This window comes from Yoonia sp. (assembly GCF_014859355.1).
Lineage (GTDB): Bacteria > Pseudomonadota > Alphaproteobacteria > Rhodobacterales > Rhodobacteraceae > Yoonia.
The window spans coordinates 1-57014 of sequence record NZ_JACUUJ010000019.1; the positions used below are offsets into that span (position 1 = coordinate 1).

Annotated in this window: 56 protein-coding genes (1 of these 56 running past the window's edge); 34 read left to right on the forward strand and 22 right to left on the reverse strand. The window is 59.1% G+C overall.

Annotated features, from left to right (window positions below; genetic code table 11):
- The first annotated feature begins 8 nt into the window (after positions 1-8).
- From IBX59_RS08420 to IBX59_RS08430, 3 genes are read left to right on the forward strand one after another with little or no spacing between them, the layout of a single operon-like run.
- Positions 9-902 (forward strand): ABC transporter permease subunit, encoded by an 894-nt coding sequence (locus IBX59_RS08420; RefSeq protein WP_296374535.1) that lies wholly within the window; start codon positions 9-11, stop codon positions 900-902.
- Position 903: 1 nt separating this feature from the next.
- Entirely contained in the window at positions 904-1875 is a 972-nt protein-coding gene (locus tag IBX59_RS08425) for an ABC transporter ATP-binding protein (RefSeq protein WP_296374430.1), read from the forward strand.
- Entirely contained in the window at positions 1872-2840 is a 969-nt protein-coding gene (locus IBX59_RS08430) for an ABC transporter ATP-binding protein (RefSeq protein ID WP_296374433.1), read from the forward strand. Before IBX59_RS08425 ends, IBX59_RS08430 begins: the two co-directional genes overlap by 4 nt.
- Here the strand turns inward: IBX59_RS08430 and IBX59_RS08435 are convergent.
- The 4 genes from IBX59_RS08435 to IBX59_RS08450 all read right to left on the reverse strand — a co-directional run bounded on the left by IBX59_RS08435 (position 2829) and on the right by IBX59_RS08450 (position 5614).
- Entirely contained in the window at positions 2829-4166 is a 1338-nt protein-coding gene (locus IBX59_RS08435) for a HAMP domain-containing sensor histidine kinase (protein ID WP_296374435.1), read from the reverse strand. The genes IBX59_RS08430 and IBX59_RS08435 overlap by 12 nt on opposite strands.
- Positions 4163-4825, reverse strand: coding sequence for a response regulator transcription factor (locus IBX59_RS08440; protein ID WP_296374437.1), 663 nt, complete (start codon positions 4823-4825; stop codon positions 4163-4165). The genes IBX59_RS08435 and IBX59_RS08440 overlap by 4 nt, the downstream gene beginning before the upstream one ends.
- Positions 4826-4882: 57 nt before the next feature.
- Positions 4883-5365, reverse strand: a complete 483-nt coding sequence (locus IBX59_RS08445; protein ID WP_296374439.1) for a hypothetical protein — start codon at positions 5363-5365, stop codon at positions 4883-4885.
- Positions 5366-5428: 63 nt separating this feature from the next.
- Positions 5429-5614, reverse strand: a complete 186-nt coding sequence (locus IBX59_RS08450; protein WP_296374441.1) for a hypothetical protein — start codon at positions 5612-5614, stop codon at positions 5429-5431.
- Between the two features lie 377 nt (positions 5615-5991).
- Between IBX59_RS08450 and IBX59_RS08455 the strand changes: the two genes are divergently transcribed.
- Positions 5992-7626, forward strand: coding sequence for an AMP-binding protein (locus IBX59_RS08455; protein WP_296374443.1), 1635 nt, complete (start codon positions 5992-5994; stop codon positions 7624-7626).
- Between the two features lie 101 nt (positions 7627-7727).
- Complete coding sequence (locus IBX59_RS08460; RefSeq protein ID WP_296374445.1) at positions 7728-8720, forward strand: TraB/GumN family protein; 993 nt, start codon at positions 7728-7730, stop codon at positions 8718-8720.
- Here the strand turns inward: IBX59_RS08460 and IBX59_RS08465 are convergent.
- Positions 8717-9376: a DUF2161 domain-containing phosphodiesterase gene (locus IBX59_RS08465; protein ID WP_296374447.1), complete on the reverse strand. Its 660-nt coding sequence runs from the start codon at positions 9374-9376 to the stop codon at positions 8717-8719. The genes IBX59_RS08460 and IBX59_RS08465 overlap by 4 nt on opposite strands.
- A gap of 107 nt (positions 9377-9483) precedes the next feature.
- Here IBX59_RS08465 and IBX59_RS08470 point away from each other — a divergent pair, with 107 nt between their 5' ends.
- From IBX59_RS08470 to IBX59_RS08495, 6 genes are all read left to right on the forward strand, one after another.
- Complete coding sequence (locus tag IBX59_RS08470; protein ID WP_296374449.1) at positions 9484-10404, forward strand: manganese-dependent inorganic pyrophosphatase; 921 nt, start codon at positions 9484-9486, stop codon at positions 10402-10404.
- Positions 10405-10439: 35 nt separating this feature from the next.
- Positions 10440-11315: an HAD family hydrolase gene (locus IBX59_RS08475; RefSeq protein ID WP_296374453.1), complete on the forward strand. Its 876-nt coding sequence runs from the start codon at positions 10440-10442 to the stop codon at positions 11313-11315.
- An 89-nt stretch (positions 11316-11404) separates the two neighbouring features.
- Positions 11405-11848 (forward strand): MaoC family dehydratase, encoded by a 444-nt coding sequence (locus IBX59_RS08480; protein WP_296374456.1) that lies wholly within the window; start codon positions 11405-11407, stop codon positions 11846-11848.
- 36 nt (positions 11849-11884) lie between these two features.
- A complete protein-coding gene (locus tag IBX59_RS08485) occupies positions 11885-12829 on the forward strand; it encodes a bifunctional riboflavin kinase/FAD synthetase (protein WP_296374458.1) in 945 nt (314 codons plus the stop codon).
- Positions 12813-13283 (forward strand): YcgN family cysteine cluster protein, encoded by a 471-nt coding sequence (locus IBX59_RS08490; protein ID WP_296374537.1) that lies wholly within the window; start codon positions 12813-12815, stop codon positions 13281-13283. The genes IBX59_RS08485 and IBX59_RS08490 overlap by 17 nt, the downstream gene beginning before the upstream one ends.
- The gene (locus tag IBX59_RS08495; protein ID WP_296374460.1) at positions 13284-14330 is read left to right on the forward strand and encodes an aminotransferase class V-fold PLP-dependent enzyme; all 1047 of its coding nucleotides are present in this window, start codon (positions 13284-13286) and stop codon (positions 14328-14330) included. It begins immediately after the preceding gene.
- 7 nt (positions 14331-14337) lie between these two features.
- On the opposite strand, the gene IBX59_RS08500 is transcribed toward IBX59_RS08495, so the two are convergent.
- Complete coding sequence (locus tag IBX59_RS08500; RefSeq protein ID WP_296374462.1) at positions 14338-14937, reverse strand: 2-hydroxychromene-2-carboxylate isomerase; 600 nt, start codon at positions 14935-14937, stop codon at positions 14338-14340.
- 109 nt (positions 14938-15046) lie between these two features.
- On the opposite strand from IBX59_RS08500, the gene IBX59_RS08505 reads away from it, so the two are divergent.
- Entirely contained in the window at positions 15047-16066 is a 1020-nt protein-coding gene (locus IBX59_RS08505) for a ribose-phosphate pyrophosphokinase (protein WP_296374464.1), read from the forward strand.
- Positions 16067-16091: 25 nt separating this feature from the next.
- Here IBX59_RS08505 and IBX59_RS08510 read toward each other — a convergent pair whose 3' ends face one another.
- The 7 genes from IBX59_RS08510 to IBX59_RS08540 all read right to left on the reverse strand — a co-directional run bounded on the left by IBX59_RS08510 (position 16092) and on the right by IBX59_RS08540 (position 22576).
- A complete protein-coding gene (locus IBX59_RS08510) occupies positions 16092-16439 on the reverse strand; it encodes an H-type lectin domain-containing protein (RefSeq protein ID WP_296374466.1) in 348 nt (115 codons plus the stop codon).
- A gap of 118 nt (positions 16440-16557) precedes the next feature.
- Positions 16558-16983, reverse strand: coding sequence for a F0F1 ATP synthase subunit epsilon (locus IBX59_RS08515; RefSeq protein WP_296374468.1), 426 nt, complete (start codon positions 16981-16983; stop codon positions 16558-16560).
- A gap of 12 nt (positions 16984-16995) precedes the next feature.
- Positions 16996-18420 (reverse strand): F0F1 ATP synthase subunit beta, encoded by a 1425-nt coding sequence (atpD, locus tag IBX59_RS08520; protein ID WP_296374470.1) that lies wholly within the window; start codon positions 18418-18420, stop codon positions 16996-16998.
- Positions 18421-18438: 18 nt separating this feature from the next.
- The gene (locus tag IBX59_RS08525) at positions 18439-19311 is read right to left on the reverse strand and encodes a F0F1 ATP synthase subunit gamma (protein ID WP_296374472.1); all 873 of its coding nucleotides are present in this window, start codon (positions 19309-19311) and stop codon (positions 18439-18441) included.
- Between the two features lie 25 nt (positions 19312-19336).
- Positions 19337-20872 (reverse strand): F0F1 ATP synthase subunit alpha, encoded by a 1536-nt coding sequence (gene atpA, locus IBX59_RS08530; protein ID WP_296374474.1) that lies wholly within the window; start codon positions 20870-20872, stop codon positions 19337-19339.
- Positions 20873-21439 (reverse strand): F0F1 ATP synthase subunit delta, encoded by a 567-nt coding sequence (locus tag IBX59_RS08535; protein WP_296374476.1) that lies wholly within the window; start codon positions 21437-21439, stop codon positions 20873-20875.
- 375 nt (positions 21440-21814) lie between these two features.
- Positions 21815-22576 (reverse strand): DUF2793 domain-containing protein, encoded by a 762-nt coding sequence (locus IBX59_RS08540; protein ID WP_296374478.1) that lies wholly within the window; start codon positions 22574-22576, stop codon positions 21815-21817.
- A 169-nt stretch (positions 22577-22745) separates the two neighbouring features.
- Between IBX59_RS08540 and gmd the strand changes: the two genes are divergently transcribed.
- The 4 genes from gmd to galE are packed head-to-tail and all read left to right on the forward strand — an operon-like array spanning position 22746 to position 27361.
- Positions 22746-23867 (forward strand): GDP-mannose 4,6-dehydratase, encoded by a 1122-nt coding sequence (gmd, locus tag IBX59_RS08545; protein WP_296374480.1) that lies wholly within the window; start codon positions 22746-22748, stop codon positions 23865-23867.
- 3 nt (positions 23868-23870) lie between these two features.
- Positions 23871-24839 (forward strand): GDP-L-fucose synthase, encoded by a 969-nt coding sequence (locus IBX59_RS08550; RefSeq protein ID WP_296374481.1) that lies wholly within the window; start codon positions 23871-23873, stop codon positions 24837-24839.
- Positions 24840-24853: 14 nt separating this feature from the next.
- Entirely contained in the window at positions 24854-26266 is a 1413-nt protein-coding gene (locus IBX59_RS08555; RefSeq protein WP_296374483.1) for a mannose-1-phosphate guanylyltransferase/mannose-6-phosphate isomerase, read from the forward strand.
- 54 nt (positions 26267-26320) lie between these two features.
- Entirely contained in the window at positions 26321-27361 is a 1041-nt protein-coding gene (gene galE, locus IBX59_RS08560; RefSeq protein WP_296374485.1) for a UDP-glucose 4-epimerase GalE, read from the forward strand.
- On the opposite strand, the gene IBX59_RS08565 is transcribed toward galE, so the two are convergent.
- Complete coding sequence (locus tag IBX59_RS08565; protein WP_296374487.1) at positions 27351-28727, reverse strand: phosphomannomutase; 1377 nt, start codon at positions 28725-28727, stop codon at positions 27351-27353. The genes galE and IBX59_RS08565 overlap by 11 nt on opposite strands.
- 217 nt (positions 28728-28944) lie before the next feature.
- Here IBX59_RS08565 and IBX59_RS08570 point away from each other — a divergent pair, with 217 nt between their 5' ends.
- The gene (locus tag IBX59_RS08570) at positions 28945-31131 is read left to right on the forward strand and encodes a M10 family metallopeptidase C-terminal domain-containing protein (protein WP_296374489.1); all 2187 of its coding nucleotides are present in this window, start codon (positions 28945-28947) and stop codon (positions 31129-31131) included.
- On the opposite strand, the gene IBX59_RS08575 is transcribed toward IBX59_RS08570, so the two are convergent.
- The gene (locus IBX59_RS08575; RefSeq protein WP_296374490.1) at positions 31128-32228 is read right to left on the reverse strand and encodes a polysaccharide biosynthesis/export family protein; all 1101 of its coding nucleotides are present in this window, start codon (positions 32226-32228) and stop codon (positions 31128-31130) included. The two genes, IBX59_RS08570 and IBX59_RS08575, sit on opposite strands and share 4 nt — an antisense overlap.
- Before the next feature lie 102 nt (positions 32229-32330).
- Complete coding sequence (locus IBX59_RS08580) at positions 32331-32507, reverse strand: DUF1674 domain-containing protein (RefSeq protein ID WP_296374492.1); 177 nt, start codon at positions 32505-32507, stop codon at positions 32331-32333.
- A gap of 67 nt (positions 32508-32574) precedes the next feature.
- On the opposite strand from IBX59_RS08580, the gene IBX59_RS08585 reads away from it, so the two are divergent.
- The 9 genes from IBX59_RS08585 to IBX59_RS08625 all read left to right on the forward strand — a co-directional run bounded on the left by IBX59_RS08585 (position 32575) and on the right by IBX59_RS08625 (position 44271).
- Positions 32575-33849 carry an RsmB/NOP family class I SAM-dependent RNA methyltransferase gene (locus IBX59_RS08585; RefSeq protein ID WP_296374494.1) on the forward strand — a complete coding sequence of 425 codons (1275 nt, stop codon included), beginning with the start codon at positions 32575-32577 and terminating at the stop codon, positions 33847-33849.
- Positions 33850-33930: 81 nt separating this feature from the next.
- Entirely contained in the window at positions 33931-35667 is a 1737-nt protein-coding gene (locus IBX59_RS08590) for a heparinase II/III family protein (protein ID WP_296374496.1), read from the forward strand.
- A 16-nt stretch (positions 35668-35683) separates the two neighbouring features.
- The gene (gene purH, locus IBX59_RS08595) at positions 35684-37273 is read left to right on the forward strand and encodes a bifunctional phosphoribosylaminoimidazolecarboxamide formyltransferase/IMP cyclohydrolase (RefSeq protein ID WP_296374498.1); all 1590 of its coding nucleotides are present in this window, start codon (positions 35684-35686) and stop codon (positions 37271-37273) included.
- Positions 37274-37354: 81 nt separating this feature from the next.
- Positions 37355-37834 carry a signal peptidase II gene (gene lspA / locus IBX59_RS08600; protein ID WP_296374500.1) on the forward strand — a complete coding sequence of 160 codons (480 nt, stop codon included), beginning with the start codon at positions 37355-37357 and terminating at the stop codon, positions 37832-37834.
- Positions 37835-37888: 54 nt separating this feature from the next.
- The gene (locus IBX59_RS08605; protein WP_296374502.1) at positions 37889-38398 is read left to right on the forward strand and encodes a DUF3035 domain-containing protein; all 510 of its coding nucleotides are present in this window, start codon (positions 37889-37891) and stop codon (positions 38396-38398) included.
- An 84-nt stretch (positions 38399-38482) separates the two neighbouring features.
- Positions 38483-39814 (forward strand): pitrilysin family protein, encoded by a 1332-nt coding sequence (locus tag IBX59_RS08610; RefSeq protein WP_296374504.1) that lies wholly within the window; start codon positions 38483-38485, stop codon positions 39812-39814.
- Positions 39814-41124, forward strand: a complete 1311-nt coding sequence (locus IBX59_RS08615; RefSeq protein WP_296374506.1) for a pitrilysin family protein — start codon at positions 39814-39816, stop codon at positions 41122-41124. The genes IBX59_RS08610 and IBX59_RS08615 overlap by 1 nt, the downstream gene beginning before the upstream one ends.
- A gap of 106 nt (positions 41125-41230) precedes the next feature.
- The gene (gene mutL / locus IBX59_RS08620; RefSeq protein ID WP_296374508.1) at positions 41231-43042 is read left to right on the forward strand and encodes a DNA mismatch repair endonuclease MutL; all 1812 of its coding nucleotides are present in this window, start codon (positions 41231-41233) and stop codon (positions 43040-43042) included.
- Positions 43039-44271, forward strand: a complete 1233-nt coding sequence (locus tag IBX59_RS08625; RefSeq protein ID WP_296374510.1) for a DNA recombination protein RmuC — start codon at positions 43039-43041, stop codon at positions 44269-44271. The genes mutL and IBX59_RS08625 overlap by 4 nt, the downstream gene beginning before the upstream one ends.
- A 36-nt stretch (positions 44272-44307) precedes the next feature.
- Here the strand turns inward: IBX59_RS08625 and IBX59_RS08630 are convergent, their stop codons facing one another.
- Positions 44308-44958 carry a ChrR family anti-sigma-E factor gene (locus IBX59_RS08630; RefSeq protein ID WP_296374511.1) on the reverse strand — a complete coding sequence of 217 codons (651 nt, stop codon included), beginning with the start codon at positions 44956-44958 and terminating at the stop codon, positions 44308-44310.
- 8 nt (positions 44959-44966) lie between these two features.
- Positions 44967-45491, reverse strand: a complete 525-nt coding sequence (locus IBX59_RS08635; RefSeq protein ID WP_296374539.1) for a sigma-70 family RNA polymerase sigma factor — start codon at positions 45489-45491, stop codon at positions 44967-44969.
- Positions 45492-45746: 255 nt separating this feature from the next.
- Between IBX59_RS08635 and IBX59_RS08640 the strand changes: the two genes are divergently transcribed.
- The 6 genes from IBX59_RS08640 (at position 45747) to IBX59_RS08665 (ending at position 50758) form a co-directional block, all read left to right on the forward strand.
- Positions 45747-47045 (forward strand): NAD(P)/FAD-dependent oxidoreductase, encoded by a 1299-nt coding sequence (locus tag IBX59_RS08640; protein WP_296374513.1) that lies wholly within the window; start codon positions 45747-45749, stop codon positions 47043-47045.
- Positions 47042-47800: a DUF1365 domain-containing protein gene (locus IBX59_RS08645; protein WP_296374514.1), complete on the forward strand. Its 759-nt coding sequence runs from the start codon at positions 47042-47044 to the stop codon at positions 47798-47800. The genes IBX59_RS08640 and IBX59_RS08645 overlap by 4 nt, the downstream gene beginning before the upstream one ends.
- Positions 47797-49023: an MFS transporter gene (locus tag IBX59_RS08650; protein ID WP_296374516.1), complete on the forward strand. Its 1227-nt coding sequence runs from the start codon at positions 47797-47799 to the stop codon at positions 49021-49023. Before IBX59_RS08645 ends, IBX59_RS08650 begins: the two co-directional genes overlap by 4 nt.
- Positions 49024-49026: 3 nt before the next feature.
- Complete coding sequence (locus tag IBX59_RS08655; RefSeq protein WP_296374518.1) at positions 49027-49599, forward strand: DUF3833 family protein; 573 nt, start codon at positions 49027-49029, stop codon at positions 49597-49599.
- Between the two features lies 1 nt (position 49600).
- Positions 49601-50338 carry an SDR family oxidoreductase gene (locus tag IBX59_RS08660; RefSeq protein WP_296374519.1) on the forward strand — a complete coding sequence of 246 codons (738 nt, stop codon included), beginning with the start codon at positions 49601-49603 and terminating at the stop codon, positions 50336-50338.
- A gap of 93 nt (positions 50339-50431) precedes the next feature.
- Complete coding sequence (locus IBX59_RS08665) at positions 50432-50758, forward strand: DUF3775 domain-containing protein (protein WP_296374521.1); 327 nt, start codon at positions 50432-50434, stop codon at positions 50756-50758.
- Positions 50759-50766: 8 nt separating this feature from the next.
- Here IBX59_RS08665 and IBX59_RS08670 read toward each other — a convergent pair whose 3' ends face one another.
- The 4 genes from IBX59_RS08670 to IBX59_RS08685 are packed head-to-tail and all read right to left on the reverse strand — an operon-like array spanning position 50767 to position 53992.
- Positions 50767-51684: a glutathione S-transferase C-terminal domain-containing protein gene (locus IBX59_RS08670; RefSeq protein WP_296374523.1), complete on the reverse strand. Its 918-nt coding sequence runs from the start codon at positions 51682-51684 to the stop codon at positions 50767-50769.
- Positions 51684-52733 carry a saccharopine dehydrogenase gene (locus tag IBX59_RS08675; protein ID WP_296374525.1) on the reverse strand — a complete coding sequence of 350 codons (1050 nt, stop codon included), beginning with the start codon at positions 52731-52733 and terminating at the stop codon, positions 51684-51686. Before IBX59_RS08675 ends, IBX59_RS08670 begins: the two co-directional genes overlap by 1 nt.
- Entirely contained in the window at positions 52733-53335 is a 603-nt protein-coding gene (locus IBX59_RS08680; RefSeq protein ID WP_296374527.1) for a glutathione S-transferase family protein, read from the reverse strand. The genes IBX59_RS08675 and IBX59_RS08680 overlap by 1 nt, the downstream gene beginning before the upstream one ends.
- A 12-nt stretch (positions 53336-53347) precedes the next feature.
- Positions 53348-53992 (reverse strand): histidine phosphatase family protein, encoded by a 645-nt coding sequence (locus IBX59_RS08685; RefSeq protein WP_296374528.1) that lies wholly within the window; start codon positions 53990-53992, stop codon positions 53348-53350.
- 159 nt (positions 53993-54151) lie between these two features.
- Here IBX59_RS08685 and recQ point away from each other — a divergent pair, with 159 nt between their 5' ends.
- Positions 54152-56188 (forward strand): DNA helicase RecQ, encoded by a 2037-nt coding sequence (gene recQ, locus IBX59_RS08690; RefSeq protein ID WP_296374530.1) that lies wholly within the window; start codon positions 54152-54154, stop codon positions 56186-56188.
- Positions 56189-56266: 78 nt separating this feature from the next.
- Positions 56267-57014, forward strand: the 5' portion of a protein-coding gene (gene truB, locus IBX59_RS08695) for a tRNA pseudouridine(55) synthase TruB (RefSeq protein ID WP_296374532.1). It continues 167 nt past the right edge of the window; only the first 748 of its 915 coding nucleotides appear in the window; it begins with the start codon at positions 56267-56269; its stop codon lies beyond the right edge, outside the window.

Here is a 57014-nt window from a genome sequence, read left to right on the forward strand (position 1 = left end):
AAACGCTGATGTCTGACGCACCTGCGCAATCCCCCGAACGCCCCAGCCGCCTGTCTGAATTCTGGTTTTATTTCCGGGAAAACCGGGGCGCGGTGATTGGCCTGTATATCTTTGCGGCCTTTGTTTTTGTCGCGGCGGCGGCCGATATCATTGCCCCCTATGATCCGACCGAACAGTTCCGGCAGCACACGCTTGTCCCCCCTTTCTGGGCCGAAGGTGGCAGCACACAGTTCCTTTTGGGCACTGACCCGTTGGGGCGCGATATGCTGTCACGGTTGCTTCACGGCGCGCGCTATTCGTTCTTTGTGGGGATCGTCGTTGTGACGGTCGCCGCCTCTGGCGGGATCTTTGTCGGGCTTCTGGCGGGCTTTGCGCCAAAGTGGCTGGATACGATCATCATGCGGGTGATGGATATCATTTTGGCGTTCCCTTCGCTGCTTTTGGCGCTGGTGCTGGTGGCGATCCTTGGGCCATCGCTGACCAACGCAATGATTGCCATCGCGATTGTGCTACAACCTCATTACGTGCGCCTGACCCGCGCATCGGTGATGGGGGAATTGCAAAAGGATTACGTCACCGCAGCGCGCGTCGCAGGCGCAGGGCTGTTTCGCCGGATGTTCATCACCGTGCTGCCGAACTGCCTCGCGCCGATCATCGTGCAGGCAGCCCTGTCGTTTTCAACGGCGATCCTTGACGCGGCGGCGCTGGGGTTTCTGGGGATGGGGGCACAGCCCCCCACGCCAGAATGGGGCACGATGTTGGCGGAATCGCGTGAATTCATCCTGCGCGCGTGGTGGGTCGTGACCTTTCCGGGGCTGGCCATTCTGATCACGGTTCTGGCCATCAATCTGATGGGTGACGGGCTGCGCGACGCCCTTGACCCCAAACTCAAGAGAAGCTGACATGCCACTGTTGGAAATCCGCAACCTGTCAGTCGATTTTGCCACGGCATCGGGCCCGTTCCGCGCGGTAGACGGCGTTGATGTGACCGTGGACAATGGCGATATTCTTGCAATCGTCGGGGAAAGCGGTTCGGGCAAATCCGTGTCGATGCTGGCTATGATGGGCCTCTTGCCCTGGACCGCGACCGTCACCGCCGATGCGATGAATTTTGACGGCAATGATTTGCGCCATGTTTCTGGCCACAAACGCCGCAGCCTGATCGGCAAAGACATGGCGATGATCTTTCAAGAGCCGATGTCATCGCTCAACCCCTGTTTCACAGTAGGATACCAGATCAAAGAGGCGCTGCGCCAACACCTGAACCTAAGCCGGGCCGCGCGGCACACACGTGCGATTGAACTGTTGGAACAGGTCGGCATTCCTGACCCGGAAAGCCGGTTGAGCGTGTTCCCGCATCAATTATCCGGCGGCATGAACCAGCGTGTGATGATCGCCATGGCGATTGCCTGCAAACCGCGCCTGTTGATCGCGGATGAACCGACAACGGCGCTGGATGTGACGATTCAGGCGCAGATCCTTGATCTGCTGACCGGGCTTCAGGCGGAAACCGGCATGGGGCTGATCCTGATCACCCATGACATGGGTGTTGTTGCCGAAACGGCCCAAAGGGTAAGCGTGCAATACGCTGGTCAAAAGGTCGAAGAACAGCACGTCGTCGGCCTGTTTCAGACGCCGCACCACCCCTACACATCCGCGCTGTTGGATGCGTTGCCCGAACGGGCGACGGGGCGGCACCTACCCACGATCAAAGGCGTCGTGCCGGGGCAGTTCGACAGGCCCGCCGGCTGTCTGTTTTCGCCGCGCTGCGCCTTTGCTGACGATCGCTGCCGCACTGTGCCGCCTGAACCTGCGACTGGGGCACTGGGGCTGGCGCGCTGTCACTATCCGCTGACCAAGGGAAACGCCGCATGACCGATGCCGTCGTCACCGCCTCGGGCTTGTCCCGGTTTTACAACGTCAAAGGCGGCATGTTCAGCCCGACAAAGGTTGTGCGCGCCTTGTCGGATGCGACCTTTCAACTGTTTCCCGGGCGCACATTGGCCGTTGTGGGTGAATCCGGTTGCGGGAAATCCACGCTCGCACGGGTAATTTCCTTGATAGAAGAACCTTCAGCCGGTCAGTTCAGTATTAGCGGGACACCGGCAACGCCAGGCAACTGGGCCAGTCTGCGGTCATCGGTGCAAATCATCTTTCAAGACCCTTATGGATCATTGAACCCGCGCCAGCGGATCGGTGCGATGCTGGAAGAACCCCTGAAAATCAACCGCCCCGAAATGTCAGCCGCCGAACGCACCGCAAAGGCCCGCGAGATGTTGGAATTGGTCGGCCTGCGGACAGAACATTTTGATCGTTACGCGCATATGTTTTCGGGCGGACAGCGCCAGCGCATCGCCGTAGCCCGCGCGCTGATGCTGGAACCTCGGGTCTTGGTGCTGGATGAGCCTGTCAGCGCGCTGGATCTGTCGATCCAAAGTCAGATCCTGAACCTGCTGGTTGATTTACAGGACCGGCTTGGCCTAGCCTACCTGTTTATCAGTCACGATCTGTCAGTCGTCAAACACATGGCGGATGATATCATTGTCATGTATCTGGGGCGGCCTGTTGAGACCGGACCGATCAACGATGTGCTGTCCAATCCGCGCCATCCTTATACGCGCGCGCTTTTGTCCGCGACCCCCAAGGCCGATCCAACTGCGAAAAAGGACCGGATCAAGCTGCAAGGCGAACTGCCGTCGCCGCTGAACGTGCCACCCGGATGCGCCTTTGCCCCCCGCTGTTGGAAGGTGCAAGATAAATGCCGCACTGAACGCCCGACACTGGACGAAACACACCATCCCGTCGCCTGTTTCTTTCCCGAGGACGGCTCAGGCATCTAAGGCAGGCAAAACCACGCGCACCTCGAGCCCGCCCAAACGGTCGGATTTATCCAGCGTGATCGTGCCGCCATAGGCATGCGCAAGGTCATCGGCAATGGCCAGCCCCAACCCTGTGCCCGGTTTGGACGTATCAAGCCGCTGCCCGCTGCGCGTTGCCGCGCCGAAATCTTCCGCAGGGATGCCGGGGCCATCATCAGCCACGCTGACAGTCACCTTGTCACCCTTGGTTCTTGCCTTCAGATGAATTTGCCCAGCCGCCCATTTGATTGCGTTATCCAGCAAATTTCCCATCACTTCTTCAAAGTCGTTTTGATCCATACGGATGCGCAAACCCGGCGCAATATCGACCGTCAGAACCTTGTTCTGGTGCTGCGCCAACGCCTTGAACGCGCGGGCAAGACGGCCCAGCGCCACGTCCAGATCTGCTGCCGGACGCATTCCGGCATTGCCGCCATCGGCCCGCATCCGCGCAAGCGAACGTTTCAGATGCGCATCCAGGCGGTCAAGCGCAACAAGCGATTCCGCAACAGGCATTTTTTGACGCTCAAGATCTTCCAGTTCGTTGCGAATGATGGCCGATGGCGTTTTAATCGCATGCGCCAGATCCGCAGCCTGCCGCCGCGACCGCACAACGATTTCCCTGTTCCGTTCCAGCAGGGTGTTGATGTCACTCACCAAGGGGGCAACCTCGACCGGATAGGCGTCAGGTTTCAGGCCGTCATCGCTGTCCCAACGCTGCAGCACATCGCGGCGCAGGTCAGCCAACGGGCGCAAGATGATTGTCACCTGTAGCAGTGCGCCAAGAACCCCAAAAATCACGATCGCTCCAAATGCAAGCAAAAGACTGTTGCGCAGCGCGTCGCGATCATCAATCAGGCTTTGCAGCGACGATGCGACCTGCACGTGCCAGATGCTCCCGTCATCCAGGCTGATCCACTGCGCCACACCGCGCAAATCTTCGCCAGTTTCACTGGCAAAGCTGCGCAGCACGATACCCGTGGTCTGCCGGTTCGCACGCGGCAATAGCGCATCCACCAATGACCACGATACAAAGATATCGCCTTGGGGGTTCTCGATCTGCCAGTATTCACCGGAAAAAGGTTGCGTGTAGGCAGGGTCACCAATCCCGCGCGCGATGTCGTCGGGGCTGTCGGCGCTATTGGCCAAGGCGACAATAACCTGCGTGTGTTTATTCTGCAAAAGCTCGTCAAAGCGCCGCTCTGCCTGTCCTGAAAGCAGCGTATCCAGCCCGTAGACACCGATCATGACAGCAACAAATGCCCAGATGACCCCGCCCGTCAGGGTGCGGGCGCGCAGCGACGTCATACTGTGACTTTGATAACGTAGCCGCGCCCCCTCACCGTTTCGATCAAATCGTCGCCCAACTTACGGCGCAACCGGTTGACGAAAACAGCAATAGTGTTGGAATCGCGATCACCATCATACTGATAAATATGATCTGAAAGTTCACTGCGCGATACCAGCCGGTCGGCATTATGAAACAGATACGCCAACACAGCGACTTCCTGCGCGGTCAAATTGACGGGGATCCCATCGACGGTGACCTGATTGTTACGGGAATCAAAAATCACATTGCCCTTGGTGAAAACCGGACTGGCCTGGCCGGTTTTTCGCCGGATCATCGCCCGCACACGGGCCGACAATTCTGCCATATGAAACGGTTTCGTCAGATAGTCATCAGCCCCCGCATCAAGCCCGTCTACCCGTTCCGACCAGCCATCGCGGGCGGTCAAGATCAAAACTGGCGTATCAACACCGGCGGCGCGCCAGTTTTTCAAAACAGTCAGCCCGTCACGCTGCGGCAAACCCAGATCAAGGATAATCAAATCATAGGGCTCGGTCGCCCCTAGAAATTCAGCCTCGACACCGTCGCTTGCAATATCAACGACCCTGTTTTCGGCTGTAAGAACACCTTTAACCTGTTTGGCGAGCACATGTTCGTCTTCGGCAATCAATATCCGCATGATGATGTCAGCTCTCTATAATGTCATCGTCCTTAAATAAACTTATGGCAGGCGTCATTACTTTTTGCCACCACTGTTGCTGTTGCCACGCCCGCCACCACTGTTGTTTCTGTTGCCGGCGTTGCCCCTGTTGCCCGCATTGGCGTTTGCGTTGTTTCTGGCGTTTGAATTCGCCGTGCCGGGCAATTGTGCCATGCCGCTGCTTGCGGCGGATATAGCGCCAACCTGTTTGCCCGCAGCAGACTGGGCATCAATCGCGCGACCGGTGAAGCCATCGACCATCAGTGCACTGACCTTACCGTCGCCATGGCGCACGACGATACGGTATATCACAACAGCGTCCACATCAAAGGCGCGGATATCCACAACGCGGCCACCAGTAAAATCTTCGACACCGGAAATCAGCCGTATAGTCGAAATAGCCCCCTGATCAGCAACGGCCCTGCGCAGTTCTGCCTGCGACATCTCCTTGACCTCTGCAAAAGCAAATACTGGCGCAAGGCACACAAGCAGGGCAAGAAAGTATGGTGAATGTTTCATTTCAGAGCTTTGCCGTTTACGGGTTAAATTGGTAAATATACCAAATGATACTTTATACGCTTGTCAGGCAACGTTGGTTTTCTTTGACAACCGGTCCACGATTTCGTCCACGCTGGGGAACAAGTCAACCTTGGCACCGGTTTCATGTTGGGCCTGCTGGTAATTGCTGTCGCTTTTCATGGATGTGGCACCGGCCAAACGACAGCCTGTATCGCGGCTTCTCTCGCGGAGCAGTCGTTCAATATACATCCGGAACCTCTTTTTTAAGCAGCGATACCATCGCTAAAAAATATGAAACGACATTAATTTTGCCCTCTTTTTATGCAGATCTACCCATGAACCGTTGCAAAACAATATGTTCATATTTAGTTTATTTTACGAAAAAATAGGGAAGTTGCTATAATATTATAATTATATCAATGTCTTATATTATATTTCGCGATCCGAGTTTGTATCAGAGCCGAGCGAAAATCAAACTGCGCTGTTACATTCCTGCATACGCTGGCACCATTTACCGCAAACAGGCATTCATCGCGCGCGAATCAGACTGACGGGGCTGACAGGGTTTCACTGGTGTCGTCACCACCTCGGCTGATACGGTATTGATCGGGAATGGGGGATCGACCATGCTTTGCCCACACGAAACACTGGATCAGACAAGGGACGCATTCAGGTGGCAGATACCGGACAGGTATAATCTGGGCGTTGATATCTGTGACCGTCACGCGGCCACGCAACCGGATGCGACGGCGATTATTAATGTGGCGGCAGATGGCAACAGCACGCACCACAGCTTTGCCGAATTGCGCCGCATGTCAAACCAGTATGCGCATGTGCTGGGTGGCGTCGCACAACCGGGTGACCGGATCGCTGTGCTGTTGCCGCAATGCGTGCAAACCGCAGCAGCCCATATTGCCATCACGAAAATGGGGTGCATTGCTTTGCCGTTGTTTACCCTGTTTGGCCCTGATGCACTGTTGCACCGGATGCGTGACAGTGGCGCTTGTGCAGTCATCACAGATGCAGTTGGCGCCAGATTGCTTGGCAGATTACGCGATGAACTGCCCGCGCTCATCGCGGTCTACAGCATCGACGGGCCAACCTCGGGCGCGCTTGATCTGCCTGCCCTATGCGCCAGCCAACCATCCGATTTCACCCCTGTTGACACGCATGCCGATGATCCTGCCATTCTGATCTATACTTCCGGGACAACCGGCGCACCCAAAGGGGCGCTACATGCACATCGGGTGCTGCTGGGCCACCTACCCGGGGTCGAGATGAGCCATGATTTTTTTCCCCAAGCCGGTGATCTGATCTGGACACCTGCCGATTGGGCGTGGATTGGCGGCTTGCTGGATGTGCTGATGCCCGCGCTGCACCATGGTGTGCCCGTCGTTGCCTGTCGTTTCCGCAAATTCACCGGACGCGCGGCCTTTGATCTGATCCGCAGCCAAGGGATTCGGAACGCGTTCCTGCCACCTACCGCGCTCAAGATGATGCGCCTTGAAACCCCCGCCGCACCTGTCCCCATGCGGTCGGTCGCCAGTGGCGGCGAAACACTGGGCAAGGAACTGATCGCCTGGGGGCAGCAGGTCTTTGGCACGACGATCAACGAATTCTACGGCCAGACCGAATGCAACATGATCATATCGTCCTGCGCCGCCCTTGAACCTGCCGAACCCGGAATCATGGGGTTTGCCGTGCCAGGGCATGTGGTGGAAGTGTTGGATGACGCCGGCCAGCCCTGCGCCACCGATGCCGAAGGCAACATCGCGGTCCGCGCGCCTGACCCCGTGATGTTTCTGGAATACTGGAATCGGCCCGATGCGACCGCAGGAAAATTCATCACCGCAAATGGGCATGACTGGCTACTGACCGGCGACCGCGGCGCAAAAACACCCACCGGCCGGATCAGGTTCATCGGGCGCGATGATGACATCATCAGTTCCGGCGGTTATCGCATCGGCCCTGCCGAGATTGAAGATTGCCTGCTGACGCACCCGGCTGTGCAGATGGCGGGCGTGGTCGGTCAACCCGACCCCCTGCGCGGCACCATCGTTGCCGCCTTTATCCAGCTGGCGCCGGGGGAACAGCCATCCGATGCGCTGGCAGACGAAATCGGCGCCCATGTAAAAACCCGCCTTGCCGCATATGAATACCCGCGTGTGATCCGTTTTGTCCAGGATATGCCGCTTACCACCACCGGCAAGATTATCCGCGCAGACCTGCGCGCACGGGCGGCATGCACTGCAACACAATAAAAATTGATGACGGCTGTTAAGATGAATTGGCGGCGCGGCCCCTGCAATCCGGTGCGACACGCTATATATGGTTGTAAATACCGCACCTAAAAGGAGGTCCGATGAATTTGCGCCGCGCCCTGATTGCCCTGTTTGCGCTGGTGGGTTTTCCCGCCGCTGCCGAATGCACCGACACCAGCTATGTTGACCGGTTATCCCCCGGCCAGACGTCTGCGCTGGCGGCGGCTGTCGCCGATATGCCCTATGCTCAGGGGTTGATCTGGCGGGCCAGAAAGGGCGACCAGATCATCACGCTTGCCGGAACAATGCATGTCTACGACCCCCGGCTGGAACCGATCCGCGACCAATTGCGCCCCGATGTTACAACCGCCGATCTGATTTTACTGGAAGCGACACCAGCAGAAGAACGCCAGTTGCAGGATCTGATGACAACCCAGCCTGATGTGCTATTCATCACTGACGGACCAACCCTGCCCGAATTGCTGGATGAACCGACATGGCAGCTGATCGCCGACGCTGTGCGTGACCGTAACATCCCCGCCTTTCTGGCCGCCAAGATGCAGCCGTGGTATCTGTCAATGGTGCTGTCGATTCCGGCCTGTCTTTCCAATGACATGATGGCGGGCAATCTTGGGCTGGACGCGATGATCATCGAAGACGCCATGGCTGCCGATGTGCCGATGCAGGCGCTGGAACCTTACACGACCCTGTTTGACATTTTCCAGAATGACCCGATCGACGAACAGATCGCCATGCTGCGTGTCGCACTGGGCGCGCCAGACCTGCAAGACGAGATCTTTGTTGCGACCCTGGACAGTTACTTTGCCCGTGACGTTGGGCGCCTTTGGGAATTGTCGCGCATCGCGATCGCTGACGTTCCCGGCCTGACACAGGCCGAGGCAACAAGACTTTTTGCCGAATCTGAAAAGGCGCTTTTGATTGACCGGAACCTTGCGTGGATACCCGTGATTGATGCCGCACTTGCGCAACACGACAATATCGTCGTGGCGGTTGGTGCGGCGCATCTGGTGGGCGCATACGGGTTGCCGCAACTGCTGGAAAACGACGGTTGGGCACTGACGCGGCTGGATTAACTATCGCCGAAATGAACCAGCCCGCGGTGGCCTGCATCGGTCAGGTCATAGACCCCGCGCGCCACGCGGGTGAACCAGCCATAATGATCGGCGGCCATGATGCGCGTGGCCTCTGGCACTTCGGCCAAAGCCTTGACCTTGGCGCCCTGCGACGGGCCATGCACCGCCAGAAACCGCGCGCAGCGCAGCGCGTCCTGGCGGTAGCCGGTAACAATCCCGTGCCGTGTTGCGCCGCCATCGTTGGGGTCACCCTGCAACCGGTCAAAGGCGCGCAGTAGGCGGGCCGCCTTTTTGATTGATTTTCGGGGCGCATAGGGCACCGGATCAGCATGCGCTGTCACATGCCCATCGCGCAAACGCACCGTCAACACGCCCAACCCCACGCGGCGGGCCAGCGCCACGTTGTCACGCAGCGCGCGTTTGCCCGGTTTGTCCGGCACAGCGACATAAACCAGATCGGTCAGCGCCAGCCGCGCGATGCCCTGATGAAACAGCGTCAGCGAAAACCCCAGTTTCAGTTCCACGATCAACGGCGGTTCATCACCCCGACAGGCCACGACATCGGCTGCGCCCACCTCGCCTTTGACAGTGTATCCCTGCCGTTCCAGATAGGCCTTGATCGGCGGGTAAAGATCAGCTTCTCGCGGTTTGGTCATGGCGGCATTTTCGCCTGTTTCACACCCGTAATGCAAGGTGGCGTGACATCGGCCCTACGCCTGCTATAACGCCAGAAAAATCGCATCGCAGATGAAGGCAACACCCCATGACAACGCTCGTTTTTGGCCATAAAGCCCCCGACACCGACAGCACAGGATCGCCCCTGATCTGGGAATGGTTTCTGAATCACACCGGCATGGATGCCAAGGCCGCTTTGCTGGGCACCCCCAACACCGAGGCCAAATTCGTCGCCGAACGCTGGGGATTCGCCCTGCCCGACATCATCGTCGATGTGGACGCCGACCAGCCATGCGTGATCGTTGACACCAACAACCCCGCCGAACTGCCCGCAGGCATCAACGCCGCAGATGTGATCGCCATCATCGACCATCACAAACTGGCAGGTGGACTGGAAACAAAGAACCCGATCAACATCACGATCCGCCCGCTGGCCTGCACCGCCACGATCATGCACCAGATGATGGGCGAACATGCCGGCCATATGCCCGATGGCATCAAGGGGCTGATGCTGTCGTGTATTCTGTCCGACACGCTGGCGTTCCGGTCGCCCACGACCACACCGGTGGATCAGGACCTGGCCGAGGCATTGGCCAAGGATCTGAACATCGACATCGCGAAATACGCCGACGAAATGTTCGCCGCGAAATCCGATGTATCCGCATTCTCCGAGGCGGAATTGCTGCGCATGGACAGCAAGGAATATGCCGTCGATGGCAAGAAATTCCGCGTATCCGTGCTGGAAACCACATCGCCCAAGGCCGTGCTGGACCGCAAGGATGCGCTGGTCACCGCCATGCCAGACGTGGCCAAGGAAGACGGCGTTGATCAGGTGCTGCTGTTCGTCGTGGACATCCTGCGCGAAGAAGCAACCATGCTGGTGCCCAACGACCTGACCAAGACCGTGGCAGAGGCTTCCTTCGACACCAAGGTTGAAGGTGATACCGTGGTCCTGCCCGGCGTGATGAGCCGGAAAAAGCAGATCATCCCGAACCTGAAACTTTCTTGAACCGCCCGCCGCCACGCGGCAGAAAAGGGGCCACCATGACCCAGATCATCACGGCCTTTTCCGAGGTTTCAGCGCAGTATGACGCCGCCTTTGTGGACCTTTGGGGGTGTATGCACAACGGCGTGAATGCCCTGCCCGACGCGGTGGCGGCAATGCAGACATACCGTGCGCAGGGCGGCATCGTGGTGCTTGTCACCAATTCGCCCCGACCGTGGGATTCGGTCGCGCGGCAGATCAACGGGTTTGGCGTGCCGGATGATGCCTGGGACGCGATTGCCACATCCGGTGACAGCGCGCGCGCGGCGATGTTTCGCGGTATCGTGGGCGAAAAGATCTGGTTCATGGGCGAAAGCCCCCGCGACGATGATTTTTTCAAGCCTTTGAAGATCATCGAAAACCCGGTCGGTATCCATAAGGTGCCGCTGGATCAGGCCCAAGGCATCGTCTGTTGCGGCCCGTTTGACCCGCTGGCCGATCCGGCCGTGAATCGGCCTGAATTTCTGTATGCCAAGCAAAAGGGGCTAAAGCTGCTGTGCGCCAACCCCGATATCATTGTGGATCGTGGCAATGTGCGCGAATGGTGTGCCGGTGCGCTGGCCGCGCTTTATACCGAAATGGGCGGCGAAAGCCTTTATTTCGGCAAACCGCACCCGCCGATCTATGACCTTGCGCGCCGCAGGCTTGCGGCATTAACCAATGCGCCATCCGATCCGCGTATCATTGCCATAGGCGATGGAATCGGCACCGATATTCTGGGCGCCATGCAGGAAGATATGGACGCGCTGTTCATTTCCGGTGGATTGGCAGCAGCAGAAACCAAAACCACGGCACAACCCGACCCGCAGGCGCTGGCGGATTACCTGCAAGCGCAGCAAACCGACGCAACCTATACCATCGGACATTTGCGGTAACGAAACACTTGATTTTTCTGCGCCCGCAAAGTAATTAAATTTCAATATCTATATGATATGGAATTTTTTGTTACCTATCGGAGCGAACAATGCTGGATAATGCCCCACGTGGAACGATCTGCATCGAAGATATCGAAATCGGCATGGTCCGGTCCCTGCGCAAGGTCGTAACCGACCGCGATATCGAAATGTTCGCCGAAGTATCAACCGACCGGAACCCGGTGCATCTGGATGAAGATTACGCACAAGACACCATTTTTGCAGGCCGCATCGCCCACGGAATGCTGACAGCGGGGCTGATCAGCGCAGTGATTGGTGAACAACTGCCCGGCCATGGCACGGTGTATCTGGGGCAATCGCTGAAGTTCCTTGCACCCGTCCGCCCCGGCGACATGGTGCTGGCCGAGGTGGAAGTAACCGACATCGACCATTCCAAACGCCGGGTCACAATGAACACCCGCTGCATCGTGAACAACAAAAAGGTGCTGGTGGGCGATGCCACCGTGCTGGCCCCGTCGCGCAAGTTCGACTGATCTTGCACCCCTGCGCAGGTCGGGATACGCAAAGCCATGCGTATCATCCGAGACACCGTATTCATTGACCCTGCCGATCGTGGTGCCGCCGCGGCCATTGGCAATTTCGACGGTGTGCATATTGGCCATCAGGCCGTCATCGACATTGCGCGCGGCGCGGCCAAGGCCGTAAACGCGCCTTTGGGGATCATGACGTTCGAACCCCACCCGCGCAGTTATTTTTCCCGCGATCCCAAGCCGTTCCGCCTGATGAACGCCGAGGCCCGCGCGAACCGGTTGGCCAAAATCGGCGTTGAAAAACTGTACGAGGTGCCGTTCAACATCGCCCTGGCCAGCCTGACGCCACGCGAATTTGCCCAACAGGTGATCTGCGATCAACTGGGGTTAAAGCACGTGATTGTTGGCGCTGATTTCTGCTTTGGCAAGGATCGGGCAGGCACGGCAACCGACCTGCAAACCTTTGGCAAGGAAATGGGCTTTGGCGTTACCATCGTGTCCATGGTCAAATTGCCCGCCGGGCGCGTGTCATCCACCGCAATCAGACAGGCGCTGACTGATGGCCGCCCGCGCGACGCCGCCGCCATGCTGGGCCACTGGCACCGCATCGAAGGTGCAGTCATCCGCGGTGACCAGCGCGGGCGCGATCTGGGTTATCCCACCGCCAATATGTCAATCGCGGGGCTGCACCCCCCGAAATTCGGGGTTTATGCTGTCAAGGTCGATGTGTTGGATGGTCCGCACAGGGGCACGTATGACGGCGCAGCCTCTATCGGGGTGCGGCCGATGTTCGGGGAAAACATCCCGAACTGTGAAACCTTCCTGTTTGATTTCAAGGGCGACCTTTACGGCGCAACCCTGTCGGTCGCCTTGGTCGATTTCCTGCGACCGGAATTGAAATTTGAAAGTATCGACGCGCTGATCACCCAGATGGACGCCGATTGCGCCAAAGCAAGAAAGATCCTGTCTGATGTCGAAGATTGACCGCCACGGGTTAGCCCCCCGGTTCTGGGAAACCAAACCGATGGATAAACTGACCCGCCCCGAATGGGAGGCGCTGTGCGACGGCTGTGGCAAATGCTGCCTGAACAAGCTGGAGGACGAAGACACCGGCGATGTCGCGCTGACCAATGTCGCCTGCCGCTTGCTGGATAATGCAACCTGCCTTTGCTGTAACTATGGCCGCCGTCAGCAATATGTGCCAGAATGCATTACGTTGACTTATGCCAATGTTACCGACCACCTGTATTGGCTGCCGCAAACCTGCGCCTATCGACTTGTCTATGAGGGAAAGCCGTTGTTCGCTTGGCACCCGCTGATTTCAGGTGACCCGGAATCGGTGCATCAGGCCGGCGTATCCTTGCGCGGGCGAACTGTCCCTGAATTTGACGTCGATCAGGACGACTGGGAAGACCACATTATCGAGGAACCGACCTAGATGTTTTTTGCATCCGACAACGCAGGCCCCGCCCATCCACGCGTGATGGCGGCATTGGTCGCTGCCAATCAAGGCTATGCCATGGGCTATGGCGCGGACCCGATCATGGACCAGGTGCGCGCACAACTGCGCGCGATGTTCGAGGCACCCGATGCAGCGATATATCTGGTTATCAACGGCACATCTGCCAATTCGCTGCTGCTGGCGACAATGGCCCAGCCGTGGCAGACGATTTTCTGTTCCGATTGCGCCCATATCCACGAAGACGAATGCAATGCGCCGGAGTTTTACACCCAAGCCAAGCTGACGCTGGTGCCCGCCACCCACGGCAAAATCACCCCTGATGCCCTGCATGCCAAAATTCTGGCCGAGGAAAACCGTGGTGTGCATGGCCCCCAGCGTGGGCCACTGTCGATCACGCAAGTGACCGAAAAAGGCACGATTTACACGCTGGATGACATCCGCGCCCTGACAAGGGTCGCACGTGAATACGGGCTGAAAACCCATCTGGACGGCGCGCGCTTTGCCAATGCGCTGACCGCGCTGGATTGTGCGCCTGCGGATATGACATGGCGGGCAGGCATCGACACCGTCAGCTTTGGGGGGACCAAGAACGGTGCGATGGGGGTCGAGGCCTGTATCATCTTTGATCCTGATCTGGCGTGGGAGTTCGAGTTGCGGCGCAAGCGCGGCGGGCATTTACTCTCCAAACACCGCTATCTGTCAGCGCAGATGCAGGCCTATCTGGCCGATGACCTGTGGCTGGACATGGCGCGTGCGGCCAATGCACGCTGCGCGCAACTGGCCAAGGGGATGCGCGACCACAAGACCGCCCAATTCCTGTTTGAACCGCAGGCCAATATCATCTTTTTCCAGATGCCTAGGCACGACCATAAACGCATGTTGGATGGCGGCGCGGTTTATTACGTGATGAACGGCGACCCCGACGCAGGCGATCCTGACGAAATGCTGACCGGGCGGCTTGTCACGGATTGGTCGATGACCAAAGACAGCATCGACCAGTTCCTTGATCTGTTGCACGGATGATCCCCGCTTAGATCTGACCCGAAAGATAGGCATCCAGATCGTCCAACCGGTCTTGCCCCCAGAACCGTTCATCCGTGTCAGTGATGAAAAACGGCGCGCCAAAAACGCCGCGCATCACGGCCTCTTCCAGATTGGATGCGAAAGTGTCGGCGCTTGTCATCAACCCTTTATCGGCAAGGGCGGGGTCATAATCGGCCTTGGTCAGGCAGTCACGGATCACGTCATCCTGCGCGATATCACGGTCCTCGGCCCAGCAGGCGGCCCCGATGGCATTTACCAACTTGCCGACATTGGCAGGATCTGCATTCTGCGCCGCGATAATGGCATAGGATGCTGGCGCGCCATTCGTGGGCCAATGGGCTGGTTTCACGTTCAACGGCAATCCCGCCAAAGCCGATCGACGGCGCAGTTCCTGAAGCCGGTAGGCCTGCCGGTTCGGGTGCCTGTCTTTGGGCGGAACTCCACCTGTGCGCGCAAATAGTGCCATGATATCAACCGGCTTATAGGTGATGGTTGCCTCATGTTTGGCAGCGATATGATCAACCCTTGTGCCGCACAGATAGGTAAAGGGTGATAAGGTCGCAAAAAAATAGTCGATATGGGGCATTTCACCGTCCTCTGGCACGTGCATCTTTGCGCGACGGTAACGCTGTGCTAGTCGGTGTCAACGCCACGAATCTGTGACATGCGTAACCTACTGCCAAAGGACACCCCCCATGAATATCCGGACCGAACCAAAGTTGATTTCCGGCAATGCAAATCAACCTCTCGCCAAGGCCATTGCGCGCCGCATGTCGATGCACCGGGGCATGAACGTGGGGTTGGTCGATGCCCGAATCGAACGGTTCAATGATGGCGAAGTTTTCGTTGAGGTTTTCGAAAACGTGCGCGGCGAAGACATGTTTATTTTACAGCCGACTTCGAACCCCGCCAACGATAACCTGATGGAACTGCTGATCATCGCCGACACGTTGCGCCGGTCATCCGCCGGGCGCATCACGGCCGTTATTCCTTATTTCGGTTATGCAAGGCAGGACCGGCGATCCAAGGCCCGCACACCGATCACCGCGAAACTGGTCGCGAATATGATCGTCGAATCCGGCATCGAACGTGTTTTAACCTTGGATCTGCACGCAACGCAGATTCAGGGTTTTTTCGATATTCCCGTTGATAACCTTTATGCGTCACCAATTTATGCGCTGGACACGATGCACAACTTCCGCGACCGGATGGCCGACGTGATGGTCGTTTCGCCTGATGTGGGCGGCGTGGCACGGGCGCGGGATCTGGCCCAGCGTATTGGTGCGCCTCTTTCCATCGTGGACAAACGCCGCGGCAAACCTGGCGAAGTCGCCGAAATGACCGTGATTGGCGAAGTGAAGGACCGCGTTTGTATCATTGTTGATGACATCGTAGATACCGCCGGCACACTGTGCAAAGCGGCTGAGGTCTTGATGGAAAATGGCGCACGCGAGGTCCATTCTTATATCACGCACGGTGTTCTATCTGGTCCGGCCGTTGAACGGGTCGAAAAATCTGTGATGAAAAGTCTTGTGATTACCGATACGATTGCCCCGACTGCTGCCGTCAAAAACGCCAAGAATATCCGTATCGTGCCCACGGCCCCCATGTTTGCACAGGCTATTCTGAACACATGGAACGGCACGTCGGTGTCGTCACTGTTTGATCACAAGACGCTGGAACCGATCTACGAAGGGCTTTATGCGGCAGAGTGAACGCAGCCCCTGATCACAACCACAGTTAAAGATCCCAATCGTCTTCGTCGGGCAGTTCCCCGACAGATGTCCAGGCCACGCGTGCGCGTGCAACACGCGTGTCCGACCAAGTTCGAAACACGATTTCAAAACCTGTGCAGGTGATGTTTTCTGCCTGAACATCCGTGCGGGCGTTGCCGGCGTTTGAAATGTCCAGCATCGACAGCGAAACATGGACGTGGGGGATGCGGCGATAGGGTTGCGAAAATGTTACCGATGCGCGGTTTTGGCGTTGGCCTTGGCCAACCCACATCGGGCCTTCGTTTTCGAAATCTGAAAACAGATTGACGTCTCCGCCATCGACCCCAACCAAAGCACTGTTCAAGCGTAACATCGACTGACGGCCCCTTACTTCAGCGCCTTGATGATATGCTGGATTTGTCTTGTAGAAAAAGCCCAAAAAAATGGCCCCGAAATCGGAGCCATTTTTTAGATTGAATCAGTTTTTAATCCTATGGCCGGGGCGTCAGGCCGATGTGGCCCCCGATCGCAACCATATCCGACAACAGCTTGGCAGCGTCATCGACAGGGCCAGGTTCATTCTTGAATGTTTCTTGGGCCTTGCCGTAAGCCTCTTTTGCTTCCACAACCATACGGTCATAGATCTCTTGCGTCACTTCTGACTTTGGCAGGGCCTGTTCAGCCAGGACCGATACACTGTCTGCCGTGATTTCGGCAAAGCCGCCGAAAACCACATATTCGTCGCTGCCACCGCCATGGGTGACACGCAGAACGCCGGGACGCAGTGTCGTGATCGCCGGCGCATGGCCAGCCATTGCTGTCATGTCGCCATCCGAACCCGGAATCTGGACCTCTGACGCCTCGACCGACGCAAGACGGCGTTCGGGCGAGACAAGATCAAATTGTAGATTTGCCATATTGGCAGCTCCTTACGCGGCGCTTGCCGCCATTTTTGCGGCTTTCGCTTTCACTTCTTCGATGCCGCCAACCATATAGAACGCACCTTCGGGCAGGTGGTCGTATTCACCGGCAACAACGGCCTTGAACGACGCGATCGTGTCCTCCAGCGCCACCTGCACACCGGGCGAACCGGTGAAGACCTGCGCCACGTCGAAAGGCTGGGACAGGAAGCGTTCGATCTTGCGCGCGCGCGACACGGTCAGTTTGTCGTCTTCTGACAATTCGTCCATGCCCAGAATGGCGATGATATCCTGAAGCGACTTGTAACGCTGCAAGGTCTGCTGCACGTCGGCGGCAACCTTGTAGTGTTCTTCGCCTACAATCGCAGGGTCCAGCAGGCGCGATGTGGAATCGAGCGGGTCAACGGCAGGGTAAATACCCTTTTCCGAAATCGCACGGTTCAACACGGTTGTCGCGTCAAGGTGCGCAAACGATGTGGCCGGCGCGGGGTCGGTCAAGTCATCCGCAGGCACATAGATTGCCTGCACGGACGTAATAGACCCGTTTTTCGTCGATGTGATCCGTTCCTGCATCTGGCCCATATCGGTAGCCAGTGTTGGCTGATAGCCCACAGCGGAAGGAATACGACCCAACAGTGCCGACACTTCGGAACCAGCTTGGGTAAAGCGGAAAATGTTATCGACAAAGAAAAGAACGTCTGTCCCAGATGAATCGCGGAACGATTCTGCCATGGTCAGACCGGAAAGGGCCACACGCATACGCGCACCTGGCGGTTCGTTCATCTGGCCATAGACCAGTGCCACTTTGGATTTTGTCAGGTCATCGGCGTTGATAACGCCCGATTCAATGAATTCATAGTAAAGGTCGTTCCCTTCACGGGTCCGTTCACCCACACCGGCGAACACCGAATAGCCCGAGTGCACCTTGGCGATGTTGTTGATCAATTCCTGAATCAAAACCGTCTTGCCCACACCGGCACCGCCGAACAGGCCAATCTTACCACCCTTGGCGTAGGGGGCCAGCAGGTCAATCACCTTGATGCCGGTGACCAGCACTTCGGATGCGGTTGACTGTGCTTCGAATGGGGGGGCATCGGCATGGATTGACCGACGTTCTTTTTCACCGATGGGGCCTTTTTCGTCCACGGGCTCGCCTACGACGTTCATGATGCGGCCAAGGGTGGCGTCGCCCACGGGAACCGTGATCGTGGTGCCCATGTCGGTCACTTCCTGACCACGGACCAGACCTTCGGTGCTGTCCATGGCGATGGCGCGCACGGTGCTTTCACCAAGGTGCTGCGCTACTTCCAGCGTCAGCATCTTGCCATTGTTATCAGTGGTCAGCGCGTTCAGGATCTCTGGCAGGTGATCGCCGAACTGCACGTCAACCACGGCGCCAATCACCTGTGTGATCTTGCCTTTTGCTTGTGCCATTCTTGTTTCTCCGGTTCTTTAGAGCGCTTCCGCGCCCGAAATGATTTCAATCAGCTCATTCGTGATCACGGCCTGACGCGAGCGGTTGAACTCGATTGTCAGCTTGTCGATCATCTCGCCCGCGTTGCGGGTGGCGTTGTCCATCGCGGACATCCGCGCGCCCTGTTCAGATGCGGCATTTTCCAGCAGTGCGCTGAAAATTGCGGTCGCGACACCCCGCGGCAGAAGATCGGCAAGAATTTCCTCTTCGCCGGGCTCGTAATCATAAAGCGTTGCTGCGGCGTCGTCGGCCTGTTCGAATTTGGCCGGGATGATTTGCTGCGCAGTCGGATGTTGCACCACAACATTTTCAAAACGCGCAAAGAACATTGTCGCAACATCGAATTCTTCGGCATCAAAGCGGGTCAGCACATCTTTGGCAATGCCTTGCGCATCGGCATAGCCCACGCGCTTGACTTCAGTCAGGTCAACGTGACCGACGAAATGCGCCCCCAAATCGCGGCGCAGGGCATCACGGCCTTTTTTACCAACAGTCAGAATTTTGACGGTCTTACCGGCGGCCAACAGGTCACGCGCATGGGTTTTTGCCAGCTTGGCGATGTTGCCGTTAAACCCCCCGCAAAGGCCCCGTTCAGCTGTCATCACAACCAAAAGGTGCACCTTGTCTCTGCCAGTGCCCGACAGCAATTTTGGCGCACTCTCTGATCCACCAACCGATGCGGCAAGCCCGGCCATCACAGCGTTGAAACGCTCTGTGTAGGGGCGCGATGCCTCGGCCGCGTCTTGGGCGCGGCGCAATTTTGCGGCCGCGACCATCTGCATGGCTTTGGTGATCTTGCGGGTCGATTTGACCGACGCGATCCTGTTTTTCAGATCCTTAAGACTAGGCAAAGCAAAGTCTCCTTTGTCTCAAGATTTACGCAAAGTCCTTGGCGAAAGCGTCGATTGCCGCTTTGATCTTTTCTTCGGCATCGCCTTTGACCTTGGGGTCTTCCTTGGTGATCATGTCAAGCACGTCCTTGGCATTCGTGCGCAGATGCTTCAGCAAGCCTTGTTCGAACCGACCCACATCAGTGACCTTGATCTTGTCAAGATAGCCGTTCGTGCCAGCATAAATCACACAGACAATTTCCGCGTTGGTCAGCGGCGAATACTGTGGCTGCTTCATCAGTTCGGTCAGGCGGGCACCACGGTTCAGCAATTGCTGGGTGGCGGCGTCAAGGTCGGACCCGAACTGTGCAAAGGCGGCCATTTCACGATACTGCGCCAGTTCCAGTTTGACCGGACCGGCAACCGATTTCATTGCGTCGGTCTGGGCAGACGAACCCACACGCGACACCGACAGACCGGTGTTCACAGCGGGGCGGATGCCCTGATAGAACAGTTCGGTTTCAAGGAAGATCTGACCGTCGGTGATCGAAATCACGTTGGTTGGAATAAACGCCGAAACGTCGCCACCCTGCGTTTCGATGATCGGCAGCGCGGTCAGCGAACCGGCGCCGTTGTCTTCGTTCAGCTTGGCAGAGCGTTCCAGCAGGCGAGAGTGCAGATAGAACACGTCGCCGGGGTAGGCTTCACGCCCTGGTGGGCGCCGCAGCAACAGCGACATCTGGCGATAGGCCACGGCCTGTTTCGACAAATCATCATAGATGATCAGCGCGTGGCGGCCGTTGTCACGGAAATGTTCGGCCATCGCAGTTGCAGCGTAGGGTGCAAGAAACTGCATCGGTGCAGGGTCAGATGCGGTGGCCGCCACAACGATGGAGTATTCAATCGCGCCGGATTCTTCCAGTTTTTTTACCAGCTGGGCCACGGTAGACCGTTTCTGGCCAATCGCAACATAGACGCAATACAGCTTGTCGTATTCGTTTTCAGCTGCGTCGTTATAGGATTTCTGGTTCAGGATCGTGTCCAGCGCCACGGCAGTTTTACCCGTCTGGCGGTCACCGATGATCAATTCGCGCTGGCCACGGCCAATCGGGATCATCGCATCAACCGATTTTAGGCCGGTTGCCATCGGTTCATGCACCGACTTGCGCGGGATGATGCCGGGGGCCTTGCTGTCTGCGACGGCGCGGTTTTTCGTCTTGATCGGGCCTTTTCCATCCAGGGGGTTGCCCAGGCCGTCAACAACGCGGCCCAGCAGCTCGTCACCCACGGGCACGTCCACAATGGATTTGGTGCGCTTGACGGTGTCGCCTTCCTTGATGGCGCGGTCAGACCCGAAGATCACGATACCAACGTTATCGGATTCAAGGTTCAACGCCATGCCGCGAATCCCACCGGGGAATTCGACCATTTCACCGGCCTGCACATTGTCGAGCCCATAGACGCGGGCAATCCCGTCGCCAACGCTAAGCACACGGCCAACTTCGGCCACTTCGGCCTCTTGACCGAAGTTCTTGATCTGGTCCTTCAGGATCGCAGAGATTTCAGACGCTTGGATCGCCATTTATCCGACCTCTTTCATAGTGTTCTGGAGTGCGTTGAGCTTTGACGCGATCGACGTGTCGATCATTTTCGAGCCCACTTTGACAATAAGACCACCGATGATGGATGCATCGACGGTTTCTTTGATGGTAATTGTTTTGCCCACTTGGGCCGCAAGGGTCTTTGCCAGTTTGTCACCCTGCGCCTTGGTCAGTTTTTTCGCTGTGGTAACCTCTGCGGTGACTTCACCACGCGCTTCGGCCAGACGATCTTGCAGCACGCGCACAAGATGCGGCAGCACGAACAACCGCCGCTTTGACGCCAGCAGCGCCAGCACATTGGCTGTTGTTTGCGACAGGTCCATTTTTTTTGCAATGGCGGTGATGGCGGCACTTTGTTCTTCGCGACTATACAAAGGCGATGTCAGCAAGGTGCGCAAATCTTCGCTTTCGTTGATTGCCGTTTCCAAAGCACCGATATCTGATTCGAGTGCTTTGACGGCCTTACCCTCTGAAGCAAGGTCAAACACGGCTGACGCGTAGCGTTCAGCGATGCCTGTGGAGATACCAGCAGTTTCGGACACGTCCACCCTTCCGATGTCTTTAGCCCGGTTTTAACGCCCCAAAAGACCGGACGGAAAACAGGCAAGTTGTTTTGCTTCCGTTCTTCACGAAAGCGTCAAAATCTTGGGCGATGTAGCAGAGCCTCTTTGGTGTCGCAAGCACCCTACGGCAAGAAAGCCCGAATGAAGTGCGACGCAGATTGAAATGCCCATAAATTAAACGTGGTCAGACCGGGCATGTTAGCGCGAACATTTCTGGGGCAGGCTTTGTCAACTGGCAAGCCTTTCCAGAACGCCCCGCCTTGACGCATGATTCTTGCGCCATCAATGGCCCGATGGCACAAGAGAAACCGCACCCGCGGCAACGGATGCGGTCGGTAAACTGCCCTTGCACCAGAGCCGTCAGAAAAGATCCTGCCAGGTTGTGCCATCATAGCAACGCAGCTTGGCTGTCGCGCTTTCGAAATAGATATCGCCGGTGTTGGGACTGGCGGGGGCAGTTCCGGGGGCGATGTGCAACACCTGCCCGATCCCAACGCGCCCATTTGCCGCAGCCACAGACAAGGCAGTCACCCACGACGCACCGTCCGCACTGACCTTGATACTAAAATCATCATTCCCCGCCAGCCCCATTTCCGCCCGCCCGGAAAACCCTGCCTGATACAGCAGTGACGCCGTATCACCCGCGCCGGATTTGTTGATCTTGACCTGGTGGCCCGCGCCGTCATGGTTCAGCAAGGTTGCAGCGCCTGACACGCTAAGCCGGTTGGTGGCATCTGACGTGGCGTTGATTCCAACGCCGGGCAGATTGTTCAGATCCCGGTCATGCACCGGCGTCCATGCCGCAGCGGTCCAGACCTGCATTTCAGCCACATCCCGGACCCACGCCCGCCAACCATCGTGTGGCGCGGCATAAAGCCATCCGCCGCCGCGCCAAGTCGCAATCAGATTGTCCTGTCCGGCCCAGCCCCCTGTCGCCCCTGCGCCCACGGCCCATGCCTGTCCATCGGAAGGGGCAACAGGGGGCGCTGTCGCGCCCGTGCTTTCCAATGTCAGCTGAACGATCATGTCCAACAGTTCGATTGCTTCGTTATGGGTCACATGTTTTTGCGCCTGTGCGGGCAGAATGAAAGGTAATGCGAGATTAGGGGTTTGGTCCGACATGGGGTGCGCGCCTTATGCAGTGGTGGATAGACACGCAGTATCCGCCGCAAAGGGTAAAGACGCGCTTGGGGCAGCGCACGTTGCGTGCCCCCTAAAGTTGCTCTTTGGGTTGTGCGAAAGCGCAATGCGCGATTTAAGAAACGCGCAAACAGACAAACAAAGGCGAAACATGACAAAGCGGGCGTTGGTCACAGGTATCACCGGGCAAGACGGGTCGTATCTGGCGGAACTTTTGCTGGAAAAAGGCTATGAGGTTCACGGCATCAAGCGTCGTGCGTCGCTGTTCAATACCGCGCGGGTCGATCACATCTACGAAGACCCGCAAACCGAAAAAGCGCATTTTCGCCTGCATTACGGCGACCTGACCGACAGTTCGAACCTGACGCGCATCATATCCGAGGTGCAACCGGACGAGATTTACAACCTTGGCGCGCAATCCCATGTCGCCGTCAGCTTTGAAGCCCCCGAATACACCGCAGATGTTGACGCAATTGGCACACTGCGCCTTCTGGAAGCGATCCGTTTTCTGGGGTTGACCGACAAGACGCGATTTTATCAGGCGTCAACGTCAGAGCTTTACGGCTTGGTGCAGGAAATACCGCAAACCGAAACCACGCCGTTTCACCCGCGCAGCCCCTATGCGGTGGCGAAACTTTACGCCTATTGGACCTGCGTGAATTACCGCGAAGCTTATGGCGTGTTCGCCTGTAACGGTATCCTGTTCAATCATGAAAGCCCCCGCCGGGGCGAAACATTTGTCACCCGCAAGATCACCCGCGGACTGGCCAATATCGCCATGGGGTTGGATGATTGCCTGTATATGGGCAATATCGACGCCCTGCGCGACTGGGGCCACGCCAAGGATTATGTGCGCATGCAATGGCTGATGCTGCAACAAGACACACCAGAAGATTACGTGATCGCCACCGGCAAACAATACGCCGTGCGCGATTTCATCAACTGGTCGGCGGCAGAACTGGGGCTGACGCTGGAATTTGCCGGCACCGGTGTGGATGAAACCGCCACCGTCACCGCCGTCACCAACGACCTGACCCCGCACATTAAGGTGGGCGACGTGATCCTGCGGATCGACCCCCGGTATTTTCGCCCGGCCGAGGTGGAAACCCTGTTGGGCAACCCCGCCAAGGCCAAGGCCCAATTGGGCTGGGAACCGCAGATCACCGCGCAAGAGATGTGTGCCGAAATGGTCGCCGAAGACCTGCGCGCCGCGCGCCGCCATGCGCTGTTGCAGGAACACGGGCTGAACCTGCCTGTGACGTTCGAGGGGTAAAGAATGCGCATCTACATCGCCGGACATAAGGGCATGGTGGGCAGCGCGATCCTGCGGCAATTGCTGGCCGACGGCAGCCATGACCTGATCACTGCCACCAGCGCGGAACTGGACCTGACCGATCAGGCAGCCGTGCGTGATTTCATGCAGGCCCAGCGCCCTGATGTGGTGGTCCTTGCCGCCGCCAAGGTGGGGGGCATCGTGGCCAATAACAGCTATCCGGCGCAGTTCATCTATGAAAACCTGATGATTCAGGCCAACGTCATTCATCAGGCCCATGATGCCGGTGTCACCCGCCTGCTGCAACTGGGGTCATCCTGCATCTATCCGCGGGCGGCACCGCAACCGATGGCCGAAGACGCACTGTTGACCGGCCCGCTGGAACCCACCAACGAACCCTATGCGATTGCGAAAATCGCCGGGATCAAGCTGTGCGAAAGCTATAACAGGCAATATGGCACCGATTACCGGTCGGTCATGCCGACCAACCTTTACGGGCCGGGCGATAATTTCCACCCTGAAAATTCGCATGTGCTGCCGGGGTTGATCCGCCGGTTTCACAGGGCGGTGCAGGATGGCGCAGATCAGGTTACGATCTGGGGCAGTGGCACGCCGCGCCGCGAATTTCTGCATGTGGATGACATGGCGGCGGCATCGCTTTTCGTGATGAACCTTGATCGCGCGACCTATGATGCCGAAACCGCCCCGATGCTGAGCCACATCAACGTGGGCACCGGCACTGACATTTCGATCCTGGCACTGGCGCAGATGGTGGCCAAGATCACGGGTTTCACCGGCACCATCACCTGCGACACATCCAAACCCGACGGCACGCCGCGCAAACTGATGGATGTCAGCCGCCTGCAACGGATGGGCTGGACACCACGCATTGACCTGCGCGACGGGATCAGCGCAACCTATAACTGGTATTGTGCGCAGCTGGCCGCTGGTGCAGACCTGCGGGCCAAGTAAAAAGGGAAACAGTAATGATCACACCCGTCATTCTGTGCGGCGGATCGGGCACACGGCTGTGGCCCTTGTCGCGCAAAAGCTACCCCAAGCAATTCGCGCCACTGATCGGCGACACCAGCCTGTTTCAGGCCAGCGCCGCGCGGCTCAGCGGGCCGGATTATGCCGCTCCCGTGGTTGTCACCGCCGATGCGTTCCGCTTCATCGTCGTGCAACAGCTGGCCGATGTCGGCATCACCCCCGGCGCTGTCCTGATCGAACCGACAGGGCGCGACACTGCCCCCGCGATCCTTGCCGCCGCACTGCATCTGGCCGCAACCGACCCTGACGGCCTGATGCTGGTGGCCCCGTCCGATCACGTGATCCCCGACAAACCCGCCTTTGACGCCGCCATCGCCGCCGCTGTGCCAGCCGCGCAGGCCGGGCAACTGGTGACATTCGGGATCACGCCAGACCGGCCCGAAACCGGCTATGGCTATCTGGAACTGGACGCCGTGCCAAATGGCACAACCGCTCCGCGACCGCTGCGCAGTTTTGTGGAAAAACCAGACGCCGCGCGCGCCGCCACTATGCTGGCCGAGGGGCGTTTTTTGTGGAACGCGGGCATTTTTCTATTCACCGCCCGCAGTATTCTGGCGGCCTTTGAAACGCACGTGCCCGACATGCTGGATACCGTCAGGCAGGCCGTGGCCGACGCCCGCGCCGACCTAGGATTTTTGCGCCTTGCCCCCGCGCCTTGGGCCAATGCACCAGCCACTTCCATCGACTATGCCGTCATGGAAAAATCAGACAACCTGACCGTTGTGCCATTTACCGGGCGCTGGTCCGACCTTGGCGATTGGGCGGCTGTCTGGCGCGAAACGGAAAACGGCGGGTTGGCGCTGCACGGCCCTGCCACGGCGATCGACTGCACCGGCAGCCTGCTGCGATCCGAGGTGGAGGGACAGACAATCGTGGGTATCGGGCTGGATGATATCGTGGCCATCGCCATGCCCGACGCGGTGCTGATCAGCCACAAAAGCCGCACGCAAGAGGTAAAACAGGCGGTGGACAGGCTGAAGGCCAACAAGGTGCCGCAAGCGGAAAGTTTCCCCAAGGATCACCGCCCGTGGGGCTGGTTTGAAAGCCTTGTCGTGGGCGACCGGTTTCAGGTCAAACGGATCGTGGTCAACCCCGGTGCCGCGCTGTCGCTGCAATCGCACCACCACCGCGCGGAACATTGGATCGTTGTGCAAGGCACCGCCAAGGTGACGATTGAAGACACCGTGCAACTGATCAGCGAAAACCAGTCGGTTTATGTGCCACTTGGGGCTGTCCACCGCATGGAAAACCCCGGCAAACTGCCGATGGTCCTGATCGAGGTGCAGACCGGCAGCTACCTGGGCGAGGATGACATTGTGCGCTATGAGGATGTCTATGCAAGAACATGACAGACCCACATTTGCTGCACGACCAAATCAACCTTTAGACGGATGTCGTGTCTGATGCGCGTTCTTGTCACCGGCGGCGCGGGATATATTGGCAGCCACACCCTGATTGAGCTGATGGCGCAGGGCCATGCGGTTTGCGTGCTGGACAATTACAAAAATGCGACCCCTGCGGTCTTGCAACGGGTCCGCGCCCTGTCGAACGGGACCATGACGGATTACGCCGGCGATGTGCGTGATGGCGCCATGCTGGACAAAGTGATGACAACCTTCAAGCCCGATGCGGTGGTGCATTTTGCCGGGCTAAAGGCTGTCGGGGAAAGCGCTGAAAAGCCACTGGATTATTACGATGTCAACGTCGGCGGTACATTGGCGGTTCTGCAGGCGATGGACCGCGCGGGATGTCGGCGGATCATCTTTTCATCTTCGGCCACGGTTTATGGCGAACCCGTCTATCTGCCCTATGATGAAGATCACCCCACGCGCCCCACTTCGGTTTATGGCCAGACCAAGCTGGCAGCCGAACACATTCTGACAGGCTGGACCAAGGCCAATCCCGATGCCGCCGCCGTAATTCTGCGCTATTTCAATCCGGTGGGCGCACATCATTCCGCGCGCATCGGTGAAGACCCGCGCGATACCCCCAACAACCTGATGCCCTTCATTGCGCAGGTCGCCATTGGCAAACGTGACGCGCTCACGATCTTTGGTGATGATTACGACACGCCCGACGGCACCGGCCTGCGCGATTACATCCACGTTGTCGATCTGGCCCGCGCCCATGTGGCCGCGCTTGATTATGCGGCGCGCACAAACGGTGCAGGTATTTTCAACATTGGCACCGGGCAAAGTTACAGCGTGCGCGATATGGTTTCCGCTTTCAGCCGCGCCTGCGGTCGGGATATCGCGGTCAAAGTGGCCAGCAGGCGCGCGGGCGATATTGCCGCGATGCAGGCCGATGCCAGCCGCGCGCGGCACGCAATGGGTTGGACGGCAACGCATACGTTAGAGGACATGACAGCCAGCACTTGGGCGTGGCAATCCGCCAACCCGAATGGCTATCAGACTGAAACAGATACCAGCAAAATCACCCCGTAAGCTCGTCCCGCAACAGCGCCAATCCCTGCGCCAGCGTGTCTGCCGCATCCCAAGGTGTGCCTGCCTCGACGTAACATCGCAACTCTGGCGCATTGCCCGAGGGGCGCAGATGAATGATACGGCCATCGTCCAGATGAACCCGCACCCCGTCAACAAGGTCCAGCGCCGTTTCTTTTGCGTCAAGGGCCCGCAAAAAGCGTTGCCGCGCCGCAGGGTCAGCGGTCAGCCGCGCCAGCAGATTTTGCGATGTGACTGTAGGCACATCCTGCAACCGGTCTGACGCGGTGAACCGGGCGGGTTCAGCGGCAACAAGCTGCGCCAGCCCGCTGCCATTGGCTTGCGCCAGCACCGCAACCATCGGCAAAATGGCATCGCGTGTCAGCAGCCGCGCAATGGGGCCAGACGGACCTGCCGCATCAAACCCCAACAAAAAACCACCGTTCGCCTCGTATCCGACAACGCGGCCCAGCGCACCTTCCATGGCCGCAATCACATAGGGCGACCCGATCGCCGTGCGGATCACTTGCCCAAAGCGGCCTGCCTGATCAACCCCAGTGTTCGAAGACACAGGGGTCACAACAACTTGTGCACCCAGCGCCGCCGCAGTGATCTGTCCCAGCACATCACCTGGCACGATGGCACCGGTTTCATCAGCGACCAGCGGGCGGTCGCCATCGGCATCGGTGGACACTATCCCATCAAAATCACCGGTTGCGGCCCAGGCGCGCAACTGGTCGCGCAGTTGCTGCGCCACGGCCTCGGTATCGACCGGGATAAACCTTTCGGAACGGCCCAGGATCAACGTTTTGGCCCCCAAACGGGTCAGAAGCGTTTCAAGCAGGTCCGCGCCAACCGCACTATGTGCAAAAATTCCGATGCGCATGCCTTGCAAACTGCTGCCATAGGCTTTGGTATAGCGGGAAACATAGGCCTCTGCGGCATCGCTGTGCCGCGCAACAGGCGGTCCGGTTGGCCCGTCCGGCACACGGCCCAGCGCACCCAGAATCGCCTTTTCCTCGATCTTGGTGATTTCGCCCTGTGGCGTGTAAAATTTCAGCCCGTTGCGATCTGCCGGAATATGGCTGCCGGTAATCATGATTGCACCAGCACCCGCCCGCATCGCCGCCAGCGCCAATGCAGGTGTTGGCACAGCACCGCAATCAGTCACAGCCAACCCCGCGGCCTGTGCGGCCTTTGCAACCATATGCCTGATGTCGGGGGAAGATTTACGCAGGTCATGTCCCAAAAAAACCCCCGTGCCGGTGTCACAGGCCACAGCAAAGGCCGCAACATAATCGCCAACAAGCGCGGGCGTCAGATCAGTGACCAGCCCGCGCAGTCCGCTGGTGCCGAATTTCGGTGCCAAGGCCGATCTCCTTGTTCGTTATCGCCTCATAGGCCTAGCCCGCCAAGGCCGGTAATGCCACTACAAATCCATTAAGGTAAACATCGTGAATCTTATGCGTTATTGAAAAAATTCGCGAATAAACGCCACGCATGTGCCGCAATCGCGCCACGGCGACGATCCTGCCCGCTGCCAGCCTGACTTTCTAAAGTCGCTTGCAGGACCGGGGGGTTCTTTTATGGCTTCGTTCAGTTTCGTCACCCATGCGGTAACGGATGCCGACCTTGGCTGGTCGCACATCACAGACCTGGATATGATCCAGTCCGGGGGCACATCCGTGCTGATCAGCACGACCCGCTTTGACGGCGTGCTGCGCAGTTGGGGTATTGATGGCAGTCTGCACGTCACCGGCGAAATTGCCTATGACGGCGGCGACCTGCCCGGCGGGACAGGCAGCATCATGCACCTGAACGTCGGCGGACAAACCGCCATCTTGACCGGCGGCGCCACGGGCGGGCCGTTGCAAACCCACACTGTTGCCCCCGATGGGACATTTGGCCCTAGTACCACCCTGCCCCCAAGCATGGGAGGGTTCCAGCATGGCGTCACGGTGCAGCTGGCCGATGGTGTGCAGGCCGTTTATGGCGCGCTGGCGGGCAAAATCGGGATCGGGCGGCTTGATTTCACTGCGGCGGGTGTTTTTGCTGGCGCATCGGTGATGCCCGGCAGCGGCGGCACGGCTGTTGAGCAGATCGCCGCCTTCGCGGCGGTCGCTGTCGGCGGTCAGGATTTTCTGTTGACAACCAGCGCCACCCATAACACCCTGACAAGCTGGGCGGTTGCCCCTGACGGTAGCCTTGGCGCGGTGCAAACCATGGGGGTGGATGACGGGCTGTGGATCGCGACCCCCAGCGCCATGGCTATCGCAACAGTCGGCACGACAAGCTATATCGTCTTGGGCGCGGCGGGCAGCGGCACGCTCAGCGTGATGGAAATTGGCAGCGATGGCAGCTTGATGATGCGCGATCACCTGCTGGACACTCTGGACACCCGGTTTGGCGGCGTCACCAGCATCAACATCGTAACGCACCATGACCAAACCTATGTGATTGCCGGGGGGGCCGATGATGGCCTGTCGGTGTTTGTCCTGTTGGAAGGTGGTTTTTTGCTGGCCCGCGCGCATATCGCCGACACCACGCAAATGGGGCTGGACAATATCAGCGCGCTTGCAGCACGTGGCATGGGCGATGGGCTGGACATCTTCGCAGCCAGCAGCAGCAAAGCCGGGCTGACCCAGTTGCGCCTTGACACCGGGGTAGCCGGGATCACCGCAACAGCCACACTGGCAGGCGGCTTGTTGGGGGGCACCGCTGGCAATGACATTCTGCAAGGTCACGACGGCGATGATGTGATCATCGGGGGGGCGGGTGATGACATCATCCGCGACGGGGCCGGATCAGATACACTGACCGGGGGGGCGGGGGCAGACGTTTTCATCCTGTCTGCCGACGGCGAAACAGACACAATCACCGACTTCACGCTTGGTGAAGACCGTATCGACCTGTCGCTTTGGCCCATGCTGCGCGATATCAGCCAACTAACCATGACGATCCAGCCCTACGGCATGGATATTCGCTATGGCGACGAACTGTTGATCGTGCAAAGCGCGGACGGTCAGATGATAGACTATCGCTTGCTGACCAATGCCGACCTGATCGGAGGGTCGCGGTTTCCTGCCTTTGTGCAGCCCGGCTATCCCGGACCGGCCACCCCCCCGCCCGATCTGACCCCGGGCGAGCCCCCCCAACTGCCGCAAGATCAGGGAGAGCAGTTTGACCTGCGCAGCAGTCTGGCTGTCATTGCCACTGCAAATGCCGACCGCCTGCGCAGCGCATTACAGGGTTCGGCCGCACCCGCGCAGCCCCCTGCCCCCGATGCAACCCCACAGGTGCTGATTGGCACTGCGGCAGTCGATTTTTTGCAAGGCGGCGCAGGCAATGACATTCTGATCGGGCGCGCGGGCAACGACCTGCTGATCGGCGGCGCTGGGCCTGATCTGTTGATCGGCGGCGATGGCAATGATGATCTGGACGGCGGCGATGGCCATGACATCCTTTATGGCGGGGCCGGGTCGGACGTGCTGCGCGGCGGTGCGGGCAATGACATTCTTTGGGGCGGAGATGACGACGATACATTCATCTTTGACAGCGGCATCGACATTATCGCCGACTTTGAACAGGGGATCGACCAGATCATCCTTGACGCCGGCCTGTGGACTGGGCTGACCTCTACTGCGGATTTGCTGGCCATTTACGGCAGCTACGACGGCGCACGCGCGACCATTGACTTTGACGATGGAAATATACTGCACATCGACGGCGTCAGCGATTATGCGCTGCTTGCCGACAGTATCGCACTGTTCTAATTACTCAAACTCGACACCGACGATGCAACATTCAGCACCGACAGTGCTGATCCAAACGGGCTTTCGGTGGCGTAGACCAGATCATTGGGTTGCACTGCGAATTGTCCCGCCGAAAAAAGCCCGTCTGCTTTTGTCAGATCAAGGATGAACACGACCCGTTCCCGTGGCGGGCCTGATCCGTCGTTGCGGACCTGACCCGGTGCATATTCTCGCAATACAAGGATACCCTTGGGGTTCGCGCGCCCGTCGCTCAGCCCGCCGATAATTGCCATGGCATCCAGCGCCGAAATTGTATCTTTGGGAAAGTAATGCAGGGATTCAGTGCCCGTTGCGCCAAGCGATAGAAAGTAACGTTCATCCTGCTGCACGATCACCCGGTCGCCGCCGCGCAAGGTCGTATCAAGTCGGGGTTCTGCAAAAAGACGGCGCAGGGACATGCCATAGATGCTATCACCGCGCATCAAACGCACCTGCGGGTTTATCAACGCCGGGTTCGCGCCCCCCGCTTGCGCCAAAAGATCAAGAAGTTTGTAGTTCTGATCGGGCAACGGATAAACGCCCGGCGCGGCGACCCCTGACACAAGGTTTGCCGTATTTGCGCGCCCCGGTGTGACCACCATCTGCACCTGGGCAGATGGAATGGTGCGCATCATTTCGTCTTCTATGCGGGTGCGCGCGGTGGGCGGGGTCATGCCCGAAACCTGCAATTCACCGATATAAGGCACGAAAATCCGACCATCAGGGCCGACCTGCACCTCTTGCAAAGGGGTGGCCCGTTCAACCGCGCCAGCGAAAACCGAATTTTCTTCGGCATCCCAGATCGTCATCTGGATTCGATCGCCAGGGGCGATGATCAGCGATGTGGGCCGTTGCTGGCGGTTCAGCCAGGGAAATGTCTGCGTGCGGTTGGCGGGCCATTGCTGCACCATCGGCAGCACATCCCGCGTCATCTCATAGACCGCGAAATCATATTGTTTGTCCGTGCCCGCCTGTGCGGCGCTTGCGGCCAGAACTTCAGACTGAAAACCGGCCCCCCGAGGCAGCCCGCAGCCGGACAAAGCCAGACAAACAGCAACGATCGTAAAACGATAAAGCATGTAGCATCTCATTCCCTTGCTGCGTTTCTACAGCTTATAGGGTCAACTGCGTCCACGACAACAGGATGTTGTATCTCAAAACAACGAAAGGCCCGCCGGATGTCAAAAGTCGATCGCGAGACCTTTCTTTTCCCAATCGCCGTAACGGACGGGTTCCGGCCCGGCGCGGCCACCCAACTCTATCGGCAATTGCGTGTCACCGTTGGCTTTGCGGCGTTCTTCGGCCTCGGCCAAGGCGCGCAAGGCGGCAGGGGGCAGGTCTTTGGATGTGTCGGTCATGGGGCTGTCCTTGTGGGTCGCGTTCCTTTGATATACCCCGCTGGCACCAACCTTCAAGAGATTGCACATGTCCCAAACAGGCTTGCCCGCCCGCCGCAGCGCCCATTCCTTGCTTATGCAGATCACAGGCGAAGGCCGTCTGATGGCCGAACTGGTCAGCGCCGGCGCGCTTGCCGATCTTGCCCCCGAGGATCGCGCCCGCGCCCAACGACTGGCAACCGATGCCCTGCGCGGGCTGGATCGTGCAGACCGGATGTTGAAACCCTACCTGAAAAAAACACCGCCTGATCACGTGATGAACGCCCTGCGGCTGGGGGTTATCGAATTGTGCAGCGGTGCCGCCGCGCATGGTGTTGTCAACGCTTATGTCGATATCGTGGGCCGCAACAAGCGCACGCAGCCGATGAAAGGGCTGGTCAACGCCGTCTTGCGCAAAATCGCTGATGAAGGCCCGGCAGGCTGGGCCAAACGCCCTGTGCCGCTGACGCCCGGCTGGTTGCGGCAACCGCTGGTTGCGGCTTGGGGCCGCGATGCCGTGTCGGGAATCGAAGCGGCGCATTTCGCTGGTGCGCCATTGGACCTAACCGCCAGGCGTGATCCGGCGGCGGTGGCAACAGCGGTCGGCGGTGATGTCCTGCCTGGCGGGTCGGTACGGGTGCAAAACCCCGGTCAGGTTTCCACCCTGCCGGGCTATGCCAACGGCGACTGGTGGGTGCAGGATGCCGCCGCGGCGATCCCGGTGAAATTGCTGGGTGATGTGGCGGGATTGCGTGTGCTGGACCTTTGCGCCGCTCCTGGTGGCAAGACCCTGCAACTGGCCGCAGGCGGGGCGGATGTGACCGCCGTAGACCTGTCGGAAAAGCGCATGGCGCGGGTGCAGGAAAATCTGGCGCGGACTGCGTTACAGGCCAGAATTGTCGTCAGCGATGCCTTTGACTTTGACGAAGCTGGCTTTGACGTGGTGCTGCTGGACGCGCCATGTTCCGCCACCGGAACAATGCGCCGCCACCCGGATCTGCCCTATGCCAAGGATGGATCGGAATTTGGTGCGCTGATCGACCAGCAGGCTGCTTTGATTGACCACGCGCTGACCCTGCTGCGCCCCGGCGGACGTTTGGTGTTCTGCACTTGCTCTCTCTTGCCTGACGAAGGCGAAGTGCAGGTGGACGAGGCGTTGGCCAGACATCCAGGGCTGACCACGGACTGGACAGCGCTGGCGCGTGACGGGATTGACCCCACATGGATCACCCCCGAAGGCGGCCTGCGTCTGCGGCCCGATTACTGGCCCGAACGGGGTGGTATGGACGGGTTTTATATAGCGGTGCTGACAAAGCCTGCGTGACTCGGACGCGGCTGTGTTGTTATGCTGACGCATACGAACCGGGCGCATGCGCCACGATCGAGGCGGCAGTAATTGGGAATCATGCAAACATGGCGGGCCCGCGGTATCCGTTTCATGCATCGGGTGCATGCACGCCGTGCCGCGCGGGCCGATCTGACCACGCGCTTCGTCAGCCCACCCGAACCATACATGATTGGCAGCGTGCAGCGCGGGCAGCAACTCTTGCGGGGGGATTTTCTGTTTTCCGGGCTCCGCATCGAAAACCCCGCACTATCGGTTTGGGATATCGCCGACTCGCATCCTGACATCGCTGATGAAATCCACAGTTGCGGATGGCTTGAGGATCTGGCCGCCGTGGGAGACGAAGCCGCCCGCAATACGGCACAAACATGGGCAAATCAGTGGATCGACCGTTATGGCGATGGCCGCAGGCAGGGGTGGCTGCCCGAACTGGTGGGCCGCCGCCTGATCCGCTGGATCAGTCATGGTGAATTTCTGCTGCGTGGGCAGGACCGGGTGCGGCGCAACCGGCTTTTGACCAGTCTGGCACAGCAATCGCTGTTCTTGTCGCGCCGCTGGTCGGTCATGCCAGCCGGGTTACCGCGTTTCGCGGCCCTCGCTGGAACAATCCATGCGGGCCTGTCACTGGATGGGCTGGCCCCGATCGCAAGGACGGCGGTGCAGGCGCTTACCCTTGATTGTGACAACCAGATCGACAGGGACGGCGGCATCGCACCTCGCAACCCAGAGGCGCTTTTGGACCTTCTGACGCTACTGAACTGGACGACACACACGCTGCGCCAGACCGGGCAGCCGGTGCCAACGTCCTTGCATCGCGCAGTCGAGCGGGTCGCGCCAACCTTGCGGGCACTGCGGCATGCAGATGGCGGCCTTGCACGGTTTCATGGTGGCGGGCGCGGCATGGAAGGGCGGCTGGATCTTGCGCTTGCCGCGTCCGGCGTAAAGGATCTGCCGGGTCCGGGCCTGCATATGGGCTTTGCCCGGTTAGGCGGCGGCCGCACCACGCTGATCGTGGATGCAGCGGCCCCGCCCACTGGCCCGGCATCGGCCAACGCCCACGCCAGCACGCTGGCGTTCGAACTGACATCAGGGCGCAGGCCGTTGATTGTGAACTGCGGGTCGGGCATCCGTTTCGGGCCGGAATGGCAGCGCGCCAGCCGCGCCACGCCAAGCCATTCCACACTGGCGCTCACCGGTGTATCATCGTCGCAACTTGCCCCTACGCAGCGGGGGCAGATGGGGCAGGAATGGCTGTGCAAGACACCGACCCTTGTGCGCGGCGCGCTGGCCCGGAAAAGCAACCGCACATTGGAATTGTCGCACAACGGGTATCAACCCCACAACGGGTTGACACATGCCCGGATTCTGACCCTGTCTGCCGACGGTCGCATCCTGGAAGGCGAAGACCTTTTGACAACGCTGAACGATGCCGACAACGCCTTGTTTGACAAGGCCATGGCCGGCACCGACGGCAAAGGCATCGCTTGGGCGGTCCGGTTTCATCTGCACCCTGACGTGCGTGCCGCAATCGACGACGCGGCAGCCACTGTGCAATTGACGCTGATATCAGGCGAAACATGGGTGTTCCGGCAGGATGGCGCCGCAAAAATGGACCTTACCCAGTCGGTTTATCTCGAAAACGGTCAATTAACCCCCACCAAGACGCAACAGGTGGTTTTATCTGGCCGCAGTTTGGCCTATGCGACACGCGTCCGTTGGTCATTGGCCAAGGCGCAGGACACGCCCGACGTGCTGCGCGACCTTGTGCAGGCTGATCCAATGGATCGCATAAAATAACCCTTGGGGATCCCGGATGACCTATCTTGCACCACTGCGCCGCGCGCTGCTTTCTGTTTCTGACAAAACGGGGTTGATCGACCTTGCCCGCGCATTGGCAGACCGTGGGGTGGAAATTCTATCCACCGGCGGATCGGCCAAGGCGTTGCGCGATGCAGGTCTAGAGGTGCGCGATGTTGCCGACGTCACCGGATTTCCCGAAATGATGGACGGCCGCGTCAAGACGCTGCATCCGGTCGTGCATGGTGGCCTGCTGGCACTGCGCGACAATGACGACCACAAGGACGCAATGGTCGAACACGGGATCGGCCCGATCGACCTGCTTGTGGTCAACCTTTATCCGTTCGAGGCCGCACTGGCCCGCAGCGCCGATTATGATGAAATGATCGAGAATATCGACATCGGCGGCCCCGCGATGATCCGTGCCGCGGCCAAGAACCACGCCTTTGTCACCACCATCGTCGATGTGGAAGATTACACCGCGCTGCTGGCCGAACTGGATGCCAACGACGGGCAGACCACCTATGCCTTTCGGCAAAATCAGGCGCAAATTGCCTATGCCCGCACCGCTGCCTATGACACCGCCGTCAGCACATGGATGGCCGGCGCGATCGGGCAGGACAATCCGCGCCGCCGGTCGTTCAGCGGCACCTTCAAGCAGGTCATGCGCTATGGCGAAAACAGCCACCAGGGGGCTGCGTTTTATACCGATGGCACCAACCGCCCCGGCGTCGCCACTGCGGTGCAGCATCAGGGCAAGGAACTGTCGTATAACAACATCAACGACACCGATGCGGCGTTTGAACTGGTGGCAGAATTCGACCCGGCCGATGGCCCGGCCGTTGCGATTATCAAACACGCCAACCCAAGCGGCGTGGCCCGTGGCGCAACCTTGCTGGAGGCCTATCAAAACGCGTTTGACTGCGACCGCACATCAGCCTTTGGCGGAATCGTGGCGCTGAACCAACCGCTGGACGAAGACACCGCCAGGGCCATCGTCGAAATTTTCACCGAAGTCGTGATTGCACCAGGCGCATCGGATGCGGCCAAGGCGATCTTTGCCAGCAAGAAAAACCTGCGGCTGCTGACCACAGACGCGCTGCCCAATCCCAACGCCCCGATCAAGACCTATCGTCAGGTCGCAGGCGGAATGCTGGTGCAGGACAAGGATACCGGCCACGTCGGGTTGGATGACCTGAAAGTTGTCACCAAAATCGCCCCAACCGATGCGCAGATGGCCGACCTGCTGTTCGCATGGAAGGTCGCCAAACACGTCAAGTCCAATGCCATTGTCTACGTCAAGGACAGCGCGACCGTTGGCGTTGGCGCCGGCCAGATGAGCCGCCTTGATTCTGCGCTGATCGCCGCCAAAAAGGCCGAGCGCATGGCGCAGGCGATGGACCTGCCGCAACCGCTGACGATCGGGTCTTCCGTGGCGTCAGATGCGTTTTTCCCCTTTGCCGATGGCTTGCTGGAAGCTGCCGCCGCTGGTGCCACTTGCGTGATCCAGCCGGGTGGATCGATGCGCGACGACGAGGTGATCGCGGCAGCGGACGCGGCGGGGATCGCCATGGTGTTCACCGGCATGCGGCATTTCCGGCATTGACACACGTCCGGCAAATTGACGCGCAAAACCTTCGCCTGCAGGGCGGAAGCTGGCAAGCGTCAGACATGGGGAAACACTAATATGCGCCTTGTATTCTGGACCGGCTTTGCGGTGTTCATGCTGGATCAGATCAGCAAATATTATGTTGTGCATTGGTTGGGGCTGGCCAATCACCCGACCGGAAGGATCGCAGTGTTCCCGCCCTATCTGGAATTTCGCATGGCCTGGAACCGTGGCGTGAATTTTGGACTGTTTGCTGATTTTGACATGCGATGGGTGCTGATCGGTCTGGCGCTTGTCATTTCGGGCGCCGTGCTGGTCTGGTTGCGCAATGCGGTCAGATCAAAATGGGTTTACATCACGGCGGGATTGCTGATTGGCGGGGCGCTTGGCAACGTCATCGATAGGCTGATTTACGGGGCCGTGGCCGATTTTCTGAACGTGTCCTGCTGCGCAATCAACAACCCTTATGCGTTTAATGTCGCCGATGTTGCCATTTTTGCCGGGGCCGTCGGACTGGCCTTTCTGGGGGATGACGGCAAACGCAAGAAGACCGCGTGACGTCGCCCCAAGCATCGGTTAAACATCTTGCCAAGACAATGTGAAGGACCTGCGATGCGTGCAATGATCATCCCCGCTGTGGCACTGGCGCTGTTGGCTGCTTGTGGGAACACCGACCGCCCCCTGCGCGACATGCGGGCGGCAGGCGGCGGACCCGATGAATTTTCCGCGATCCCCGTGGCACCTTTGGTTATCCCCCAACAACTGACGTTGGTGCCGCCGACCCCCGGCGGCACCAATCTGACCGATCCGCAACCGCGCGCCGATGCCATTGCCGCACTTGGTGGTTCGGCTGACGCACAGCGCGCCGGTGGCATCCCGGCCAGCGATGTGGGGCTGGTCGCGCAGGTCAGCCGCTATGGCGTGGACCAGGACATTCGTAACACCCTTGCCGTCGAGGATGACCGTATCTTGCAACGCAAGCGGCGCACAAATATTTTCAACCCTCTGAACCGCGACCGCTATTTCCCCGCCTATGCGGGGGTTGTGCTGGACCCATTCGCCGAATTGCAGCGCCTGCGCAGCCTTGGCGTGCAAGTGCCGTCTGCACCACGACCCGAATAACCGCGTTGTCACATCCCCGTATGTTGCCTTGAACATCGCGCGCCCCGGCGTAGGTTATACGGTGATCAATCGCGAAGGGTTCCCATGAAACAACTGTTTGCCGCCGTGGCCTTGCTGACCGCGCCTCTGGCCGTGCTTGCCGATGAGGTAACACATTTCAACCTTGATAACGGGATGGAGGTCGTCGTGATCGAAGATCATCGCGCCCCCGTCGTTGTCCATATGGTCTGGTATAAAGCCGGATCAGCGGATGAACCGGTAGGGTCATCAGGGGTCGCGCATTTTCTGGAACATTTGCTGTTCAAACAGACCGACATTCTGGAAGCTGGCGAATTTTCCGCCACCGTTGCTGCCAATGGCGGCCGCGACAACGCGTTTACCAGCTATGATTACACCGCATATTTTCAGCGCATCGCCGCCGACCGGCTGGAACTGATGATGCAGATGGAAAGCAACCGGATGAACAATCTGGCCATCACCGCAGATGACATCGCTACCGAACGCAATGTGATTCTGGAGGAACGCAACCAGCGCACCGAAAACAACCCCGGCGCGCTGGCAGGCGAACAATTCCGCGCAGCACAATACCAAAACCACCGCTATGGCGTGCCCATCATCGGATGGAAGCACGAGATGGAACAGCTTGATCTGCAAGACGCGCTGGGTTTTTATGACCTCTATTATTCTCCCAACAATGCCGTTCTGGTTGTTGCGGGTGATGTGCAACCCGACGAGGTGCGCGCACTCGCCGAGCAATATTATGGCGTGATCCCCCCCGAGGAACAGCTGCCCGAACGCATCCGCCCGCAAGAACCCCCACAGCTGGCCGAACGCCGCATCACCTATACCGACCCCCGCGTCAGCCAGCCTTATCTGGTTCGCAGCTATCTGGCCCCCGAACGTGACCCCGGCGCACAACAAGAGGCCGCAGCACTGGTCTATCTGGCGGAATTGTTGGGCGGGTCGTCGTTTACGTCCGATCTGGGGCAGGCGCTGCAATTCGACACGCAGACCGCGATTTACACCAATGCGTCCTATAGCGGCAATTCACTGGACACATCGACCTTCAGCTTTGTCGTCGTGCCGGCCGATGGCGTCGCCCTGTCCGACGCCGAAGCCGCGATGGATCAGGTGATCGCGGATTTCATGGCCCGTGATATCGACCCTGCAAGACTGGACAGTATCCGCACTCAATTGCGCGCGTCCGAGATTTACGCCCGCGACAACGTGCAGGGCCTTGCCCGCCGCTATGGGGCCGCCCTGACCCAAAGCCTGACGGTCGCGGATGTGCAGGCATGGCCCGACGTCCTGCAAGCGGTGACCGAGGCCGACATCAAGGCCGTCGCAGCCAAAGTATTCAACCGCGACCAATCCGTCACCGGCTGGGTCGTGCCCAATCAAGAGGAGGCACGCTGATGTTGCGCATGTTGTTCGCTTTTTGCCTGACGATCATCACAACCACCGCCCGTGCCGAAATTGATATCATCGAGGTCACATCGCCCGGCGGTATTAACGCATGGGTCGTGCAAGAACCCAGTATCCCCTTTGTCGCGCTTGAAATCCGCTTTGTCGGTGGTGCGTCACTGGACCGCCCCGGCAAACGGGGTGCGATCAATCTGATGGCCGGCCTGATCGAAGAAGGATCAGGCGACATGACCGCGCAGGAATTTCAAACCGCCCGCGAGGCGTTGGCCGCCAATTTCAGTTTTCGCGCAACTGACGATACTGTTTCAGTCTCGGCCAGTTTCCTGACCGAAAATCAGGATCAAGCGCTGGCCCTGCTGCGGCAGGCGTTGAACGCGCCAACCTTTGAACAAGATGCGCTGGACCGCGTGCGTGCGCAGGTTTTGTCAGGTATCGCTCGTGATGCAAAAGACCCCGACAGTATCGCAGGTGCTGCGTTCAACGCGGCAGCTTTTGGCGACCACCCCTATGGCAGCACTGTTGACGGAACCGTCGAGACCGTAACCGCCCTAACGCGTGACGACATGTTTGCGGCCTATCAGGATATCATCACGCGCGACCGGCTTTATGTGGCGGTTGTTGGCGATATCACCGCCGCAGCTGTTGGCCCGATGCTGGATGACCTTTTGGGTGATCTGCCCGCGACAGGGCCAAGCCAACCCGCCGATGTGCCCTTCGGTCTGGACGGTGGAATCACGGTCATCGACTATGACACGCCACAGGCTGTCGCATTGTTTGGTCATGCGGGCATGAAACGCGATGACCCCGATTTCTTTGCCGCTTTTGTCATGAATCATGTGCTGGGCGCCGGCGGATTTCAATCGCGCCTGATGACCGAGGTGCGTGAAAAGCGCGGGTTGACCTATGGGATCAGCACATTTCTACTGCCGAAATTCCATGCGGAAATGGTGCTTGGGTCGGTCGCATCATCCAACGCCACGATTGCCGACGCTGTTGCGGTTATCCGTGCCGAATGGGCGCGCATGGCAGACCAAGGCCTGACACCCGAAGAGTTGGCCAGCGCCAAAACCTATCTGACAGGCGAATACCCGCTACGATTCGATGGCAACAGCGCGATTGCCAATATCATGGTGGGCATGCAGACGATTGGCCTGCCGCCGGATTACGTGATCAACCGCAATGATTATATCGAGGCTGTGACGCTGGAGGATGTGAACCGGGTGGCGGCGGAATTGATGCAGCCTGATAACCTGCATTTTGTGGTTGTTGGCAGACCCGAAGGTTTGGAAAGCACGCAATAAAGGCGGTCAATTTTCCAGAAAATTGACTCGTGCGGCGGAAATTCGCGAATTTCCGCCGCGCTTTCCCTCTCGTAGAATCGCAGACTGTTATGCTAGTGCTTGTGGCATGGCGATTGCAGACCCCCAGATAAAGCCACGCCCGGTCATCCGGCAGTTGGATGAGGCCGCGATCAACCGGATCGCCGCGGGTGAAGTGCTGGAACGCCCTGCATCTGCCGTCAAGGAACTGGTCGAAAACGCCATCGACGCCGGTGCAACCCGGATCGAAATCGTGATTGCCGATGGCGGCAAGACCCTGATCCGCGTCACCGACGATGGGTGCGGCATCGCCGCCGCTGATCTGCCGCTGGCGTTGTCGCGGCATGCCACGTCAAAAATCGACGGCTCTGATTTGCTGAACATCCATTCCTTTGGTTTCCGGGGCGAGGCGTTGCCATCACTCGGGGCTGTCGGCCGCCTGACGATCACATCCCGCGTGCCGGGGACCGATGCCGCCAGCATCACCGTATCTGGTGGGCGCGCCAGCGATGTGCGACCCGCCGCCCTTTCCACAGGCACCGTCGTGGAACTGCGCGACATATTTTACGCCACGCCTGCGCGGTTGAAATTTCTGCGCAGTGATAGGGCCGAGGCACAGGCCGTGGGCGATATCGTCAAACGGCTGGCCATGGCCGAACCTTTTGTCACGTTTATTCTGCGCGATGCGTCAAACGGCGACAACCGCACCTCATTCCGCGCCGAAGCGCAGACTGGCGACTTGTTCGATGCGCTTCATGGGCGTCTACAAACCGTGCTGGGCCGCGATTTTGCGGAAAACGCGCTGGCGATTGATGCCGAACGTGACGGGTTTCACCTGACAGGCTATGCCGCGCTGCCCACCTATTCGCGCGGTGCGGCGGTGGCGCAGTACCTGTTCGTCAACGGCAGGCCGGTGCGCGACAAGATGCTGCTGGGCGCGTTGCGGGCTGCCTATATGGATGTTCTGTCGCGCGACAGGCATCCGGTGGCGGCTTTGTTCGTGGATTGCGCCCCGGCGTTGGTAGATGTCAACGTGCATCCGGCCAAATCCGAGGTGCGCTTTCGCGATCCGGGCACGGTGCGCGGGCTGATCGTGTCGGGCTTGCGCCATGCGCTGGCAGGCGCGGGGCATCGTGCCTCAACGACCGTTGGCCATGCGACCCTTGGCGCGATGCAGCCGCAGCCCACCCAACCTCGTGTTTATCAAATGGACCGGCCCAGTTTCAGCGCGCGGTCGATGACGTTTCAGGCACAAGCACCGGGGTTTCATGAGGCGCCCAGCGCCCGAATTGAACCGGAAATCGCGGATGCACCGGATCATCTGCCATTGGGGGCCGCCCGCGCGCAGGTACATGAAAACTATATCATCGCGCAGACCGAAACGGGCATTGTGATCGTGGATCAGCATGCCGCGCATGAACGTCTGGTCTATGAAAAGCTGAAAAAACAAATGGCTGAAAACGGTGTTGCCGCACAGGCGCTGCTGATCCCTGAAATCGTTGAAATGACCGCAGGCGAAACAGCGCAACTGTTGGAAATTGCCGAAGACCTGTCTCGGCTTGGGCTGACGATTGAACCCTTTGGCGGCGGCGCGATTGCCGTGCGCGAAACCCCCGCGATCTTGGGCGAAGTGAACGCACAGGCAATGTTGCGCGATATTCTGGATGAACTGGCCGATCAGGGCGATAGCGCCAGCGTTCAGGCAAGGATCGAGTCGATTCTCAGCCGTGTCGCCTGCCATGGTTCCATCCGGTCGGGCCGCCGGATGCAGGGTGCGGAAATGAATGCGCTGCTGCGCGAAATGGAGGCCACGCCATTGTCAGGCCAATGCAACCACGGGCGACCCACCTATGTGGAACTCAAGCTGTCCGATATTGAACGGCTGTTCGGGCGCACATGATCCAGATTGGCGAACAGAGCTACGCATTCAGCGATCCGGCCGTGATTGCTGCGCTGTTGGGGGGCGCGATCGTGCTGCTGGTGCTGATCCTGCTGATCACCGCCGTGCGCCGCGCGGGTCGGTCGGGTGAGGCGGTGGAATATGTGGCGTCGCAGGTGGGGCGGCTGGCGATGGATGTCAATGCCTTGGGCCAGGGGCAGAACCAGCTGGCCGGCAATATCCAGACCGTCAGCGATGCGCAGGCCAATGCCCAGGTGCGTGTGATCCAGACGATGGAAGCGCGATTGGCCGAGGTGCAGGCGCAAATGGCCGAACGGCTGGCCGATAACGCGCTGAAATCCGCACGGTCCTTGTCGGACATGCAGGAACGCATGAAAGAAACCCTGACCGGCAGTTCAGAACGCACCACCAAAAGCCTGACACAGTTGCAGGAACGGCTGGCCACCATCGACCGCGCCCAGACGAATATTGAAAAACTGTCGGGCGATGTGTTGTCGTTGCAGGATATCCTGTCAAACAAACAACGACGCGGCATGTTCGGGGAAATCCAGCTGACCGATATCGTGTCAAAGGCGCTACCGTCTGACAGTTACACGCTGCAAGCGACCCTATCCAACGGCAAGCGCGCGGATTGTCTGGTGCATCTGCCCAATCCCCCCGGCCCTATCGTGATCGACGCGAAATTCCCGTTTGAGGCTTACGAGGCCTTTGCCGCCGCCGAAACCAAGGACGATCAGGCGCTTGCCTTGCGCGCGCTTGGCGCTGCGGTGCGTGTGCATATCAAGGCGATTTCCGAACGATACCTGATCGAAGGTGAAACCGCTGACGGCGCGATCATGTTCCTGCCATCCGAGGCGGTTTATGCCGAATTGCACGCCCGTCTGCCCGAGGTGGTGCGCGCGGGCTTTGATGCCCGCGTCTGGATCGTGTCGCCAACCACCTGCATGGCCACGTTGAATACGATGCGCGCAATTTTGAAAGACGCGCGGATGCGCGAACAGGCGGGCGAAATTCGCAAGGCCCTGCGCCTGTTGCACCGGGATGTGGAGATCATCGGCGAAAAAGCGGGCAAGCTGGAAACGCATCTGCGCCAAGCGGGCGAAGATGTATCCGGCGTGCTGACTGCCGCGACCCGCGCGGGCAAACGCGCCGATCGGCTGGATAATTTTGATTTCGAGGAATTGGCACCAGAAACGGCGGCCCTGCCTATCGCACCGCCAAACGAATGATGGCGTAAGGCGGGTTTGATCCCGCCCCTACGTTTCTCAAATACCGATGAATTTCTGCGCGATACGCGGCATCAATCCGTTGAAGGCAAGTGGTGCGTCGGTCGCGGCAAGACAGATACAATCCATCCCTTGTTCGGCGACGGGCGTGTGGTTCAGATCTTCGTTCGCAATCTCGACATCACCGGCGGCAAACCGGTCGGTTTCATCGACAAATGCGCCCTGCAACACCAGCGTCAGTTCGGTGCCACGGTGGCCATGATCGGGCACTGCCGTTCCTGCAGGAATATACAACAACCGCACACTTGCCGCGTCTGATGTTTCAAGCACCATCTGACGCACACCGCCACCGACCCGGCGCCATTTCACGCTGTCCAGATCACCCTTCACGTAATCGCGCAAGGGGGCAGGAAATATGCCTTTGCCATGCTCTTTTGCCTTTGGCACGTCGAATTTTGGTGCATTGTCGATCAGCGCCATCGTCGCCGCAAGCGCATCTTCGGCCATAGTGACCGGTTCGACATCCAGCATCACCTCGCCACCCACGGCTTCGTATTCTGCCAGCGCAGCGCGGCAGGTATCGCACATCGAAATATGCGTGGCGACAACAAGGTTGAACGCCTCTGGCAAGGTGCCCGCGGCATACCCCATCAGCAGGGAATCGGTCAGGTGGTGTTTGATCTGTTTCATGGCTACATTCACTTCATTGCGTGGCGCAAACGGTCAAGCGCCAGTCTTATCCTTGATTTAATCGTTCCCAGTGGCAGGCCGGTTTCTGCGGCTATTTCGCTGTGGCTTAACTCACCAAAGTAGGCGCGTTCGATCAGTTTGCGTTGTTCGGCTGGTAGGGTGGCAAGCGCCTGCCCCAGCTTTTCTGTTTCTTGTTGCAAGCCCAGCGCATCAGCCTGATCAGGCTCTGCTTCGGGGCCCCATGGCAAATCCTCTGGCTCTGGTCGTTTCTGTTTGCGCAGCAGGTCGATCTTGCGGTTTCGGGCGATCGTGAAAATCCATGTCGATACGCTCGCCTTGGTCGGATCGAACAGATGCGCCTTGTTCCAAAGGGTTGCCATTACCTCTTGTGTGCATTCCTCGGCCAGGTCAGGGCTGGCCCCCGATTTCATCAGGAACGATTTCACGCGTGGTGCGAAATACGCAAAGAGTTCGGCAAACGCCGCCTTATCCTTGTTATCCCTGACCGCCGTGACCTGACCCACCCAAGCCATGCGTTTGGTCGTTTGTTCCGTCGTCAAGATTCTTGCCCCACCTTTGGCCGACACTTTTGTAGCTGCCCCTTTATAAAGGGCAATTCCGGCAGGCGCATCCGGTTTCACGGCAAAGGCGGTTTGCGTTGACATGTAGCTATTACGTCGCGAATGCCGAACCGGATCACCGGACCATATTTTTTTCCGTGTGATCCGTCACATCGTCGGATACGTATTAAGAAAACAAAAAACGACACGGCAACGGAGCAGTGATCGATGCGATCAAAGTCAGGGAAAGCCGCCCAAAAGCGTGTGGCGGTGATTGGTGCAGGTATTTCCGGTATGGGTGCGGCGCATGCTTTGGCCGAAAATCATCAGGTCGTGCTATTCGAGGCGGAAAAGCGGTTGGGTGGACACGCCCGCACCCGTATGGCGGGGCCAAATGCCGATCAACCTGTCGATACAGGCTTTATCGTGTTCAACTATGCCAATTACCCGCATCTGACCGCGCTGTTCGATCAGCTGCAAGTGCCCGTCACCAAAAGCAACATGAGCTTTGGTGCGTCGTTTTCCGGTGGCAAGCTGGAATACGGGCTGGCCAGCCTGAACGCGCTTTTCGCGACACGTTCCAGCATCGCAAGCCCACGGTTTTTGCGCATGGTCCGTGATATCTTGCATTTCAACGCCAATGGTCTGGCCGCAAGCCAGGACGAAACGCTGACCATCGGGGAATTGCTGCGCAAGCTGAAACTGTCCGATTTCTTTCGTGATCATTACCTGTTGCCGTTTTCCGGCGCGATCTGGTCAACGCCCAAGGAAAAGATTCTTGATTTTCCCGCCTACGCGATGATGAAATTTTTCGACAATCACGCCCTGCTAGGCGCGACGGGACAGCATCAATGGTATACGGTGCAGGGCGGCAGCCGCGAATATGTCACCCGTTTAGGGGCTGACATGGTCCGGCGTGGTGTCGATATTCGGCTTGATGCACCCATCAATGCCGTGCGGCGCGGGCCCATGGGGGCCGAGGTGAAAGCCAATGGCGGTGAATGGGAAATGTTTGACGAGGTCGTCTTTGCCACCCATTCCGACCAAACACTGGCCATGCTGTCAGACGCAACGCCTGCGGAAACCGCAACCCTTGGCGCGGTGCAATACCAGCCCAACAAGGTGGTGCTGCATTCCGACACATCGGTGATGCCCAAACGCCGCGCTGTCTGGTCGTCGTGGGTCTATTCCGAGGACGAAGCGAAAAGCACGCGTGAAATTGACCTGACTTATTGGATGAATTCGTTGCAGCCGTGGTTGACGGGCGATGACATGATGGTCACGCTGAACACCAAACGCCCGATCCGCGAAGCCCTGATCTGGGACGAGGTGACGCTGCACCACCCCGTTTACGATCTTGCCGCACTGACCGCCCAGCAAACCGCTGCCGCGATGAACGGGTCCAACCGCACATGGTTTTGCGGGGCATGGATGAAAAACGGATTTCACGAAGACGGTCTTTCCAGCGCGATGGAGGTGGTGCAGGCGTTGAACGCCGCCGAACGCATGGAAGTCGCGGCAGAGTGACCGCGACCATCCATCATATCGCAGGGGAAACCTATCACGGGCGCCGGGGGGCGGTAAAAAACGCCTTTCGCTATTCCATCGACTATGTGCTGATGGATGCAGAGGCGGCGCCAGATACGCCAGCCTTGTTCGGTCGCAACAGCGCCAACCTGATGTCACTGCACGACAGCGACCATGGTGGCCCGCCCAAGGCTGGGCAGGGTGCCGCGTGGGTGCGCGATGTGCTGACAGCACATGCCATCGCGCCGCCCGCGCGGATTGATCTGCTTGCGCAACCGCGCGTGCTGGGCCATGTGTTCAACCCGGTGTCTTTCTGGTTGTGCCATGATGCAGACGGTATTTTGCGCACCATCATTGCCGAGGTGACGAACACCTTTGGTGACCGCCATTCCTATCTGTGCCGCCACAATGACGGGCGCGAGATCGTCAAGGCCGACACGATATATGCACAAAAGATATTCCATGTTTCCCCTTTTCAGCCAATTGACGGTGGATATGTGTTTCGGTTTGATATCCAGCCTGACAGCATCGGCATCTGGATCGACTATTCACGCGGAAACGGCGGGCTGATCGCCACGCTGACCGGCGACCGTAAACCGCTGCGCAATGGCTCTATCCTGCGGGCTGTGCTGCGCCGCCCATTCGGGTCGCGCCGCGTGCTGGCACTGATCCACTGGCAGGCGCTGAAATTGTGGTGGAAGGGTGCAACGTTTCGCCCGCGCCCCGCACCGCCGACCCAAGAGATCAGCAAATGACAGCCTTGACCGAGCGGCTGCCCGCCTACACCGGCTTTGCCGCCGTGCTGTCGGGGGCTGGCCTGCCGATTTATATCTATGCGCCGAAATATTACGCCGACACTTATGGCGTCAGTCTGACCGCGCTGGGGGCCGTGCTGTTCGGGTTGCGCCTGTTTGATGTGGTGCAAGACCCGGTGCTGGGCTGGATCAGCGAACGCCTGCGCACGGGCAAAAAGCTGATCATCACCGCCACGGCGCTGTTGCTGGCGCTGTCGATGCTGGGGCTTTTCGCTGTCACCCCACCCATCGCGCCGATATGGTGGTTTGGGCTGACCATCACCGGGCTGTTCAGCGCCTTCAGCTTTCTGACCATCAACTTCTATGCCCAAGGCGTCAGCAAGGCCGGTGCGGGCCCCAAAGGGCATATCCGGCTGGCTGCCTGGCGCGAAAGCGGGGCGTTGTTGGGCGTTTGCATCGCGGCGGTGACACCGACCCTGTTGATCGATGTGGTCGCCACGCCCTTTGCCACCTTTGCCTATGGCTTTGCCGTGGTGACGTTGATTGCTGCGTGGTTCATGTGGCCCGAATGGAAGGGGCGCACCACGGCTGAACCTTCGCAGATCGGTGAAATTTTCGCCGATCCTGTTGCGCGCAGGCTTCTGATTCTAGCCTTGGTCAACGCTACACCGCTGGCTGTGTCATCCACGCTGTTCCTGTTCTACGTGGAAAGCCGCCTTGGCGCGCCGGGCTGGGAAGGCGCACTGCTGGTACTGTTTTTTCTGGCCGCAGCCCTGTCATCGCCGCTGTGGTCCGCACTGGCCGGGCGCTATGGGGAAAAACGGGTTTTGCTGACAGCCATGGTGCTGGCGGTTGCGTCATTTGGTTATACCATCACTTTATCGACCGGCGATGTGATCCCCTTTGCGATTGTATGCGTATTAAGTGGTGCAACGATCGGGGCAGACCTGACGCTTTTGCCCGCAATGTTTGCAAAACGATTGGCCGCCATATCGCCCGCAGGGGGGCAAGGGTTTGGCCTTTGGAATTTGGTGAACAAGTTCACGCTTGCCTTCGCCGCGGTGGTTCTGCTGCCGGTATTGGAAAAATCGGGGTTCGTGCCCGGGGTGCAGGCATCGCCGACGTCTGCCCTGACCATGCTGACGGTGCTTTACGCGCTGGTGCCGTCGCTTTTGAAACTTGTGGCGATCGGTCTTTTGGTTGCCACGAAACTAGAGGATTAGAAGATGAGTATTCTAACCTACATCCTGATTGGCGGCGCGATTGTTGCAGCCGTGATGGTGCTGAAATCGCGCTACATGTCTTTTCAGGCGCAGACATCCGCAGATTATGCCGATGGTCCGGTTTTTGATATCCGCGAACAGTTCAACGGCCCGATCGCCTGCGAGGGCGTGATTTACGGGCCAACAGGCCGGGTCACATCACGGTTTGTTGCAGATTTCGAAGCATCGTGGGATGGTAATGTCGGCACGATGACAGAAACCTTTCAGTATGATAGCGGGAACACGCAACAAAGGGTCTGGACGCTGACATTGGGAAATGACGGCGGTATCAAGGCCGAGGCCCCAGATGTTGTCGGCACCGGAACCGGCAAACAGCAAGGCTCTGCCGTGCTGCTGACCTACCGGATCAAGCTGGCGGACGAGGCGGGCGGCCATGTTCTGGATACGACCGACTGGATGTATCTGATGGCGAACGGCTCCATCATGAACCGCAGCCAGTTCCGCAAATTCGGCATCAAAGTTGCCGAGCTGGTCGCCACGATGCGTCCGAAAGATCAAGCATACGCAGGAGAGTGACGTGAAGGAATGGCAGGGAAAACGATACTGGCTGGTTGGCGCAAGCGAAGGTCTGGGGCGCGCTGTTGCACATCGTCTTAGCCGCGTCGGGGCCGAGGTGATTGTTTCTGCCCGGTCAGAGGATCGTTTAAAAGAACTCGTCGCCGAATTGCCCGGCAAAGCATCTTATATCAAGGTTGACGTGACAGACCGCGCCGCCGTCGAAGCAGCCGCAAAAGAAGCGGGCGAACTTGACGGCGTAGTTTATCTGGCCGGTGTCTATTGGCCAATGAAAGCCAGCGCATGGGACAACGAAAAAGCCGACCTGATGGGCGAAATCAACTATCTGGGTGCATCCCGCGTTGTGGGGGCCGTGATTGGCGATATGATCAAACGCGACCGTGGGCATATTGTGCTGACCGGGTCACTGTCAGGGTTTCGCGGGTTGCCGGGTGCGATCGGCTATTCCGCATCCAAGGCGGGGGTGATGGCGCTGGCGGAATCGATGCAGGCGGATTTGCATCGGTCGAATATTCAGGTGCAGGTGATCAACCCCGGCTTCATCAAAACCCGCCTGACCGAAAAGAACGATTTCACCATGCCCTTCATCATGTCGCCCGACGACGCCGCGCGCGAAGTGTTCGAACATATGAATGGTGACAGTTTCAAAAAAAGCTTTCCCATGATTTTTTCATGGGTGTTCCGGCTGTCGCAATTCATGCCCGATTGGTTGTATTATCGCCTGTTCGGCGCACGCTAAAAAGTGTCAGATCATATCTGGCGCACGACAATTGCGCCAGATCAAGGTAGGGTAGTGACGCTTTCGCCAGATTAAAACAAAGGAGGCTGCACCATGTTACCAATTGCAACAGATAAGGTCGCCGAAGTCATCATTCTTGCCCGTGAATTGGACCGGACTGAACCTGAATTCGACGCGTTCGTGGGGCGTTTGAACGAAGACGAACAGGCCGCGCTTGTTGCCGTCTTCTGGGTCGGGCGCGGCACCTTTGATGCCGAAGATTTGCAAGAGGCGTTGGACACCGCCACGAATGAAGCGACAACCCCGACGGCCGAATACCTTAAGGGATCCCCCTTGCTTGCCACACATCTGGAGACAGGCTTATACGCGCTTGGGATCGACGCCACCGACGCCGAGGATCGCCTGATCAAGCCTGTGTAAGGTGGATTTCAATCCACCCTTGCCCAGTCCACCAGTGGTCCGATCGGGATGATCCCCAGCGGATTGCGCTTTTCAGACGCGCTGAAATAACCGCGTTTATAGATATCAAATCGCACCGTGTCCGCGACACCGGGCATATGATAGATGCGCCGCGCATAGGGCCACAGATGCGCATAATCGCTGATTTTGCGCAGGTTGCAGCGAAACGCATAATGATAGGCCACATCGAAACGGGCCAATGTGGGGAACAGGCGCAGATCGGATTCGGTGAAATCATCGCCGCACAGCCAGCGATGCGATGCCAGATGCGCGTCAATCCGGTCCAGCGTGTCAAACACCTGATGGGCGGCGGTTTCATAGGCGTCTTGTGTTGATGCGAACCCGGCGCGGTAAACCCCGTTGTTTACGGTTTCATAGATCAGCGCGTTCCAGTCGTCGATCTGGTCGCGCAGGGCATCCGGAAGCAGGTCCGGCCCATCAAACGCCGCATTCAGCATCCGCACGATATCGGCAGATTCGTTGCTGACCATGCAGCCCTGCACCTTGTCCCACAGCACCGGCACCGTCAGACGGCCCGTGTATTCCATGGGATCGGCACTATAAACCTCATGCAGCGCCCGCACGCCCAGCAGCGGGTCGGAAAATGCGCCGGTTTCATCGTAAACCCAGCCCTGATCGGTGCGATTGGGCCGGGCATACGACACGGTGATATCATCAAGCCCCTTGATCACACGGGTCAGCAGTGCACGATGCGCCCAAGGGCAGTTCCACGCCACAAACAGGTGATAGCGCGCCGCCTCTGCCGGGAAATGCGCATCACCGATCCAGTTGCGCACGGTGCTGCGGCTGCGTTCCCATGCACCTGAAGGCAAGGTCGCCGTGACATCGTCGCCCGTGTGATAGACCCCATCAACCATATACCCCATCAGGCAACCACCCTGTCATAACAGGCGCGCGCCCGCCCCCACACACCCTGATCCAGCGCATCCAGCGCCAGCAGATGCGGCAGCAACTGGTCGGCAAAATCCGCACTGCTTTCTGCAGGCAGCATAGAGGGCAGGTTATCAATCGCGGTGACATCCAGCACTGGCGCGTCATTCACACGCAGCGCAGGCGCATCCCATGTGGTTGTCCGGTCATAGACCTTGATCGGGGAAAAGTCGCTGTCGGGGTCGCAGGCGATATCGCCGATCACGCTCAGGCTGCGCGCGGCAACCTTGGCGCTGACTGGCACAAAAACTGGCGTGCCAGGACGTGCCAAGATGCAGTTAAGGAATATGTCATGGGCCAAAATCTGGGGGAATGGCCCGCCCGATGCCGTTTCGGCCATATCCCATTTTGTCGTCGCAACCCCCATCGCATGGCACAGATCCGCCGCCCCTGTGCCCACTCGGCCCAGCGCCCCGATGATCAGCGCCGTTGGACGCGCGGTGCCAAGCGCCTCAAGCCCCTGTTGCAGATCGGCCAGCATGTGGTTTGCGCTGGGATAGCCATGCACAGGCCCCGCGATTTCGCCGCGCTGTTGTGCCATCCAGCACATCAGCGCGACCCCTGCCCCGGCATAGCCCGCCCAGTAGCCAAAGGCGGCAACGCGGCGCCCATCCGCATCGGTCAGATATTCCAGATCCAGCAGCAGGCCGCCCCCGGCGCTGAACCTGTCCAGCAGCACCTTGCCCGCGGGCTGCCCCTTGTAGGCATGACCGAACATGATGTGGCAATGCGGCAGCGGTGTGCCATCATCGGGCAGTTCCTTCAGCCCGAAAATAATCGCATCGCGGGGTGCGTCGGGCCACGAAAACTCTGGCGCTGTGGTACAGCCGGCGGCAATGTAATCGGCGATGGGAATGATCCGCTGACGGCTTTCCTCGATCGTGACCTTGATACCTGCGGCGATCAGCCGTGCCGCCCCCTGCGGTGTCAGCCCGACCCGTTCTTCATGTGCGCGGCTTTCCGACCGGACCCAAAGATGCACCATCACAGCATCCCCAATTCATAGACCCGCTGCACCGACCGGCGGGTGTTCATCCGATGCTGAAAAGCCGCTAGATTGGGGTAGCGGGACACATCCACGCCATCGCCCGGCAACCATGTCAGCACAACGTAAAGATAGGCGTCAGAGACGATCATGCCATCAGCCCCCCAAAAAGGAAGCTGCGGCAGGAATTCTTCCAGATAGTCGCAACTTGCGGCCATGGTCGCAGGCACCTTGCGTTTCATATCCTGTATCGCGTTCGGATCATCCGCCCACCGGTTGCCGCGCGCACCATGGGCGTGGTTCACATGCATTGTGCTTGCAAGGTAATACATCAATTCGCGCATCCGCGCCGCCGCCAGCGCATTGTCTGGCACCATATCAGGCGCGATATATTCAAGGATCGCCCCCGTTTCAGTCAAAACCCCATCCGGGGTTTCTAACGCCGGCACGCGGCCCTTGGGGTTGATCTGGTGATAGGCGGGTTTAGTCTGTTCGGCGGCGCTGAAATCGACCAACACAGGATCATAGGGCAACCCCGCTTCTTCCAGCACAATTGCTGGCGCGATGGATATCGTGCGGGGGGCATAGTGCAGTTTGAACAATGTCCTGATCCTTCAGTAATGTGTCATTGCATGGGTGCGATCGGCCCTGTCCAGATGCGGAATCGCGTTGAAACCACCCAAGATCGGCCCTTGCGGAATGACATGCACCCGGTGGATCGAGGTGTTCAAGATCGGCAGCAGAATATGCGCCATGCGCGTCGGATCAAGCCCCAGCAAGTGCCTGACGATCATGCCGATCACCCCGCCGGATGTGATGCATAGGATGCGCACACCGGGTTGCGCGGCCTCTTGCAAAACAGAGGCCACACGTTCCTCAAACGAAGCAAAGGTTTCAACACCTTTGATCTCGGCCCTGTGCCACGCCTCCATGACCTGCGGCACGTGGGCGGCGAAATCCGCAGGGCCAGGGAAAGGGACGCCGTGGACATCCTGTAATGCCTTGCCAAGGTTGAAATAATCCATCTCGTTCAAGCGCGGGTCAATCAACGGGGCATCATGGCCAAGGCCGGCGGCGGTTTCGCGATGGCGGCGCAGACTGCCGCTGATCACCTTGTCGAACGGTTTTTCCCGTTCGTTCAGGTAATCGCCCAGCCAGCGCGCTTGCTGGTGGCCCAGATTTGACAGCTTGTCATAGCTTTCTTCGTCATTGGCCGCGGAATTCGCCTGCCCGTGCCGTATCAGAATAATCTCGCCCATCGGTCCCTCCTGCGAGGTCAGGGTTACGGGGTCGGCGGCCTGTTGGCAACGCCCGGTAAGGTGGATTTAAATCCATCCTATGGCAAGCGATCCCTTGTTCGCGGATTCCGCCTGTGGGATTGTCGCAGCAACGCGCAGATAACAAACAGGTCCCCTTGCATGAACGCCGCCACGCTGCTTCGCGATGTCTTTGGCTTTGATGCCTTTCGCCCCGGTCAGCAGGATATCGTGCAGGCCGTCGTGGACGGGCAGAACACCCTTGCCATCATGCCCACGGGCGGCGGTAAATCGCTGTGTTTTCAATTGCCTGCGCTGGTCCGCGACGGTGTGACGGTCGTGATTTCCCCGCTGATTGCCCTGATGCGCGATCAGGTGCGCGGCCTGCGCGAGGCCGGGGTGGACGCGGGCGCGCTGACATCCGGCAATACGCCGGAAGAAACCGACGCCGTCTTTGCTTCGCTTGAGGCAGGCACGCTGAAACTGCTTTACATGGCCCCCGAACGCCTTGCCTCTGGCGGGACGATGAACATGCTGCGCCGCGCCGGCGTCTGCCTCATCGCCGTGGACGAGGCGCATTGCGTCAGCCAGTGGGGCCATGATTTTCGCCCCGATTACCTGCGCATCGGTGAATTGCGCCGCACGCTGGATGTACCGCTGGCCGCCTTTACCGCGACCGCGGATGCCGAAACGCAGGCAGAAATCGTCCAGAAACTGTTCGACGGCCAGCCGCCTGCAACCTTTCTGCGCGGGTTTGACCGGCCCAACATACATCTGGCGTTCGCCGTAAAGGACAGCCCGCGCGCGCAAATCCTGAACTTTGCCGCCGCCCGTAAGGGGCAATCCGGCATCGTGTATTGCGGCACCCGCGCAAAAACCGAAACGCTGGCCCGCGCGCTGGCCGAAACCGGCCACCTGACCTGCCACTATCACGGCGGGATGGAGGCAGAGGATCGCCGCATCGTCGAACGCCGTTTCCAGCAAGAGGACGGGCTGATCGTTTGTGCCACGGTCGCATTCGGGATGGGCATCGACAAACCCGATATCCGCTGGGTCGCCCATGCCGATCTGCCCAAGTCGATCGAGGCTTATTATCAGGAAATCGGCCGCGCGGGCCGTGATGGCGACCCTGCCGAAACGCTCACGCTGTTTGGCCCCGACGATATCCGCTATCGCCGCCAGCAGATCGACGAAGGTCTGGCGCCCCCCGAACGCCGTGCCGCCGATCACGGACGGCTGAACGCCTTGCTGGGTCTGGCCGAGGCACTGCGCTGTCGCCGCCAGAACCTGCTGGGGTATTTCGGGGAAACGTCCCAGCCTTGCGGCAATTGCGACCTTTGCGACAAACCCGCCGAGGTGTTCGATGCCACGACCGCCGTGCGCATGGCGCTGTCTGCGGCGTTGCGCACCGAAGAATGGTTCGGCGCGGGCCACCTGATCGACATTCTGCGCGGCGACCTAACGGACAAGATCCAGCAACGCGGGCATGACGGCCTGCCCACCTTTGGTGTGGGCAAGGAATACGACAAACGCCAGTGGCAGGCGATTTTCCGGCAGATGATGGGCCACGACCTGATGCGCCCCGACCCCGACCGCCACGGTGCGCTGCGCATGACCGAGGCCGCCCGCCCCATTCTGCGCGGCGAGGCGACGATCGAATTGCGCCGCGACACGATTCGCGCCGCGCGCGGCACCGGCCCAAAGGTGCGCACGCAGGTCAGCGATGAAGACGCGCCGCTGCTTTCCGCGCTCAAGGCGAAACGCCGGTTTCTGGCCGAACAGGCGAACGCCCCTGCATATATCATTTTCAACGACCGCACCCTGATCGAAATGGCCGAACGCAAGCCGCGCACATTGGACGAGATGGCAAATATCGGCGGTGTCGGTGCGAAAAAGCTGGAAAGCTATGGCCGCGCCTTTCTAGAGGTGATCGCCGGTGCGGTGGATGACATCCACCCCGCCCGCCGCAAACTGGCCGGGCGCGACGAAGGCGCGATTTATGACCGCCTGATGCAGGTGCAGGCGCAGCTGGCCCGCGGCCCCCATGGTGCCGACAAACCGATGAGCTGTTCTGCATCGCTGCTGGCCAAAGTGGCCCAGATGCGCAGCGCCGATGCAGATCAACTGGCGCGGTTGATCGGCGACAGATACGTCGAACGCTTTGGCGATGCGTTTCTGGAAGTGCTGGAAGGCGGCTGAAAGCAGCCGGACAGCTGGCAAAGCTTGACCGCCCGCGTCCATCCCACTAGCAACCGCGCAGCTTCAAAGGACAAGACAATGGCACGCAAACGCAAAGGCCGCGATATTTCTGGCTGGCTGGTGGTCGATAAACCCGCCGGAATCACTTCGACCGCTGTGGTCAATAAGGTGCGCTGGGCGCTGGATGCCACAAAGGCAGGACATGCCGGCACGCTGGACCCAACAGCAACAGGCGTGCTGGCGGTGGCGCTGGGCGAGGCGACAAAGACGGTGCCCTATATTACCGACGCGCTGAAGGCCTATGTTTTCACCGTCCGGCTGGGACAGGCCACCAACACAGATGACGCCGAAGGCGCAGTCATTGCGCAAAGTGATGTGCGCCCTGATGACGACGCAATCAAGGCTGCACTGGGACAATTCGTCGGTGATATCATGCAGGTGCCGCCACAGTTTTCCGCCGTCAAGGTGGATGGTGAACGCGCCTATAAGAAGGCCCGCGATGGCGAGGAAATGGACCTGGCCGCGCGCCCGCTTTGGGTGCAGGAACTGCTGCTGGTAGACCGCCCGGACGCGGATCACGTCGTGCTGGAAATGATCTGTGGCAAAGGTGGCTATGTGCGGTCCATTGCGCGGGATCTGGGCCAGGTATTAGGGTGTTACGGCCATGTTGTGACCCTGCGCCGCATCTGGTCGGGGCCGTTTCAGGCCACCGATGGCGTGACGCTGGACCAGATTGACGCCATGGCAAAAACCCCCGCGCTGGACGCGCATATCCTCCCGCTTGAGGTTGGACTGGCCGACCTGCCAGAGGTGCGCTGCCTTGCCG

Excerpts from the sequence above, each read along its gene's own strand:
- IBX59_RS08635 (WP_296374539.1), bottom strand. The coding sequence starts at position 45,491 with ATGGCTTGGGTGGGTCAGGTCACGGCGGTCAGGGATAACAAGGATAAG.
- IBX59_RS08655 (WP_296374518.1), top strand. The coding sequence starts at position 49,027 with ATGAGTATTCTAACCTACATCCTGATTGGCGGCGCGATTGTTGCAGCC.
- IBX59_RS08485 (WP_296374458.1), top strand. The coding sequence starts at position 11,885 with ATGCGTATCATCCGAGACACCGTATTCATTGACCCTGCCGATCGTGGT.
- atpD (WP_296374470.1), bottom strand. The coding sequence starts at position 18,420 with ATGGCACAAGCAAAAGGCAAGATCACACAGGTGATTGGCGCCGTGGTT.
- IBX59_RS08480 (WP_296374456.1), top strand. The coding sequence starts at position 11,405 with ATGCTGGATAATGCCCCACGTGGAACGATCTGCATCGAAGATATCGAA.
- IBX59_RS08440 (WP_296374437.1), bottom strand. The coding sequence starts at position 4,825 with ATGCGGATATTGATTGCCGAAGACGAACATGTGCTCGCCAAACAGGTT.
- IBX59_RS08590 (WP_296374496.1), top strand. The coding sequence starts at position 33,931 with ATGCAAACATGGCGGGCCCGCGGTATCCGTTTCATGCATCGGGTGCAT.
- IBX59_RS08510 (WP_296374466.1), bottom strand. The coding sequence starts at position 16,439 with ATGTTACGCTTGAACAGTGCTTTGGTTGGGGTCGATGGCGGAGACGTC.
- IBX59_RS08515 (WP_296374468.1), bottom strand. The coding sequence starts at position 16,983 with ATGGCAAATCTACAATTTGATCTTGTCTCGCCCGAACGCCGTCTTGCG.
- IBX59_RS08460 (WP_296374445.1), top strand. The coding sequence starts at position 7,728 with ATGAATTTGCGCCGCGCCCTGATTGCCCTGTTTGCGCTGGTGGGTTTT.
- IBX59_RS08585 (WP_296374494.1), top strand. The coding sequence starts at position 32,575 with ATGTCCCAAACAGGCTTGCCCGCCCGCCGCAGCGCCCATTCCTTGCTT.
- IBX59_RS08445 (WP_296374439.1), bottom strand. The coding sequence starts at position 5,365 with ATGAAACATTCACCATACTTTCTTGCCCTGCTTGTGTGCCTTGCGCCA.
- IBX59_RS08455 (WP_296374443.1), top strand. The coding sequence starts at position 5,992 with ATGCTTTGCCCACACGAAACACTGGATCAGACAAGGGACGCATTCAGG.
- IBX59_RS08550 (WP_296374481.1), top strand. The coding sequence starts at position 23,871 with ATGCGCATCTACATCGCCGGACATAAGGGCATGGTGGGCAGCGCGATC.
- IBX59_RS08540 (WP_296374478.1), bottom strand. The coding sequence starts at position 22,576 with ATGTCGGACCAAACCCCTAATCTCGCATTACCTTTCATTCTGCCCGCA.
- IBX59_RS08430 (WP_296374433.1), top strand. The coding sequence starts at position 1,872 with ATGACCGATGCCGTCGTCACCGCCTCGGGCTTGTCCCGGTTTTACAAC.
- gmd (WP_296374480.1), top strand. The coding sequence starts at position 22,746 with ATGACAAAGCGGGCGTTGGTCACAGGTATCACCGGGCAAGACGGGTCG.
- IBX59_RS08500 (WP_296374462.1), bottom strand. The coding sequence starts at position 14,937 with ATGCCCCATATCGACTATTTTTTTGCGACCTTATCACCCTTTACCTAT.
- IBX59_RS08435 (WP_296374435.1), bottom strand. The coding sequence starts at position 4,166 with ATGACGTCGCTGCGCGCCCGCACCCTGACGGGCGGGGTCATCTGGGCA.
- IBX59_RS08650 (WP_296374516.1), top strand. The coding sequence starts at position 47,797 with ATGACAGCCTTGACCGAGCGGCTGCCCGCCTACACCGGCTTTGCCGCC.
- IBX59_RS08675 (WP_296374525.1), bottom strand. The coding sequence starts at position 52,733 with ATGGTGCATCTTTGGGTCCGGTCGGAAAGCCGCGCACATGAAGAACGG.
- IBX59_RS08575 (WP_296374490.1), bottom strand. The coding sequence starts at position 32,228 with ATGCTTTATCGTTTTACGATCGTTGCTGTTTGTCTGGCTTTGTCCGGC.
- IBX59_RS08465 (WP_296374447.1), bottom strand. The coding sequence starts at position 9,376 with ATGACCAAACCGCGAGAAGCTGATCTTTACCCGCCGATCAAGGCCTAT.
- IBX59_RS08665 (WP_296374521.1), top strand. The coding sequence starts at position 50,432 with ATGTTACCAATTGCAACAGATAAGGTCGCCGAAGTCATCATTCTTGCC.
- galE (WP_296374485.1), top strand. The coding sequence starts at position 26,321 with ATGCGCGTTCTTGTCACCGGCGGCGCGGGATATATTGGCAGCCACACC.
- IBX59_RS08580 (WP_296374492.1), bottom strand. The coding sequence starts at position 32,507 with ATGACCGACACATCCAAAGACCTGCCCCCTGCCGCCTTGCGCGCCTTG.
- IBX59_RS08450 (WP_296374441.1), bottom strand. The coding sequence starts at position 5,614 with ATGTATATTGAACGACTGCTCCGCGAGAGAAGCCGCGATACAGGCTGT.
- IBX59_RS08640 (WP_296374513.1), top strand. The coding sequence starts at position 45,747 with ATGCGATCAAAGTCAGGGAAAGCCGCCCAAAAGCGTGTGGCGGTGATT.
- mutL (WP_296374508.1), top strand. The coding sequence starts at position 41,231 with ATGGCGATTGCAGACCCCCAGATAAAGCCACGCCCGGTCATCCGGCAG.
- IBX59_RS08495 (WP_296374460.1), top strand. The coding sequence starts at position 13,284 with ATGTTTTTTGCATCCGACAACGCAGGCCCCGCCCATCCACGCGTGATG.
- IBX59_RS08685 (WP_296374528.1), bottom strand. The coding sequence starts at position 53,992 with ATGGGCGAGATTATTCTGATACGGCACGGGCAGGCGAATTCCGCGGCC.
- lspA (WP_296374500.1), top strand. The coding sequence starts at position 37,355 with ATGCGCCTTGTATTCTGGACCGGCTTTGCGGTGTTCATGCTGGATCAG.
- IBX59_RS08625 (WP_296374510.1), top strand. The coding sequence starts at position 43,039 with ATGATCCAGATTGGCGAACAGAGCTACGCATTCAGCGATCCGGCCGTG.
- IBX59_RS08470 (WP_296374449.1), top strand. The coding sequence starts at position 9,484 with ATGACAACGCTCGTTTTTGGCCATAAAGCCCCCGACACCGACAGCACA.
- IBX59_RS08615 (WP_296374506.1), top strand. The coding sequence starts at position 39,814 with ATGTTGCGCATGTTGTTCGCTTTTTGCCTGACGATCATCACAACCACC.
- IBX59_RS08505 (WP_296374464.1), top strand. The coding sequence starts at position 15,047 with ATGAATATCCGGACCGAACCAAAGTTGATTTCCGGCAATGCAAATCAA.
- IBX59_RS08475 (WP_296374453.1), top strand. The coding sequence starts at position 10,440 with ATGACCCAGATCATCACGGCCTTTTCCGAGGTTTCAGCGCAGTATGAC.
- IBX59_RS08420 (WP_296374535.1), top strand. The coding sequence starts at position 9 with ATGTCTGACGCACCTGCGCAATCCCCCGAACGCCCCAGCCGCCTGTCT.
- IBX59_RS08555 (WP_296374483.1), top strand. The coding sequence starts at position 24,854 with ATGATCACACCCGTCATTCTGTGCGGCGGATCGGGCACACGGCTGTGG.
- recQ (WP_296374530.1), top strand. The coding sequence starts at position 54,152 with ATGAACGCCGCCACGCTGCTTCGCGATGTCTTTGGCTTTGATGCCTTT.
- IBX59_RS08670 (WP_296374523.1), bottom strand. The coding sequence starts at position 51,684 with ATGGGGTATATGGTTGATGGGGTCTATCACACGGGCGACGATGTCACG.
- IBX59_RS08570 (WP_296374489.1), top strand. The coding sequence starts at position 28,945 with ATGGCTTCGTTCAGTTTCGTCACCCATGCGGTAACGGATGCCGACCTT.
- IBX59_RS08610 (WP_296374504.1), top strand. The coding sequence starts at position 38,483 with ATGAAACAACTGTTTGCCGCCGTGGCCTTGCTGACCGCGCCTCTGGCC.
- IBX59_RS08425 (WP_296374430.1), top strand. The coding sequence starts at position 904 with ATGCCACTGTTGGAAATCCGCAACCTGTCAGTCGATTTTGCCACGGCA.
- IBX59_RS08605 (WP_296374502.1), top strand. The coding sequence starts at position 37,889 with ATGCGTGCAATGATCATCCCCGCTGTGGCACTGGCGCTGTTGGCTGCT.
- purH (WP_296374498.1), top strand. The coding sequence starts at position 35,684 with ATGACCTATCTTGCACCACTGCGCCGCGCGCTGCTTTCTGTTTCTGAC.
- atpA (WP_296374474.1), bottom strand. The coding sequence starts at position 20,872 with ATGGCGATCCAAGCGTCTGAAATCTCTGCGATCCTGAAGGACCAGATC.
- IBX59_RS08630 (WP_296374511.1), bottom strand. The coding sequence starts at position 44,958 with ATGAAACAGATCAAACACCACCTGACCGATTCCCTGCTGATGGGGTAT.